Here is a 53,505-nt window from a genome sequence, read left to right as displayed (position 1 = left end):
GCTGTTCCCCCTCCAGGCGCAGGGCCTTGTCGTGGAGGCGTTGGCGCAGTTCCGGGTCGAGGGCGCGTGCCGCGGCGGCACGCAGCGCGTTCACATGGACGCGCAGTTGCCGGGCGGATCGCTCGCGTACTTCGTCTGCCATGTTCACGGGGGAGTCCTCCAGAGACTTCGGGGGAGGGGCGGGGTGCACTCAGAGAAGCAGCGCGGCGCCCGCCGTGCACGCCGAGCGGCCTCGCGCTACGGCGTTCGTGCGGCAAGGCGGACGCCACCCCGTCCAGCGTGGCCGCGTACCGTCTTCTCTCCGCCCAGCGCGGCCGCGCGGGCAGGAGACGTCCACGCCAAGCGGCTGAACGCACTGCGCCACCGCACGCGGGGGCAACGCCCGGCCTCCGCTGGTGGCCGGCGGACGCGATGGCTCCGGGGTCAAGCGGCTTCGAGGTGTTCGGCGAGGGTCTGTTGGCGTACCCGCTTGCAGGCACGGGTGATCAGCCGTGAGATGTGCATCTGGGAGAGCCCCAGCTCCTCGGCGATCTGGTTCTGGGTCATCTCCTTGAAGAACCGCATGTAGAGGATCTGCGACTCGCGTTCCGGCAGCGCCCGCAGTGCGGGCTTGACGGCCTCGCGGTCGATGACGTGGTCGAACCCGGGCTCGGTGGTGCCGAGGCTGTCAGCCAGGGACGCCCCGGCCCCCTCCCCCTGGGCACCGCCGGATTCGGCTTCGAGGGAGAGGCTGCGGAACGACTCGATGGCCTCCATGCCGGCGCGGACCTCGTCCTCGTCGAGCCCGCACTGGGCGGCCAGTTCGGCGATGCTGGGCTCACCGGGCCGGCCGGCCTGGAGCTCGCTGCGCGCGATGCGTACCTTGTTGCGGAACTCCTGGACCCGGCGCGGAACATGGACCGCCCACAGGGAGTCACGGAAGTGCCGCTTGATCTCGCCGTTGATGGTCGGGATCGCATACGCCTCGAACGCGCCCCGCGCCGCCTCGTACCGGTCCACCGCTTTGATCAGACCCATCGCGGCGACCTGGTACAGGTCCTCGATCTCGGCGCCGCGGTTGCGGTACTTGACGGCCAGCCGAGCCGACATCGGGAGCCACTGGGCCACCAGCTCGTCGCGCAGCGCGTGGTACTCCGGGCCCTCGTCAAGGGAGTTGAGGCGGGCGAAGGCGGCTTCGGTGTCAGGGGCGTCGTCATGGCTCCGCGTGCGTGGAACGGCCGTGGTCATTCGTTGGGCTCCTGGACGTCAGGGGGCTGTAGGGACCGCCGCCGAACCTCAAACGTCCTGGTCGCATCCGGAGATGACACGCCCAGGACATACGGGTCCCACGGGCGTGCCTCCGGTCCGAAGCACACAGTTCGCCTGCCCTCGACTTCCCGGCCCAAACAGCCACCGCCGCCCCGCACCGCCGAATTGGCCCGAACGGACGAACCGGCCCGTCGCCGCCCGACGAGCACGTTCGCCGACGAGGGCGTGCCGACCGCGAGCGAATGCCGGCTGCGAGCGAATGCCCACCGTCAACGGGCGCCTCGCAAGAAGGGCCACCTGCTGAAGTTCCGGCGGACGGACCCGAGTTGACGATGCGTTCGATCAGCCGTGCGTACGCAGGAGCTGCTCGGCCCGGTGTGCCGCTTCCGCATGGCCGAACAGGCCCGGCAGGCCGCCGGTGTGGACCAGCACGGTGCGCTCTCCCGGGCGGATGTCGCCGTCGCGCACGGCGGCGATCAGACCGGCGGCCGCGCGGCCGGTGTAGACCGGGTCGAGGAGCACGCCCTCGGTCGCCGCGACCGTGGTGATGGCGTCGAGGACGGGTTCGTACAGCACCGCGTAGGCCTCGCCGACCTGGTCGGCGCGGACCCGCAGCGCCTCCACCGGCTGTTCCTCGTCGGTCAGTTCGCCGATGATCGAGGCGGCCGTTCGACCCGGATCCGGTAGGGCGCCGACATCGACGCCCAGGACGCGCCCGGGCCCGAGGGCGGCCACCAGCCCGGCCATGGTGGCGCCGGACCCGAGCGCGGTGACGACATGGCGTACGCCCGGCTGCTGGGCGAGGATCTCGGCGCCCGCCTCCAGGTAGCCCCGGGCGCCGAGCGCGCTGGAGCCGCCGAACGGCACGAGGTGGGGCCGGGCGCCCTGCCCGCGCAGCGCGGCGCACGTCTCCTGCGCCGCAGCGGTCAACTCGGCCGGTCCCGAGGCCTCTTCGGCCCAGGCGATGCGGGCGCCGAGGAGCGCGTCGAGCAGCAGGTTCCCCACGATCGAGGGCGAGCCCTTGGGGGCGGGCAGCACCAGAACCGCGTCGAGGCCGACGCGGGCGGCGGCGGCAGCGGTCAGCCGGGCGTGGTTGCTCTGGGGTCCGCCGGTCGTCACCAGGGTGTCGGCCCCGTGCCGCAAGGCGTCCGCCACCAGCCACTCCAGCTTGCGGACCTTGTTGCCGCCACCGCCGAGCCCCGTCAGATCGTCCCGCTTGATCCAGAGGTCGCCCGCCCGCAATCCGACCGCCTCGGCCAGTCGCGGTGCGGGCTCCATGGGCGTCGGCCACGTCGCCAGCGCGAACTTCTCCGGCATCCGCGTCTCCCTCATCAGGTCCGTATCGGGTCCATGGCTGTGCGCGACGGTGGATCGCGACGGAGCGATGTCCCGGCGCACGTGTCGGGCCACCCTTTCACAGGGGCAGGTGGCCCCGGTCCCACGCGTGACCGATGAGTTTCGCCAGCTGGAGCCGTCTGCACAGGGAGAGCACGCCCCCGTGTGCCCGAGGCAGGACCGAGCGAAATGAGACGAGTCGCCATGACGAAGAGCACGCATCCCGTGGCCCACGACAACGTGAGCGCCGACCTGACGGTTGCCGCAGCCGCCGCGACGGTGTTCGCCGTGCTGGCGGACCCGACGGCCCATGCGGCGATCGACGGCACCGGCTGGGTCCAGGAAGCCGTCGACCGTACCCCGCTGACCGAGGTGGGTCAGCTGTTCGCGATGGACATGTACCACCCCAACCACCCCGACGGGAACTATCAGGTCGTCAACAAGGTCCAGGTGCTCGAACCGCCGCGCGCCATCGGCTGGTTGACGGGGTCCCGCAAGGACGACGGCGAGCTGCAGTTCGGCGGCTGGACGTGGCGTTACGACCTGGTGCCGCTCGGCCCGTCCGAGACCGCGGTCACGCTCACCTACGACTGGTCCGCGGTGCCGGGCTCCGTCCGGGAGTACATCCAGTTCCCGCCGTTCGGCCCCGAGCACCTCGGCAACTCGCTCGACCACCTGGCCCAACTCGTCTCCGGCGGCTGACGGCACACCGGCCCGCGCAGCTCGCCGGACGGATGCGGCGTTGCGGCACGGGCCCGGGTTGAGGCCGGTTCGCGGGGGCAAACGGGGCCTGAGATGGTCGGTGTTCCGCCATGCGGGCGGGTCGTACGGAAAGGGCGGATCAGGATGGCCGAGTTGTCGCCGTCGGCGCCGGAGCAGGAGTCGACGAAATCGGAGCGCGGTGCCGCTCCGACACCACCGCTGCGGCCGGGCGCCTACGATCCGGCCGACTACGCCGAGTGCGTCGTACGCAGCGCCGCGGAGGCGGAGGTGTCGCCCCTGCTGGTGATGACCGTCCTGCACAACGAGGCGTACAAGCCGCACCATCCGCTGTGGGAGCGGCTGTGGCAGTGGTGGAAGCCGGGTGCGTCCTTCGGCGTGGCCAACATGCACAGCGCCACGTTCGAGCAGGTCCGGCGTTCGCACGGCCTGTCGGAGCGGTGGCAGGACCTCCGTGACGATCAGGCCTTCGCGATCCGGGCGGCGGCCCTGCACCTGCGGGACCTCGACCGAGCTCTTCCCGAGCGGCATGTGCGCCGCTACACGCGTGATGAGCTCCTCGCCCTGGGCTACAACGCGGGCGAGCGCAACATGCGCGCCTTCGCCCGTGGCGTTCCCGCCGGCCCCATGGCACGGTCGTACCTGCGTCGCTTCCGCGCCTACCGGGGCCGGGCCGAGGCCGCGCTGCGGAACGCCCGCTGAGCCGGGCCGTTCAGCGGGCTTCGGCCTTCCGTGCCACGCCGTACGCCCAGAGGACGAGCGGTACTTGCAGGGGGAGCCGAGCGATCGCCGCCGCTCGAAGGGCCGGGCCGCGGTCGCGCCAGTCGTAGGCCATCTTGACGTTGGCCGGAAGCACTCCCACGAAGAAGGCGGCGGCCGCGAGCGCCGCGGGCCGACGTGTCCTGGGCAGCGCGACGCCCGCGGCGAGCGCGAGTTCCGCCGCCGCGCTGGCGTAGGTCCACGTGCGCGGGCTGCCGGGCAGGGCGCGGGGCACCATCGAGTCGAAGAGGCCCGGGTTCGCCACGTGCGCGACGCTCGCTCCGGCGAGCAGTCCCGCCAGGAGCCGGTGTGAAGTCGGAGAGGGGGACACGAGGGTCTCCTTGGGAGAGTGGGGGCTTGAGTTACCCGACAGTAGCCCACGGGTGCGGGTCGTTCAGTGGAACGCGAGCAACCGTTGTCGGGCCGTCATGCCGGCTGCGGGCCCGTCGTGTTGGGCTTCCCTCGCCCTTCGCCCGGTGCGCTCGGAGTTCTGCCGAACGGTCCGGAAATGCGGGCCCCGCCGCGCGAGTTCACAGCGATCTCGGCCATACTGCGCCCGTGGAGCAGCGATCAGAACACCAGTACATGCCCCTGGGCGGCGCAGCGACGGACCCCGCGTACGTCCCCGGCCTCGTGCCGGCGCGTGCCGTTGCGCAGGCGGAGGAGCCCCTGGCCGACGAACCCGCCGGTGGTGACGCCGTACCCGACGTGGACGAGGGCGGCCGAGTCGCGGTGGCGACCCAAGCGGGCTCGGCCGAGGACGGGACGACGGATGCGACGAAAGCCGCGGCAGGGCCATCGGGCGCCGAGTCCGAACCCGATGCCGCATCGGACGCCGGGGCGGACGTGGATGACGGGCCCTCCTGCGAGATCTCCGACCGGCTGGGGTCGATCGTCGCCGGTCGCGGGGGTGTGCGGCTTCGTCTGATGGACGAAGAGGCCGACTTCCGGTGGGACGAGATCAGCGCGGTCGAGTACCGGACGCCGTGGTGGACCCGCCGGTTCGAGGTCGTCGTGTACACGCCGAACCACCGGCGCTTCTCGCACGACATCCAAGCATCGGACCGGGTCACCCTCAAGCAGTGGACCGAACAGCTCGACGCGGTGCTAGACGCGTACTTCGAGGACTGATCCGGGGACGCGGCAGACGACCCCGCCCGGGCGGACGGACGCGAGCCGCACGCGCGGCGGGCGACGCCGCAGCGGCCGAGGCAGCCATGGCCCGACCATGGATGCTGCCTCGGTCGCACGGGCCGCCGCGCGTCCGTTACCGTTGTGTCCATGTCTACGCCCCGAGTTTCCTAGCCAAGGACCCGCTTCCACGCCAGAAGTGTGTCCTTTTTGCTTTCTCGGAGCGTTTCCCATGATCACCGTTCGTGGTGTCGAGCTGCGCGCGGGCGCCCGCCTGCTGCTCTCCGACATCTCCTTCACCGTGTCCCCCGGCGACCGCATCGGCCTGGTCGGCCGCAACGGCGCGGGCAAGACCACCCTCATGACCGCCCTGGCCGGGCAGTCCCGTCCCGCCGATGGCACGATCACGCCGACCGGCCCCGTGGGTTTTCTGGCCCAGGACTCCCACGCCGCGGACCCCGCGATCACGGTCACCGGCCGCATCCTGTCCGCCCGCGGCCTCGACACCGCCCTGCGCGAGCTGCGCGCGGCCGAAGCGGCGATGGCCGAAGCGGCCTCGCCCGCCGCCGTCGAGCGGGCGATGAACACCTACGCCCGCGCCGAGACCGCCTTCCAGGCCGGTGGCGGGTACGGCGCCGAGGCAGAAGCCGCCCGCGTCGCGGCGGGCCTCGGCCTGCCGGACCGGGTGATGGGCGAGCCCGTCGGCAGCCTCTCCGGTGGCCAGAAGCGCCGCGTGGAGCTGGCGCGCATCCTGTTCGCCGGGCACGGCGGGACGCTGCTCCTGGACGAGCCCACGAACCACCTGGACGCGGACTCGGTGGCCTGGCTGCGCACCTTCCTCCAGGCGCACCAGGGCGGCCTGGTCGTGATCAGCCACGACACCGAGCTGCTCGCCGCCACCGTCAACCGGGTGTTCCACCTGGACGCCACCCGCGCGACGATCGACGTGCACAACACCGGGTGGACCGCCTACCTCGCGCAGCGGGACGCTGCCGAGAGGCGCCGCGAGCGGGAGCGCGCCAACGGGGAGCGCAAGGCCGCGAGCTTGCACGCCCAGGCGGACAGGATGAAGGCCCGCTCCGCTACCGCTGTGACGGCCAGGAGCATGGCGCGGCGCGCCGACCGGATGCTCGCGGAGCTGGAACCCGCGCGGCGCACGGAGAAGGTCGCACGCATCCGGCTGCCCGAACCGGCCCCGTGCGGGCGGATGCCGCTGGGCGCGGTCGGCCTGGACAAGTCCTACGGCGACCACCGGGTACTGGCCGGGGTCGACCTGGCGGTGGACCGTGGCAGCCGCCTGGTCGTCCTCGGCTTCAACGGCGCGGGGAAGACCACGCTGCTGCGTCTGCTCGCCGGGCGGGAGCGGCCCGATGCCGGACGCGTGGTCCACGGACACGGGCTGCGCCTGGGGTACTTCGCCCAGGAACACGACACCCTCGACCTCAACCGTACGGTCAGGGAGAACCTCTCCACGGCTGCCCCGAACCTCACCGACGGCGAGGCGCGGCGGGTACTCGGAGCGTTCCTGTTCACCGGGGAGGAGGCCGACAAGCGGGCCGGGGTCCTGTCCGGCGGGGAGAAGACCCGCCTGGCGCTGGCCTGCCTCGTCCACTCCGGGGCGAACGTGCTGCTCCTCGACGAACCGACCAACAACCTCGACCCCGCCTCCCGCGGTGAGGTCCTGGGCGCTCTCGACGCCTACCCGGGCGCCATCGTGATGGTCACGCACGACGCGGGCGCCGTCGACGCGCTGCGTCCCGAACGGGTCCTGCTCCTGCCGGATGCGGACGAGGACCTCTGGAGCGAGGACTACCGAGACCTGGTGTCCCTCGCCTGACAGCTCACCTGTTGGCCCGTCCGTGTGTTCCGGCCGGGCCAACAGGGCTGTGCGTGCCGGAAGTTCAGCCCTGCGCGGTGCAGCCGTGCCGAGGTGTCGAGCCGGCGCGCAGCCGTCGGTTATCGTTCCGGCGTCGCCCAACCCGGGCCTTGTGCCGTACCGAGAACAGGAGCAACGGACATGACCAGGAGCGCCGGGTCGCCGATCCGTATCGAGCGCAGCTATCCGGTACCGCCCGAGCGGGTGTGGGAGCTGTGGACGACCGCGTCCGGCATCGAGCGCTGGTGGGCCCCGGACGGCTTCACGGTCCGCGTCGAGACGCTCGACCTGCGGCCCGGCGGTGACCTCGTCTACACGATGACCGCGACCGGACCGGAGCAGGTCGACTTCATGCGCGCGGCGGGCATGCCGCTGGAAACGAGGTCGCGGAAGACGTTCACCGAGGTCACCCCCGCGGCGCGGCTCTGCTACTCGTCACTGGTGGACTTCGTGCCCGACGTCGCGCCCTACGAGTTCCCGACCGAGGTCCAGCTGCGTCCGACGGCCGATGGCGTCGATGTGACGATGACGATCCAGCCCTTGCACGCGGAGGAGTGGACCGGACGCCTGGTCGCCGGCCGGGAGAACGAAATGGACAACCTCGCGAAGGCCCTGAAGGACGGCTGAACACGGCCGGAGACGAGCCGGCGTGCTGAACCGACGTGGCGTGATCGGGTTGCCGCATTCTGGGCAGGGTCGGTACAAGCGACTACTCACTGGGAGGTCACCGTGCGCCAGTCCCGTCGTTCGACGCGCGCAACCACGTCTTCATCCGGCCCCCGGCGCCTGCGGCGGCTGTCGGCCTGGGCGTCCGGCGCGGCGGCCGCGTTCCTCGTCGTCACCGGATGCTCGACGCAGGACGCGATCTGTGGAGACGGCGAGTACCCCGTACTGAACGTGGGCTCGGCGGGCAGGGCCTGTGTCGACAAGAAGCAGGAGCCCCCCGCGGGCTATGTCCGCTTCCCCAAGGGCAAGGTGCCGGAACACGTGGACGACAAGTGGGACAAGTACTGGCAGACCCACACCCTCGACAAGAGCGGAAAGATCACCCAGGTGTCACCCCAGTCCTGAGCCGGTCGCCGTCGCCGTCGGCGACCGCACCGGCACCTGGACCGGCGGGGGGATCGACGGCGGGACCGCACGATGCGCATCCCGGTACCCGCATGCCGCCCCTGCGGGCATCCGCATGCCGCCCCCGGTAACGACCTGCGGGGCCCAGGCTCAGCGCCGCGCGCGGATGCCGTCGATGATGCGCGTCCAGTTGTCGCCGCCGTGGCCGTTCTCGATCGCGTGCCGGTAGTGGGACTGGACGGCCAGCGGCAGTGCGAGGTCGAGCCCGAGTGACGTGCTCGTCTCGACGATGTGGTCCGCCGTCGCACCCATCATGGTGATCGTGCTGAGGTCGCCGGGGTGCTCCCCGGCGTCGAGCGCGGCGCCGGGAGCCTTCTCGCCCGCGCGCACGATGGCGCCGATCGCATCGGTGAACCCGAGCAGCTCCGGCAGCGCCTCCTCGGCCTTCATCCCCGCGGTGCCGAGCATGGCCGTCGCGTGCATCAGTGACGACAACGTACCGAGGAACACGGCTAGTTGGGCCTGGTACATCATCTGGGCGAGCCCCACGTCCTCGCCCAGATACCTGGGTGCGCCGAGCAGCGCGAGCACCGCCCGATGGTGCGCCAGCGCCTCGTCGTCGCCGCTGTAGTAGATGTGGGACGCCTCTGTGCCGACCATCGGCGCGGGGACCATGACGCCGCCCGTCAGGAAGACGGCGTCGTGGCCCGCCGCCCAGGTGGCCGCCTCACGCGTGCGGTCGGGAGTGTCGGAACTCAGGTTGACCAGCGTCCGGCCCGCGAGGGAGGCGGTGGCGCCGTCGAGGATGTCGTACATGGCCTGGTAGTCGGTGAGGCTGAGGATGACGAGGTCACTTGCTTCGACGGCCTCGGCAGGCGTGGCGGCCAGGGTCGCGCCCTCCGCTACGACGTCGGCGGCCCGGCCGGGAGTGCGGTTCCAGACGGTGACCGGGTGACCGGCGGCGAGGAGGGTGCGCGTCATCGCCCGACCCATCGGGCCGAGCCCGATCACCGAGACGGGGCGGTTCTCGTCAGTGGTGCGCTGGGTGGTGCGGAGCTGCTGTTCGTTCATTTCTCCATGATCGGCGAGCACGGCTAGGCTCGGTAGTACCCACTATTTTCTGCGGTACTTACCTTTGTGCAAGGGGACTTGGGATGGCGAGAGGACCGAGGAACGGGCCTTACATCTGTGGCATCGACGCCGCGCTCGATGTGGTGAGCGGCAAGTGGAAGGCGTTGATCCTGTGGGAGCTGAACGCCCATGCCGTACGCCGCTTCGCCCAGCTCCGGCGGGGCCTGCCGGGGGTGAGCGAGAAGATGCTGACGCAGCACCTGCGGGAGATGGAGGCGGACGGCCTCGTGCGCCGCACGGTGTACGCCGAGGTGCCACCGAAGGTGGAGTACTCGCTGACCGAGCGCGGGCACACGCTCAACCAGGCGCTGGGACCCCTTGGCGACTGGGGGACCGAGCGCATGCGACGGGAGGACTCCGACAGGGTCGACATGACCGATACCCATGGCTGAGCGCGCTCCGGCCCGCAAATCGGGCCACTGGCCTGGGCGCGGCCGAGCGGGCAACTCCCTTACGGGCGCAGGGAGTTCGTCTCGAGTTCCCGCTTGAGGTTGCGCAGCGTCGCGTTGATGTTGCGGTCCTGGAAGGCCGCGAAAGTACTGCCCGACGTGGCGACGCGGTCGAAGACGGCGGCCACGAAGGCGGGCCACGCCCTGCGGTCGTCGACCCACGTCTCCGTGACGCGCGTGCCGTTCTCGACCGGCTCGAAGCGGTACTCCCAGGTGGCGATGGGCCCGCGCAGACGCGGCTGTTTGAGGCCGATCGCGTGGACGCGGAAGGCGAACCGACTGCCGGGGTCGGCCGCCGTGACCGTGCACCGGGTCACCCAGCGGAACGGCCCGCGCTTGTTGCGGCCGACGAACGTCGCACCCAGCGCGGCGGAGTCCTCGCCGGGCCCGGTGGTGCCCTGGTTCTCAGGGCTCCAGCGGCCCATGTCCGAGGGGCGGCTCACCGCCTCGTACGCGTCGCCGGGCGGAACACTGATGACGATGCTCCTGCTCACGGTGAATACCCGAGTCATGGCAGTACCTTTCATCAGCGCCCACGAAGCTACCGTTCGGTAGGGATTGTGGCATGCCCGTCTGCCGGGGGTGGCTGGGGGCCTCGGGGCCCGTCGGCCCCGTCCGTGGCGGCGCCGGTCGATTCGCCGGAGCGGCGGGGGCGCAGAGCCATGAGGAGCGGTGCAGGCCGACCGCCGGAAGTCGCACATCCGCCGCGCGCGACGGGGCAGCCGCCGCAGCCCGCCGCGGGACAGCCGCCTCCGATCTCCTCGCGGGTCAGTCGGCCCTTGCGGACCCAGTACTCCGCCATGGCCTCGACTTCGGTGCGGCTGAGCCCCAGGGACCGGGCCACCGAGTCGAGCCCCGCCCCGGTGCGGGCCGCGCTCTCGATCGCGGCGAGAGCCTGTCGCAGCGTGCTCATGCGATCAGGCTCCCCACCTGGAAGACGAGCACGGCCAGGGCCCAGGCGACCGCGAGCTGCAAGCCCATGCTGACGGCCGTCAACCTGCCGCCGATCTCGGTCCGTTGAGCGGCGATCGTGGTCATGCAGGGGGTGTAGGCCAGCAGGAAGACCATGAAGGCCAGCACGGCGGGGACGGTGTGCCCGCCGGAGGCCTGCTCGAAGGTGGCCCGCAACTGCGGTCCCAGCGCGCTTGCTTGTGCCCCGCCGTCCGCGTCCTGGGTCTGGTACGTCTGCACCATCGTGGAGATGACCGCTTCCTTGGCGACGAAGCCCGTGACCAGGGTCGCCGAAGCGTGCCACTCGCCGAAACCGGCCCACGAGAAGACCGGCGCGATGAAACGGGCCACCGCACCGAACAGGCTCTGGGCGACGGATACGCCGCCGAATCCGCCCCTGCCACTGCCCGCGGGAACCGAGGAGAGCAGCCACACGGCCGTGACGGTGACGACGACGATGCCGCCGGCGGTCCGCAGGAACCCCGCGAGCTTCTGCCACGTCTGCAGGGCGACGCCCCGCAGGGTCGGCATGCGGTAGGGCGGCAGCTCAAGGATCAGCGGCTCACGCGCACTGTCACGGAACAGCACACGGCGCAGGGCGAGACCCATGACGACGACGAGCACGATGGAAAGCACGTACATCAGGAAGGCCACGGTCCCCGCGCTGCTGCCGAAGAAGACGCCGGCCAGCAGAACGTAGACCGTCAGCCGGGCACTGCAGGTCACGAACGGGATGACCATGCCGAGCAGCAGCCGGTGCTGACGGTTGCTCAGGACCCGGCTCGCGGAGAGCGCGGGCACGTTGCAACCGAACCCGACGATCAGCGGAAGGAAGGCCTGTCCCGGAAGCCCGAGGAGCCGCATGAGCCGGTCGGCCACGAAAGCGGCACGCGCGAAGTAGCCGGAGTCCTCCAGGAGTGCGAGGAGGACGTACATGATCGCCATCAGCGGTACGAACGAGAGGAGTTGACCGACACCGCTGACCAGCCCGTTGACGACGAGACCGGGCAGCCAGCCGCCGTGATCGGGGTCGCCCACCAGCTCTACGGCCAGCGAGGTCACCGGCCCGGAGAAGAACTCCTGGAGTCCGTCCTGGAGGGGTTTGGCGCAGGTGGTGGTCGCCTGGAACACCGCCCACATGACGCCGAGGCAGAGGGGCAGCCCGGTCCAGCGCGAGGTGAGCACCCGGTCGATGCGGTCGGTCCAGGTGGCGCGGCTTCCCGCCGAGCAGTGCACGGAGGCGGCATGGACGTGCCGTGCCCAGAGGTAGCGTCCTTCGGCGAGCACGAGCTCCGCGTCCTCGAAATCCGCTGCCTCGTGCGGGGGCTCCGCGTGCGGGTGTTCCGAGGGCGAGGACTGTGCGCACGGGGCCGCCGGCTCCGAGTCCGGGACCTCCGTTCCCGGCATTCCGTGCTCCGTGACCAGCGCCCGGGCCCGCACCGCCGCTGCCGCGCGCAGGCCGGCCGTGGCCCACGGCACCTCGTCACCGCTCAGCAGAGACATCGCCGCCCAGCGGGCCGGGCGGAGCGCCGCGACTTCCGGTTCCTCCGAGCCGATGAGATCGGCGAGTCCCCGCACGGTCTCCTCCACCGCGGGCCCGAGGTCCGCGGCGGGGCAGGGGCGGGGGTCGGCCAGGGCTTCCCGTACGGCGGCGGCAAGGGCGTCCAGGCCCTCGCGCTCGCGTGGCAGGACCGGAATCACCGGAGCGTCGACCGCTTCGGACAACGCCCGGGGATCGACCTCGATGCCCCGGGCCGCGGCCGTGTCCGTCATGGTGAGGGCCACGACCAGGGGGATGCCGGTGTCCTTGACCTGGGCCAGTAGATAGAGATTGCGAGCCAGGTTGGCGGCATCGAGCGTGACCACGATCAGGTGGGGGCGGCCCTCGGCCCCGCGGTCCACGAGCAGGTCCCGGGTCAGCGCCTCGTCCGGCGAACGGGGCACCAGGCTGTAGGTGCCGGGCAGGTCGACGAGGGCGACAGGGGTGGCCGCCGCGTCGCCGGTACGCCAACTGCCCCACGCCACTTCGACCGTCTTGCCGGGCCAGTTGCCCACCCGCTGCCGCGCGCCGGTGAGCGCGTTGAACAGTGTCGACTTGCCCGTGTTCGGATTGCCGACCAGCGCCACCCGGGCGGCACCTGCGTCGGAGGCTGTGAGCGAACTGCCGTCCCCGCAGCAGGACTTGGGAGTTCGCCGGGCGCTGTCAAGCACGGATCGCCTCCACCCGCAGTCCGGCGGCAGTGGCGCTGTCGAGTGCTGTGCGGGCGTCGCCGTGCGCGACCAGCAGTCCGCCGGTGGCGCCACGCCCCACCACGCGCAGGGCCGCGCCCGGCACAAACCCGAGTTCGAGCAGCCGGAGCCGGCATCGTGGATCGGTCTCCACGCTAAGCAGCGCCAGCGGCCGGCCGACGGGACTCTCAAGCAGGGTCATCATCTCCGGTGTCCTTCTTCCATGCGGCGATCCAGCGCCGGACTCGACGGCCGGCTCCGGGAGTTGCTTAGGTAAGCCTAAGTTCTCTTTGTTAAGTTAAATCCGCTCTTGGTGGTTACTTAACTTTATGGAGCCTTAAGTCCATTTCGTTCGGGACCAATGTGCGCCGGTCCGGCGACGGAATGCCCTGAACCGTGCTGCAGGATGGGCGGACGACGGCGAACAGTCGCCGCGCAACCGCCACCCCCCTCCGTCGTACGGGAGACCAGCGCATGAACACGCCGGCAACGACACCGACGCCGCCCGGAGCGAACCGGCCCGGTGGTCCGCCGGTGCGGATCGGCGCACTCGCTCCGCTGACCCGGCCCGGCTGGGCAGAGGCGGGCCAACACCTGCTCGCGGGCCTTGAGTTGGGCATACGGGAGGTCAACGAGAGCGGCGGTGTGGGCGGCCGGCCCCTTGAACTGGTGGTCCGCGACACCGCGGCCGATCCCGGCAGGGCCGAGGCTGCCGTGGACGAACTCGCGGCCATGGGGGTGGCCGCGTTGGTGGGGGAGTACCACAGCGTCGTCGCACGCGCCGCCGCCGCCCGGGCCGACGCCCTCCGTGTGCCGTTCCTGTGCTCGTCGGCGGTGCTCGACGAGCTCACCGCACAGCCCACACCGTGGGTGGCCCGCCTCGCCCCCGCACAGTCGCACGGCTGGCGGGCCTATGCGGACTTCCTCCTCGGCGCGGGCCGCAGTCGCGTGGCCGTGGCGGCCGAGCCGACCGTCTATTGGCAGTCCGGGACCCGCATCCTGCGCGACCACCTCACCCCGCGCGGCGCCACCGTCATCGAGCTCGATATGCGCGAACTCACCCCTGCGGCCCTGTGCGATGCACTCGTCGCCCAACGAGCCACCGCGGTGCTCCTGTTGACCGGCCATCCTGAACCGGCCGTGCCCGTGGTCAAGGCCGTACGCCAGGACCCGCGCCTCGCCGGCATCCTGATGGGCGCCCCGGCCGGGCAGCCCGAGTTCGCCGACTGGGCGGCCCTGCTCGGCGAGGCCGGCGCCGGGGTTCCCTTCCTGCGCTATCTGCCCGATCGGCTCACCCCGCTCGGCGTACGGATCGAGCGGGCGCTGGGTGAGCGGCTGGCAGCGGCGCCCTCGTTCGTCGCCTTCGAGGGGTACGACGCCATCGCCGTCCTCGCCGAAGCGGCGCGCTCCCACGGCACGGACCGGTCGAGCATGGCGGAGGCCTGGTCGAGCGTCACGGTCGAGGGCACCCGCGGGAGGATCCGCTTCTGCCGCACGCCGGGCATTGGGGTGTGGCAATGGGCCTGGCCACCCGTTCAGGTGGTCGACCGCGATCCGTCGCGGCCCGACCGCTTCCGTGTCCTCCACACCGCCTGAGCGGCAAGCGCCGGCCGGGGTGGCTCGCGGGTGGGCGGCCCCGGCCCGGCCGACGCGGAGTGACCCCTGACGGCGTGACCGCTCGGCGTTCGCCTGCGGGCATTCATCCGCTCCACACTGCGGCTTTGTGCGGGCAACGGCCGTCGTTCCCCGTTCGGTGCGAGCCTGCGGGGCGCCGCCCCTGCGGACCCTGCCCGAAAGGCCCCGACGTGAAGCGCTCCCTGGCAGCCACCTTGGCCATGTCCTTTACCGCCACCCTGATCCTGTCCGGGGGTGCCGCCGCGCACGACCGGGGCGACGGTGGCCCGTCCGTACGGGATCTCTACGGGACGAAGGCCCCGTACGCCCCGCAGCAGTCGACCGGGAGATACCAGCGCGCCCCCAAGGGGTTCACCGCGGTCTTCACGGAGAACGTGGCCCGCCACGGCTCGCGCGCCATGACGGACAGCGGGGACGGCGACACGGTGCTCGCCGTTCTGCGCGACGCAGCGAGACAGAACGCCCTGACCGGCCTCGGCTCGAAACTGGCCCCCCAGGTGGAGGCCCTGCTGGGCGCGGCGGCCGGGCTCGGCTACGGCAACCTGTCGGGGCGCGGCGTCCAGGAACAGGGGGGCATCGCACGGCGTACCGAACAGCGGCTGCCCGACCTCTTCCGCACCATCGCCGCCGGGGGAGAGCCCATCGAGGTCGAGACCTCGGGCGTGACACGGGCCGTGGACAGCGCCCGTGCCTTCACCGGCGCTCTGGCCGAGTACGACCCTGCGGTGGCCGGTCTGATCAAGGAGCCGGTCACGGACAAGGACCTCCTGTACTTCCACAAGCAGCCGCAGAACGCCGACTACCAGGACTACGTGGCAAAAGATCCTCAACTGGCAGCCGTCCTCCAGCGGATCGATGGCGCGCCCAGGACCGCGAGGACGGCCCAGCACGTCGTGGCGCGTCTGTTCCGTGCCGACTTCGCCGCCGCGATGTCCGCCGCGGATCGGGTCGCCTTCGCCCAGGCCCTCTACCAGCTCTTCAGCGCAGCTCCGGACCTGGCCGCCGAGGCGCCGACGGTCGACCTCGGCCCGTTCCTGACGCCTGCTGACGCGCGGTGGTTCGCCTACCTCGACGATGCCGAGGAGTTCTACGAGAAGGGCCCCGCCTTCGCCGGCCGCACCATCACGTACAAGATGGCAGGCGTCCTCCTCGACGACCTGCTGGCCCGGGCCGAGGCGAAGGCGACCGGAGCGAGCCGCAGCGGCGCCGTGCTCCGGTTCACCCACGCCGAGGAGATCGAGCCGCTGGCCGCCCTGATGGGCCTTCCCGGCAGCACGAGCCCCGTACGGCCCGACGAGCCGTACGCCTACGACAGCAACCCCTGGCGGGGGGCCCGGGTTGCCCCGATGGCGGCCAACATCCAGTGGGACCTCTATGCGAGCACGCCGAAGGAGGGCAAGCCGGCCAAGTACCTGGTGCGGATGCTCTACAACGAGAAGGAGACGGCCTTCAAGTCCGCCTGCAAGCCGACGGACAAGGGCAGTTACTTCTACGCCCTCACCGAATTGCGGAGCTGCCTCAAGGCGAGCTGACCGCCGCTTCCAACCGCCGCTGTCGGACGACGGCGGCGGGGGAGCCGGCGTCGGATGTCAGCGGGCCGAGGGTACGGGTCACGGTGAGGAGGCGGGTGACTGCGGCACCGGCGTTGCGCACGACGAGGGTCTTGCCGTGTGCGAGTGCGTAACGGCGCGCGTGGAGAAGGGCGTTGAGGCCGGTGCAGTCGCAGAAGGGAACCCTGCCCAGATCGACGTCGACTCCGCCGGGGGAGCGGCGGAGGGCGTTGGTGAGCGCATGGTGCAGCTGAGGAGCGGTGTCGAGGTCGATCTCGCCGCCGACCACCACGGTCACCCGGCCCCCGCGCGCGTAGGACGTGATGTGGAGTCCGCACGGCGTCCCGCCGCCGGGTCCGTGCGCGGGTGCCGCACCGGCGCCCGGGTGTGATGGCTGTATTTGGCTCGACATGACAACCACTCCCCAGGGTCTCGCCGGCTCGTCCGTCATTCGTTCTCAGGTTCCGCTTCGCCGCTGTACCCGTCAAGGGATACACGAAACGGAGTTCATCTGTCCGAAGTCGAGAACGCCGCGCCGCAGGGTGGTGCGCGGTATCAGGAAAGTGTCCTCAGGCCGTCCAGGTTGAGGTCGAGGAGACGTTCCGCACGTCGGCGATGCTCGGGAGCCGCTGAGGTGACGGCGATGCCTTCGAGGGCGGCCGCGACATCGGCGGCGCTGATGTCGGCGCGGATCGACCCGGCGGCCACGCACGCGTCCATCAGCGCGGCAATGGCGTCGTGGATCATCTCCCGGCTGTGGCCGTACGGGTTGCTTCCGGTCGCGGCGATCGCGCGCAGGGCGTCGATCATGCCGTACTTGGTGCTCACGTAGTCCAGGAACAGACGTGTCCAGGCGCGGAGTGCTTGGAGAGGTGGCTGGGAGGCGAGCAACTCGGGTACGGCGTCGCAGAGTTGGGCCACCTCATTGCGGTAGACCGCCTCGATCAGGGCTTCTCGCGTGGGGAAGTTGCGATACAGGGTGGCGCTGCCCACTCCCGCGTCCTTGGCGATGCGCTCCATGTGCGCGTCCAGGCCCTCTGCGGCGAAGGCGCGCATCGCGGCCGCGAGGATCTTGTCCCTGTTGCGCCGGGCGTCGGCCCGCAACGGGCGCTCCGTGCTGCCGGTCATCTGTGGTCACCGTTCCCCTCTGCTTGCTAAACGGAGGCTACCCCACTTAGTCTCGAATAAGTGGAGGAGCCCCCACTTGTGCCGCAGGCCCCGGGCTGACCTGCGTATACCCATCTTTGGAAGGCTGTTGATCATGTCAGGTGTCGAGGGCAAAGTCGTGGCGATCACAGGTGCCAGCAGCGGCATAGGCGCGGCGACGGCCGTCCATCTCGCCGGGAAAGGGGCACGGCTCGTGCTCGGAGCGCGGCGCGAGGACCGGCTGAGGGAAGTGGTGGACCGGATAACGGCGCAGGGCGGCGAGGCCGTCGGAGTCATCACCGATGTGACGAACCGCGAGGACCTCAAGCGGCTGACCGACACGGCGGTCGAGCGGTTCGGCCGGCTCGACGTGCTGGTCTCCAACGCGGGCACGATGGCGGTGTCCAGGTTCGACGACCTGCGCCAGGACGACTGGGACGCCATGGTCGCCACGCACATCACCGGCCTGCTGAACGGCATCGGTGCGGCCCTGCCCGTCTTCCGAAGGCAGTGCTCCGGCCACTTCGTGAACGTCGCCTCCACCGCCGCCTACACCGTGAAATCGCCCCAGGCCGTCTACGCGGCGACCAAGACGGCGGTGAAGGTGCTGACCGAGGGGCTGCGCCAGGAGTCGGGCCCCGAGCTGCGCGTCACGCTCGTCTCGCCGGGTTTCACCAACACGGAGGGCGTGGGCAAGGGGGCGAGCCCCGAAGTGGCGGCGGCGTTCATCCGGCAGCGGGACGAGATGGCCATCCCGCCCTCGGCCATCGCTTCCGCGATCGGTTACGCGATGGAGCAGCCCCCGGGCGTCGACATCAGCGAGATCGTGGTCCGGCCGACCGCCCAAGCCTGACGCGCGGGAAGCCGGCCGGCCTGCTGAGCCGGCAGCTCGGGCGCGGATACAGGGCAGGGGGGGACCAAAGTCACGTCGTGGAGGCCGATGGGCCCGTTGATTTCGCCAAGAGTCGGGCAGGAGCATGGGACGAGGACGCGGGCGACCGGTCCGGCACGGCCGGCCGCCGTAAGGAGGGAGCATCATGGCACCCACCCGCCACGGGCTCGACCGGGCCTGGGAGCTGGCCACGAGTCCCGGCCGGCTGCCCGACTGGACCCCCGAAGCCGAGTCCCTGCACGTATTGACGCCTGGCAGTTCCGCAACGTGGCCCTGTGGCGCCCGCCGAAAGGTTCTGTGGCACCTCCATCAGCCGGAGCGCACCGCGCACGCGGTCAGCCTGAAGGTGGTCACCGCCGGACAATGGCGTGGCGCGGTGGCCGAGTTGGCCACGGACGTCGACCCCCGCTGTGGCGGCACGACGGTGACGGTTCCGGCGCTGCCCATGGGTACGTACTGGATCGAGGTGTCGCAGGACAGTGAACTGCTTGCCTACAGCAGCCCCTTCGTGATCGGCCCGGCCGCCGGTGCGCGGACGCCCCAGGGGCGGAGCCGCTCGCGAACGGCCCGACCGCGGGCCTCGGGTTATCGCACGTGCAGGACCGTTTGAGGAAGACCTGCCCGGCCGTTCGTGCCGGGCAGGTCCTGCCCCTGATTTGGAGGGGTTCGGCTCCTCAGCGCTTCAGCGTGAACGTCATGTCAGCGCTTCAGCGTGAACGTGAAGTCGCCGGACAGCCTGTCGCTCAGCCGGACCGCCGATACGAGCTTCCCCGCCCCGATCAGTCGCGCGACCTCGGCCCGTGAAAGACCGCAGCCTTCGGCGACGAGTCGCTCCGGGCGCACCGGAATGCGCGCTGCGAAGCGGACCGACACGTCCATCACCCCGCCGTCCAGGTGTTCAGCTCCACCGGTGTCGAGAGACCAGGCGTCGGTCCAGTCCAGAGCGATGCGACTGCGCCGCCGGACGGCCGGAGTCTGGAGCAACTGGGCAGTGAGAACAGGGTCGTTGCCATGCAGTCCGTCGAGTAGCGCGGGTGTGACGTCGCGTACGTTCACCCGCTCCAGGAGCGGGAGCTTCGCGGTGCCCCCGCAGCCGGTGCAGAGCACGAGGAGCCAGGCGTCGATCACCTTGTGATGGGCGTTGACGCGGAATTTGCCGCTTGCCCGGAATCGGTCGGACGCGCACGTGTGGCAACGGCGCCGAACGAGCGGCAGGCGGGTGGGTGCGACCACCCAGTTGTTGAGCAGCACAGAAGTACACCGGTTTCAGTGAGAAGTCCGCAGCAGAAAGCAGCGCGGCGCACTGGTGCGACGCGCGACAGATCAGTCGGTGGGAGGTCTCACACGGTGTACAACGGGACGTCCTTGCCTGGGGGACTTGGCTCGCCAGCAAGGTAGTGGAGCTCAGCGCCGGTGTTCCACAGGTTTTCGCGGGGTCGGCACGGCTCACCCCGGAGGATCTCTGAGCGGGGCTTCAAGATTTCGGGCAGCGCGGTGGCGCCGAGCGCACCCAGTGGCCGTAGGCGAGCACGGCTCAGCCCCAACTCCTCCTTGTGCAGCCGCTGTTCACACGGCCTCCTCGGCGGCCAGCCGCGCCAGGTAGTCACCGAACCCGTCCCGGGCGCGCGGACGCAGCCGCCCCGAAGTGGTGACGGTGCAGTCGGGCGTGCGCAGGATGCGGCGGCCTGCCCGCTGGAGCGACCGCACCAGGGCATGGTCCTCGCCGACGCGTACGGGAGGGAATCCACCGGCCGCGGTGTAGGAGCCGGCGGTCAGGCCCAGGTTGGCGCCGTGGACGTGGGGATGGTGCCAGGTGAGGCCCCCCGGAGGCCGGGAGGCCTCGTACAAGTGCTGGTGGAGAACGGCCAGTCGGCGCGACTCCAGGGCGAGGTGGTCCAGGGCGACCGTGCCGACCACGGCCTCCCAGCCCTGTGCCGCGCGGGACAGCTGGAAGTCGAGCCAGTGCTCCGGAACGACGCTGTCGGCGTCGGTGGAGGCGATCCACACGTTGTCGTCGCCCAGGACGTCAAGGGCCCTACGTGCCGCCGCCGCCCGTGCGGCCCCCGCGTTGCGGGCGTCGAGGCCGACGGTGAGCGCGCCCGCCCGCCGGGCCACATCGGACGTGGCGTCGCCGCAACTGTCCGCGGCGACCACGACGACGACTCGGCTCCCCGCGACGCCCGGATGCTCGGCGGCCGTTCGGATCGCGGCCAGACAGGCCGGGAGCAGGCGCTCCTCGTTGTGTGCCGGGATGATGACCGCGACCGATGTTGGTCTTGCGGCCGGTCTGTCATGGGGTGTCACACGAGCCCCTCGTCCGCGGCGGGGGACGGGGGCGGGGACCCGTCGGGGTTCTCGCGGCCGAAGACGTGGAGCACGAAGTCGTCCTCGCGGTGATCGGCCAGGAGCGCGAGACCCGGTACGGAGGTGAGGATGTCCGCCAACTCGTCCCCGGTGCAGAGGTGTTCGGGCACGGGGTGGTTCCAGTGCACGGTGACCAGGGTTCCGCCGGGTTCGAGAGCGGTCGTGGTACGCCGCAGGACGTCGTCGAGGGTGTCGCGGTCGAAGTAGTAGAGCACCTCGGACAGCACGATGAGATCGAAGGACCCCTCCGGCCACTCCTGGGGCAGAGTGAGTTGACGTACCGTCACCTGAGGCAGGTGATCGGTGCGCGCGGCGGCCGTGGCGACTGCCGACCCGACCCGGTCGCAGGCCAGCACCTCGTCGCAGCGTTCGGCGAGCCGCAGGGTCAACTCCCCTACGGAACAAGCAGGTTCGAGGGCGCGCCGATAGCGCAGACGTGGCAGGGAAGCCACCGTGAGGTCGTACTTGCGCCTCTCGTACCACCGTTCCGCGAGGTGCCACGGGTCGGCGGACCCGCGGTACATGTCCTCGAAGTACGACGACGGGGTGCTCATCGGAAGACCACCTCCCGCTCCCTCGTGTGGTGGGCGATCTCGTCCGGCGGGAGGATCGCGGAGTCCTCGGGGTCCGGCCCCAGGGGCCTGATCTGGCTCACGTACCGCGCGATGGCGGCGCGCTTGCGGGACTGGGCGCGGCCGGGAAGCTCGATGCGCGAGGCGGAGTGCCAGGGAACCCCGGGATCTTCCGGCTGCGCCCAGTGCCACATCCAGACGGGATAGAGCCAGCACGGGACCGCCGCGTCGCGGGCTGCCGCCAGGGCTGCCCGCCCCGCTGCCTCGTGGTCGCCGTGCAGATCGCCCGTCCAAGGGGCGACGACGAGGTCCGCGCCCGTGACCAGAGGAAGCAGACGCGTGACGATCTGGTCCTCATGGGCGGCGACCTGCGTGTCCGGGAGGCCCCAACGGGCCACCCTCGCATGGGCGATGCCCAGTTCGGTCAGCGCCGCCCGAGTCTCCTGGGCCCGTATGTGTACGAGCTCTTCGGGGGTGACGCGCCTGCTGTGCGGGTGGGAGCCCTCGCCGTCCGTGAGGATCACCAGCGTCACCTCGACGGCCGATTCGGCGAGCAGTGCGAGGGACCCGCCGAAGCCGAGAACCTCGTCGTCCGGGTGGGCTGCCACGACGACGACCCGGCCCGAGCGGGGCAGCGTCGCTTCGGGGAGCCGGTCCCAGCCGGACCATGCCTGCCACAGACGCTCGTCGGTGCCCGGCGCCTGGATGGCGTTGTCGAAGTGCTCCTCCGCGGGGGGAGTGCTCATCACCGCGCCTCCGGGCGCGCGAGGAGCGCGCCCAGCTCGGCCAGATTGCGCTCGGCGTGGTGCTGGCGGATGTAGACGGAGAGGTCGGCGGTGTTCCGTGCGTGCCGCGGGTCGTGGCAGAGCGGGCCCGCGCCGGTGGCCCGGCCCACATGGGTGAGCACGTGGGCGCAGACGGACTCCACGAAGGCGCGCACGCGGAGGCTGCGCACTCGGGCCACACCCGCGACGTCCTCGGGATCGTGGTCGATTTCTGCGCCGGCCTGCTCCAACACCGCCCAGGCGGCGTGCAGTTGGACGTCGACCGTACCCAGATGCGCATCGGTGTGTGGATCGGTGTGACGTCGGGCGGCCTCGTGCAAGGTGCGTGAGACGGCCACCGCACCGCCGTACCAGCACGCCGCCACACCAATGCCGCCGTGCTGGAAACCGGGCCGATCGAGGTAGCCGCCGACAGGCCCCACGGGTACGGCCGGGACTCCGGTGAAGCGGACATCGGGCGTGTCACTGCCGGCCATGCCGAGCGCCTGCCAGGTGCCGGGGACGGGGGCGTACCCCGGGGCGCTCGTCTCCACGGCGAACAGCCGCTTCCCGTCCGGGGTCTGCGCGGTGACCAGGGCATGGGTGCAGCTGTGGGCCCCCGAGCAGTACTGCTTGCGGCCGCTGATCTCCCACCCGGCGCCGACTCGCGTCGCCGTGAGCCCCTCGCCCGGTGGCTCGGCCGCCCAGACGCCCCACCGTTCACCCGGCGCCGGTGGTGACGCGCCGAGTTCGACGAGGATGGCGGTCGCGTCCACATGCCCCTCGACGAGGCGCGCGGCGCACAGGTCCCGTTCCGCCACGTCGCGCAGGGCGGCGAACCGGTGAGCGGTCCGCCCCGAGCCCGGCTGCGGGAATTCGGTCTTCCCCGTGCCGATCTCCTCGACTACAGCGGCAAAGACCCGGGCCGCTTCAAGACGAGCCGAGTCGAGGACCGATTCGCCGACGCCGTCCTCGCGCGGCTCCGCGGGTGAGCCGAGTGCGGCTGAGGGCGACAGACCACCGGGCATCGGTGCGTACCTCCTGATTAGCGGTTCGTTCCTACTGTGCTGCAAACCGGCGGGCCTCGCACGAGGCGGGCCTCCCGCCCGGGGACACCGCCGGATCCGGTCGGGGCTGTCGTGGTTCGGACGGACGCCGATGCCCGGTTCGGCACGCCGGGGCCCCGCGGTATCCGCTTCGTCCGTCCAGTACCGGCCCGCCGGACCGGCTCAGCGCGAGCCGCGCTGTGATGTGCGGCCGATGGCCGGGATCAGGCGGCGAGATCCGTCTCGGCCTGCTCGGCGCCGACGGGGCGGCTGTCACGAGCCGTCGTGAGGAGGGTGTCCGCGACCACGATGGCGTCCTCCACGGAGGCCGTCGCGGTCAGGACGCACAGCGTGTAGGCGACGTCCTCCAGGTCCCTGGCCGCGCCTGGGTCACCGTGGCAGGAGTGGGCGATACGAGCCTCCGCGTAGCGTGCAAGGAGGGTACGCAGGGTCTTGGGGTGAGGTTCGAGCATCGCAGCAGGGCCTCTCGTCTTGGCTTGTGACCACCGCGTTCCCCCTCGTTCCGGCTGCATGCGCCGTCATTTCGGTCAGAGTCGCAGAAAAGCCCGCGCGGGGCGTGCGGGGGTGCGCGGCGTGCGCCTGTATGCGCAGTTCATGGTGTGCGTGAGCCGGAGAGGGTGCCACCGCGGCCGGGGTGTGGGGATGAGGGGCGGGTTGCGGGGCACCCGGAGACCAGGTGGACGCATCACCCGTCGTCGAGGCGGACGCATGACGATCGGCCACGCGCATCCCACGACGTACATGCAGATGACGCACATGACATGGCAGCCATGACCCACAAGCGCCGAAGGAGTTGTTCTCGCGTGACTGAGCAGGTGTGGAGCTACAGGCCGACCGCGGGCCACCTGGCCGGTGCGGACCTGACCGGCTACAAGGTCGAGGCCACCGACGGGAGCATCGGCAAGGTCGACAAGCATTCCGCGGAGGCCGGTGACGCCTATCTGGTGGTGGACACCGGCGTGTGGATCTTCGGCAAGGAGGTTCTCCTCCCCGCGAGCACGGTCGTCCGGGTGGACCGGGACGCCCAGAAGGTGTTCGTCGACCGGACGAAGGACCAGATCAAGGACGCTCCCGAATTCCACCGGGACAAGCACCTCGGCGACGCTGCCTACCGCGAGGAGCTGGGCGCGTACTACGGCGCCGACGCGCCCCTCGGCGGCCCCTTCGGTGGCCGCGCGGTCTGACTGCGGCCCTCTCCTTCACGGCCTCGCGAACTCACGGTCTCGGGCCATCGCGGCCTCGCAGCCTCCGGCATTCCGGCCGGGGGCTGCGCGCGCTGGGGCGTATCAGGCCGTGTTGTGCGCTCGCTCCGCCCGCAGACGGAGCTGCTTCTTGTCGGGCTTGCCCGCGTCCGTCAGCGGCAGCGCCTCGACGAAGGTGATCTCCGCCGGTACGTACATGGCGCCGCGTTCCTCGCGCACGAAGTCGCGCAGCTGCTGAGCGTCGAGGCCGCTGCCGAGCACCGGAACCACGGTCGCGTGCACCCGCTCCATGCGGTCGGCGTCACGGACCCCGTACACCGCGCTCTGCCGCACCTGGGGGTGGGAGTTGATCAGATCCTCGAGCTCGGTGGTGTACACATGGCCGCCCACCACCACGATCATGTCCTTGATCCGGTCGACGACGGTCAAGTAGCCCTCGCCGTCGAGGAATCCGATGTCGCCGGTGTGCAGCCATCCGTCCCGCAGCACCTCCGCGGTCAGCTCGGGCTGCTTCCAGTACTCCTTCATGAGCATGGCGGAGCGTACGCAGATCTCCCCGTGCTCGCCCGTCGTCAGGTCGCGGCCGGACTCGTCGCGGATGGCCACCTCGACCTGAGGCAGCACCTTCCCCGCCGAACGCAGCCGGTCCGGCCGCTTCGGGTCGTGGTCCTCGGGCATGAGCAGGCTGATGCCGCCGGCCTCGTTCTGACCGTAGAACTGGACCAGTACGGGACCGAAGCGCCGTATGGCGTCGGCTATGCGCGTGGGGGAGGACTGGCAGCCCCCGTACGAGATGCTGCGCAGCGAAGAGGTGTCGCGTTCGGCGGAGTCCGGGTGGTCCATCAGCTGGTACAGCAGCGGCGGCAGCAGGAAGAGGTGGCTGATGCGGTGGCGCTCGATGGCGTCGAGCACGGCGCCGGGGTCGAACTCCTCCAGGAGGACGACGCATCCGCCGCCGCGGAGCACGGAGTCCGTGATCATTCCGGCGGCGTGCGCGAGGGTGGTGCACACCAGTAGCCGGGGCGCCTCCTCCTCGGACTCCACGATCGACCCGCGGAAGGACTGCACCTGCTCGTGCGTGGTGCAGATGCCCTTGGGGTGGCCGGTCGTGCCGCCGGTGTGCCGAATGGTGCACACGTCGTCCGGTCGCGCGTCGCCCACCAGCGGCTCGGCGGACTGCGCGGCCGCCAACTCCAGGATATCCGTGCCGATTTTCGCGGGGCCCAGCACGAGGACGTCCGGCACGGGGGCCGCTTCGGTGATCTCGACGGCTCGCTCCAGGTAGCGGGGATCGACGATCAGGGCACGCGTCTCGACATCGCGGACGATGGCGGCCTGGGATTCCGCGGAGAGCTTGTTGTAGAGGTGGTTGACCCGGCAGCCGAGCAGATGCGCCGCGTAGCGCACGGCGATCGTCTCCGGCAGGTTGCCGCACAACAGGGTGACGGTCTGCCCGCGACCGATGCCGTGGGCGCGCAGTGCCCGGGCCGAGCGGTACACGAGATCGCGGAACTCGCCTGCTGTGACCCGGCGTTCCTGATGTACGAAGACCTCGCGTCCCGGGTCGCTCTGCAGTGCGTCCAGGTTCTCCGCCACGTAAGTACGGAAGGTGTGGGGGGCTGTTGACATGTCGGGGTGTTTCCTCCTGTGAGCCGCACGGCGGTTGGGGGCCGCGCGACGGTCACGCGTTCGCGATGTCGCCTTGCCATATGGTTGCTACAGGCAACCAAAGCTAGCCTAACGTTTGTAGATCAACATCTCCAACTGAGGCTGAATGGCTGGATTTGAGCAGTCCGCGAGCCCGTTCGGGGAGCCGCTCCGAGCGGTCGGGACGCAGTCCGGGACGTGCTTCGCGTATCGCCGGCGTATCGAAAATCGCATACGCCCCGGCAACGGGTTCCCGGCTGCAATGAGGCCATGAACCACATTGCAGCCCGTTCGGTACGGTCCCGCCACACCCGCAGGATCGTCCTGCTCGGCCTGGCAGCCCTCGGTGTCGCGGGCATCGCGCGCATCCTGTGGCGGCCGCTCATGATGTCCGCCCCGATGTGCATGGCCGGCCGGTGGCACGGCTGCTTCGACACGTTCAACGGGGTCGTGCTCATGGCACTGGTCGCGCTGCCCCTGGCCGCTCTGGTGGTGTGGGCGCTGGCGAGCCGTCGGCGTGCGACGGGCGCCGCATCGCCGTGGCGGACGTCGCTCGTCGACGTGGGCATGGTCCACGGGACGGTGCCCTTCCTCTGGCTGACCCTCATGCCGGGCGCCGCGGCCGGCCTGGTCCCCGGCCGGCTGAGCCTGATACCGCTGCGGGACCTGGTCACCATGGGGCCGCTCGGCATCGTCGGTAATCTCCTGGTGTTCGCCGCGCTGGGTTTCTTCGCCCCGATGCGGTTCGCGGCACTGGCGTCCGTGCCGCGGATCCTGGCCCTCGGGGCGGTCTGCTCGACCCTGGTCGAGACCGCGCAGTACGTCTTCCGGCTCGACCGGGTTTCGTCGGTGGACGACGTACTGGTCAATGCCGTCGGCGCCGCCCTGGCCGCACTGGCGTCCCGCCGGTGGTGGCGCGGCACCGCGGAAGTGCCGGGGGTCCGGAGCCGACCCGTGCCGGCATCGACCGGCCGAGCCGCATAGCCGATGCGGGCCTTTGCATACGTCGGCGATATGTCGCACTGCCTAGGCTTCGCCCATGCGCGTACTGCTCGTGGAGGACGAGCCCTACCTGGCGGAAGCGGTCCGTGACGGTCTCCGGCTGGAGGCGATCGCCGCCGACATCGCCGGTGACGGCGACGCCGCGCTGGAACTGCTCGGCATCAACTCCTACGACCTCGCGGTCCTGGATCGCGACATCCCGGGCCCCTCGGGCGACGAGGTGGCCCGGCGCATCGTCGGCTCCGGCAGCGGCATCCCGATCCTCATGCTCACCGCCGCCGACCGGATCGACGACAAGGCTTCGGGGTTCGGGCTCGGCGTCGACGACTACCTGACCAAGCCTTTCGAGATGCGGGAGCTCGTGCTGCGGCTGAGGGCGCTCGACCGCAGACGTGCCCACGTCCGGCCTCCGGTCCGCGAGATCGCGGGGCTGCGGGTCGACCCCTTCCGCAGGGAGGTCTTCCGGGACGGACGCTATGTCGCGCTCACCCGGAAGCAGTTCGCCGTGCTCGACGTACTGGTCGCCGCCGAGGGCGGAGTGGTCAGCGCCGAGGAACTCCTCGAACGGGCCTGGGACGAGAACGCCGACCCGCTCACCAACGCCGTGCGCATCACCGTGTCCACCCTCCGCAAACGGCTCGGCGCACCGTGGATCATCGCCACCGTGCCGGGTGTCGGCTACCGCATCGACACCGGTACGAAGGCCCTCCATTCGACCGGAGGCGCCACTGCCTCCGACGGGGACATCAATGTCGCCGGTGCCGCTTCCTGCGCCTCGGGCGTGAACACCAACGTCACCGGTACTGGTTCCAGCGCCTTTGGCGGGGACGCCCTCGAAGGCGGCGGTGCGTGTGCCTAGGCGGCCGGGGCTCAGCGCCCGGTTGAAGCTCACCCTCAGCTATGCCGGCTTCCTCCTCATCGCCGGCGCCCTCCTGATGGCCGTGGTGTGGGTGTACCTGCTGCGGTACGTCCCCGACAACTCGCGCGGTCTGCTCGGGATCGCACCCAACCGCTACCTTCTGGTGCGCATGTTCGCGCCCGCCGCGGCCCTGGCCATGGTCTGCCTGCTCGGGTTCGGGCTGCTCGGAGGCTGGATCCTGGCCGGCCGCATGCTCGCACCGCTCACCCGGATCAGGGACGCCGCACGACTGGCCGAAAATGGGTCGCTGTCCCACCGAATCCGTATGAAGGGCCGCCAGGACGAGTTCCGTGAGCTCTCCGACGCCTTCGACGCGATGCTCGAACAACTCGAGTCCCACGTGGCCGGGCAGCAGCGTTTCGCCGCCAACGCCTCCCACGAACTGCGCACCCCGCTGGCGATCTCGCGCGCACTCCTCGACGTCGCGCGCAAGGACCCCACGCAGGACCGGGGCGCGGTCATCGAGCGCCTGCACGTCGTCAACGGCAGGGCGATCGACCTCACCGAGGCCCTGCTCCTGCTCAGCCGGGGAGGGCGGGGCGACTTCACCCGCGAGGACGTCGACCTCTCCCTCGTCGCCGAAGAGGCCGCGGAAGCACTGCTTCCGCTCGCGGAACGACGCCGGATCGCACTGGACGTCACCGGTGTGGCGGCCCGCGCCGGCGGCTCCGCCGAACTCCTGCTGCGGATGACGGCCAACCTCGTCCAGAACGCCATCGTCCACAACCGTCCCGCCGGCGGAAGGGTGACGGTGTACACCGGGGAGTACGGCGACATGAGCGTGCTGCGGGTCGAGAACACGGGCCGCCCGCTGTCACCGGATCTCGTACCGACCCTCACCGAGCCCTTCCAGCGCGGAGCGGAACGGGTGCGCGGCGACGAGCACGCGGGCGTCGGCCTCGGCCTGGCCATCGTGCACAGCATCGTCCACGCCCACGGCGGAACACTCGAACTCCTTCCACGTCCCGAAGGCGGCCTCGTGGTGACGGTCCGGCTGCCGAGCGCGCGGTAGCCACGGCTCCGAGCGGCGTTCTTCCGTCCCGGGACGCATCCCGCGCGCACCCGGTTCCGGGCGAAGGATTCCCCCGGAACGTCGCCCACCCTTGATGGCCCGGGCTGATCAGAAAAGGCTTACTGGCTCTCTGTGAGGCGTACGACCTGCGGTGATAAAAGAAAAATCAAAGGCGCGCGCATGGCCCCACCGATGAAGGGCACTCGGAGTCCTGGAGGTTGATAATCATGGTTCCCCTGCTTCTCGTTCTTCTGCTCGCGCTCATTCTTTTCGGTGCCGGTTTCGCGCTCAAGATCCTCTGGTGGGTCGCGATCGTGGTGCTGGTGCTCTGGCTCATCGGGTTCGTCGCCCGCCCGAAGGGCGGCAGCGGTCGTTGGTATCGCTGGTAGAAATCTGCCGCGTGACTGTGGGGCCCGTGCCGAAATGGCACGGGCCCCACAGTCGTATCCGAAACCAATCGCGGCCGGTATGCGCATCCACACGTGCAATTCCCGCATTTCCGGGTACGCGTCCGTGTGCCGGGGTGGTTGCCGGTGCCGCAGTCGGGAACCGGTTGCCTCCACAGGCGCGGCAGCCGCTCCGGCTCTTCTCGGCGCGGATTCCTTGCCGACGCCCCTCGTCCGATCCCGTTCCCCGTTCGGTCAAGCTGCCCGTGCGGTCCCGGCGGTGCGGTGTTGGAATGAACGTCCCGGCCCCGCGAGCGTCAGCGCGGCTTCGGCCGTGGGGGACCACGAGCGAGGAGTGAGCCGTATGGGCATGGGCCACAGCTTCCACCGCCCCGAGGACCTGAAGGGCCTGGTGGCCTACGACCCGGAGGGCGACAGGATCGGCGGCGTCGAGCAGGTCTACGTCGACGACTCCGTGGGGCGCCCGGAGTGGGTCACGCTGAAGACCGGTCTGTTCGGCACCCAGGAATCCCTCGCGCCGCTGGCCGGCGCACGCCGTGAGGGCAACGCCCTGCACATCGCGCACGCGAAGAGCACGGTGAAGGACGCGCCCCGGCACGAAGTGCACCAGCATCTGACGGCCGACGAGGAACGCGAGCTGTACCGCCACTACGGCGTCGACGGCGGCCACGCCACGCGTGCCCCCGGCTCCCTCACGGCGACACTTCCCGGGGCCCCGCCCGAGCGCCCGCGGACCGGGGCGGAGGCCGCGGGAACGGGTCGGGCACGGCTGCGGAAGGTGGGCCGGGTGTGAATTGGACAAAGGTGGACAGTCGTTCCGCACGGGCCCCGCGCATGGAGGCGGGGCCGTGGGCCGTTCGCGGGCCGTGGAGGCGGAGCGGCGCGCACGTGTGGATGAAGGAGGAGCGTGTCTGATGGCAGCCGACGACGAGCGTGGTGACGACGTCTACCAGCCGGACGGTGGAGACGAGGTCGTGGAGGACACCGGCATCCTGGATCCGGAGGACACGTTGAACGACCGGGGAGCCGACCCGTACGACGAGGGCTGGTCCCCGCCCGAGCGGCCGCTGGCGGTGAACCACGCCGGCACCACCGCACAGGAGCAGCACGACGGCGAGAGCCTCGACCAGCGGCTCGCCGAGGAAGTGCCTGACCCCCAGCTCGACTTGGGGGACGAGGACGAGGACGAGGAGCTCGCCGACGCCGAGGTGGGCGACGAGCGGGCGGGTCGGCTCGTGGCTCCTGACGAGGGAGCCCACGAGGACGCCGAGAAGGACATGCTCGCCTCGGACATGGGCATCGACGGTGCGGGAGCCTCGGCCGAGGAGGCCGCGGTGCATCTGATCGACGACGACGAGGGTGCATGGCCCGAGGGCGAACGCCCCTGACGCGCAGGGTGCGGTGACGGTGGCTCAGTGATTCAGGCCCGAGCGGACCAGCGCCGAGGCCAGCCGTGGCAGCTCGTCCGGTGGAACGAGCCGGGCCAGCCCCTTGGCGGTGGACGGCAGGCCCAGCTCGGAAGCTGCCTCCAGGGCCCGGTCGTCGAAGAACGGGCGGAGTTCGGGCCAGAGCCCCTGGGCTTCACGGCAGAAGATGCCCGACCCGACCGGGCCGATCCGCGGGACTTCCTGAAGGAGTTCGCGCATCCGCTCCGGGCTGCCGTCGGCCTCGTCCCGCAAGCGGCGCAGATCACCGCGCCAACGGCGCAGAATCAGCTCGGCCCCTTCCAGCAGGGCCGTGGCGGTGCTCTCGTCGTAGCGGCGGTAATGGGCCCGGCCCAGTGCGTCCACGATCGTCTGCCAGTCCGTGGCCGCCATCGTCCGCGCGGTACGCAGCCGTGTCCGGAACAGTTCGCGTGCGGCATCGGTCGCGATGTCGGCCTTGATGCGCGTCGAGCACAGCACGGCCAGCACAAGGAGCTGGTAGAGCGGCGACGGCTTGTCGTGCAAGGTGATCCCGGCTTCGTCGGCGTAGCTGCGGCCGTGTTCGCCCAGTAGCTCGGCCAGGGTGTCCTGGGTGCTCATGAGAGGTTCGCTCCTTCGGTGCGTAGGTGCGTAGGTGCGTAGGTGGGCAGTCGGCAGTCGGCAGTCAGCAGGTGGACAGGTGGGCCGCCACGGTCGGTACGCATGCCGTCCCTTGCCCCGTCACCCTTCGCCCGTCATCCCTTGCCCCGTCACATCCCCGGGCCACGCGCTGTCGAGCCACCTGCCGGACCGCAAGGACCCGTTCGGAGGAGATCCGCAGCAGCCCGCGCGGCGCGGCCGCACCCGATAGTGGCCTCGCCCTCGTGCGGCGACGGGACCTGGGGATTTTCTTGCGGCGACGGATCCCAGGGATCATGGGCGTATGACTTCCACCAACCGTCGCACCGTTCTCACCGCCCTCGCCACCGCCGCCGTCGGCGGACCGTTGCTGGGCGGGGTCGGCGCGACCTCCGCGCACGCCACCGGAGCGAACGACCTCTACAGCTCGAACACCGACCTCTACACCCGTCTTGCGGGCAAGGAGGGCACCGATTTCGCCAGACGCTATCGACGGCACGAGCAGTTCGACAACGTCCGCGGGGCGGCGTCCCTCTACGGCCGTACCGCGATCCTCGCGCTGCACGGCGGCGGGATCGAGGGCGGTACCTCCGAACTCTGCCTGGGCATCGCGGGATACGACCCGGCCACGCTCATGGCCACCGGCGGGCCGGTCTTCGACTACTGGATGTTCGAGGCGATCCGCAGCACCAACAACGCCGATCTGCACGTCACTTCGAAGAACTGCGACGACAAGGTGGCTCTGTCCATCGCCGCCGCGAACCTCAACGTGGTCAGCCTGCACGGCTGTACCGCCGCCCAGGCCGGCGCGCCCGTCTCGCGGCCCGAGGCCGTAGTGGTCGGCGGCCTGAACGGCACCCTCAAGTCGCTTCTGCACGAGGCCTTGCGTGACGCCGGGTTCCAGACGATCGACGGGTCGGGCGAGTCAGACCTCGCGGGCGTCGAGCCGGCCAACATCTGCAACCGGACCCTGCTTGCCGAGGGAGGCCAGCTGGAGATCACGACCGAACTGCGCAAGGCCATGTTCACGGTGAACACCATCGCGGGCCGCGCCACCAGCACCACCCCGGTGTACCACGCCTTCGTGGCAGCGGTCCGCGACGCGATCGCCCGCCTTGAGGCATCCGGCGGCGACCAGATCATTCTCTGATCCACCCCGAACGCCCCCGAATGGAAGGCGTGTTGACGACATCGGCTTGGTCCCTGTCAGCGACGTGGTCGGCGGTCGGCGGTCGGCGGTCGCGAGCGTCGAGTCGCCGGGAGGGGGGGGACGTTCAGGGGGCGGTGTTCAGCGGGCGCTGCCGAGGTCGCGGTCGGCGTCGGTGCCCTTGAGCATGAGGGTGGTTTCCTCGATGCGGCGGAACCGGCCGTCGGCGCTGAAGTCGGCGAAGACGTAGACCTCCATGGCTACGGTGCTGCCGTCGGTCTTGGTGATGTGGCACGTGTGGCGGTCGGCGTACTTGGCGCCGTCGTACAGCTCCTCGTGCACGTCGACGTGCCCGCCGGCGACGATGCCGCGCAGGTGGCCGATGTGGTCGAGGAACTGGGCGCGGTCCGCCCACTCGCCGTCCGTGCGCTGACGGTAGTCGGGGGCGAAGTGCCGGTCGGCGGCCTCGGCCAGCGTGATGCCGCGGTTGAAGAGCAGGTCGTTGAGGGCGGCCTCGATACCGGTGCGGGACATGGGAGTTCCTTTCGGGGAAGCACTGAGGGAAGAGGTGATGCGTGCGTTGCGCACGCTTCGCCTTTACTGTAGCACCGAATGCGTGCGGCGCGCACGCACTCGTCTCAATGCCCTTGCGGATCGGGCGCCTTGGGCGCCGACGGCCGGCGATCGGTCGGCATCGGCCGATTGGCGACCGACGTGATCGGAGCCCGAGGGGTGTGGGCATGCGCCGCCGAGAGGGAGCGTCCCGCGTCGCCCGCAGGCGTCGGCCGACGTGCGGCGCCGGGCCGGATCGCCGGAAACGGCCATGCGAAAATGGGTTCATGACTCAACGGAAGCCTGCGGGGATGAGTTTTGAGTCCTGGGTCGATCGGCAGATCCGGGAGGCGGAGGAGCGGGGCGATTTCACGCGCCTGGCCGGCATCGGTGAGCCGCTCCCCGATGAACGGGTGCCGTACGACGAGATGTGGTGGATGAAGCGGAAGATGACCCAGGAGGGTCTCTCCATCGTCGCCTCCGGCTCGCTCGGCCTGCGAAAGGAGGCCGAGGACGCGCTCGCGGAGGCGGCCGCCGCGCCCTCCGAGCGCATGGTGCGGGCCGTCCTGGAGCCGGTCAACAAGAAGATCGCGGCCAATTTGCGGATGCCGCCGCCGGGGCCGCCGCTCGGCCGCGAGGAGATCGACATCGACGCGTTCCTGCGGGAGTGGCGCGCGGCCCGCGGCCGGGACGATCGAGGCGCACTGCCCGCCGAGGGCGAGCCGGCGTCGGCGCCGGTCTCGAAAGGCTCTTGGCTGCGGCGCCTGCGCACGCGCACCGACGGCGGCTCTCGCGAGTCCGCTGCGCCTGCCGGGCGGCCCGAAGGCTTCAAGGACTGCTAGCTCGTTTCTCTCAACTCGGGCGGCGGGCCCCGCTCCAACAGCAGGGCCCGCCGCCCGAGTTGCGCCCTCGTCGCGTGATTCACACCGACCCTTCGCCGCGCGTCAGGAATCCACGCATGTATCCGGCCACGGTGTCGAGATGGCTTTCGAGCAGGAAGTGTCCGCCTCCCGGAACGAGGTGGACTTCCGCGTCCGGCAGGTCCCTTGAGAAGGCCCGGGCGCCGTCCGGGCCGAAGATCTCGTCGCCCGCTCCCCAGACCGCGAGGAGCGGCACCCGGCGCTCGCGGAAGTAGGCGTGCACCTGCGGGTAGAGGGGCGGATTGGAGGCGTAGTCGAGGAACAGGGCGAGCTGTACGAGGTCGTTGCCGGGTCGGCCGACCTCGCGGTGATCGGCGGCCCAGGTGTCGGGGTCGACCAGCTCGGGCCTGGCCACTCCGTTCAGGTACTGCCAGCGAATGGCGTCGAGCGACAGCGCGCCGCGGACAGCCGGTTCGGTCGCGGGGCCCGGGTTCTCCCAGTACTCCCGCACAGGCTTCCAGAATTCCGGTACGAAGCCGTCCTCGTAGGCGTTGCCGTTCTGGGTGACCACCGCGGTGATCGCCTCCGGGTTGCGCAGCGCGAGCCGCCACCCGATGGGTGCCCCGTAGTCCTGGACGTACATGGCGTAGCGGCTGACGCCGAGCTGAGCCAGCAGGGCCTCGGTGATGTCGGTGAGCGCGTCGAAGGTGTACGTGAACGCGTCGACGGACGGGGTGTCGGAATTGCCGAACCCGAGGTGGTCCGGCGCGATGACGTGGAACCGGTCGGCCAGCGCCGGAATGAGGTGGCGGAACATGCGGGAACTGGTGGGGAACCCGTGCAGGAGCACGAGGGTGGGCGCCTCACGGGGGCCCGCCTCGCGGTAGAAGACGCGATGTTCCCCCACGGTTGCGTACTGGTGTCGGACCTCAACCATGACTAACCCCTTCAATCGCTCATGCCGGTTACCTCTGCCTGTCCAGTAGACGCCCGGGGGAGTAACCTGTCAATCGACTTGATGGAGTTAGCCGACGTTGGCGGGAAGGTGAGGCCGTGCTGGACGACCAGGCCCTCATGGAGGCGCTGAACAGCACTCCTGTCGTGGAAGGCCGGCGCCGGGATCTGTGGCATGAGGACCACGAGCTGGACGGGTGGGCGCGGAAGCACGGCGGACACGGCGGTGACGAGGAGCGCCGATGGCTGCGAACCGCCCGGGACGCGCTCCAGGCGATGGAGTCGGGCACGGGGGCGGAATCCCGGCTGGGCCGGGTCCTCGTGGGTGTTCGCCGAACGCCGGAGCCGAGCGCGACGGGCATCGAATGGCGCTTGGAGGTGGCACCGGAGCGCCGCCTCGCGGTGGAACTGGTCCTCGCGTGGGCGGACGTCAGGGAGCGCATGCCCGGGCGGCTGCGGCCCTGCGGGAACCCTGAATGCCGGCTCTTCCTCCTGGACCGCAGTCGCGCCAACACGGCACGGTGGTGCTCCATGAAGACGTGCGGAAACAGGCTCAAGGCCCGCCGCCACCAGGCCCGCACGCGCGAAACCCCGCCGCTCGACTAGAGCGTCGGCAGTGCCGCGCGCGGTGGGATGCTCATGCTCGGCGCCCGACCGGCTCTTGATCGGGAGTTCACCGGCGATGTGGGTGAGGTCCGGCGCATCGGGGCGGTACGGGCGGGCATCCTCGACGGCACGATCGCCCCCGGCGCGTCAACGACCGGCAATCCGCCCTCGAAGGCTGTCACTTGGACGCCCGGCGGGCGGCTCAGTACGAATCGTGGGACTGCCAGAACGACCAGGCTCCGCAGGGGCTCCCGTAGCGCTGATTCATGTAGTTGAGGCCCCACTTGATCTGGGTCGCCGGATTGCTCTGCCAGTCGGAACCCACGCTGCTCATCTTGGAGCCGGGCAGAGCCTGGACGAGTCCGTAGGCACTGCCGTTGGTCGCGCGGTAGTTCCAGCTCGACTCGTTGTTCACGATGTTGCTGAAGCACTGGAACTGGTCGGCGGGAACGATCTGCCGGGCGATCGCCTGGACGTCGGATACCGAGTAGGAGCTCTGCACCTGGAAGGTGGTGCGGTCCGACGAGCGGCTGGCGGCCTCGGTCTTCAGATCGCGGGCCTTGGCCTCCTTGTCGGCCTTCTCCTTGGCCGCGTCCGCCTTGCTCTTGTCGGCCGCGTCCTTCTTGGCCTTGGCGTCTTGTGCGGCACGGACGCGGGCGGCCTCCTCGGCGGACTTCTTCGCAGCCGCATTCGCCTGCGCGGACTGGGCGTCCGCCTGTTGCGTCAGGGAAGCCGTCTGCACCTGGGCCTGCTGACCGGCAGGGAGGTCGGCCAGCAGCGTCGAATCGGCGGCGGACGCCTGGAGGCCGTCGCCCGCTGCGGAGGGGCTGCCCGCGCCGACGCCGACCACGGCACCGACCGTGGTGACGGCGGTGGCCGACGCCACCGCGAACCCCCGGACACGGCTGGTGCGCGGGGACTGAACGCGCGAGTGGCCTGGGCCGTTGCGCTCAGAGGTACGGGCTTGCTCGTTGGCGGCCATCGGGTCCTCTTGCGAACTGTGGGCACACGGTGCCGGGCGGACGAAGCACCGGCCGGATGCGAGTGGCCGGGAGGCTCCATGGAGGAGTGCGCAATCGTTCCAGGGCACGCCAACGTGTCGCTAACGCTTTCGTGGCCGGTACGTTAGCGCGAGCCTACCTCCACGACGGATCAAGTCGGCCTGGGGGCAGCACAGTTGGTGAAACTGCGCTGCCCGGGCCGTCAGGGCGCGTCGTGGAGAACGACGTCCTTGCTCTCGACCACCTCGGCCCGCCGCCCCGGCGCCTTCTGGTGGGCCCAGTAAAGGTTGGTGTGTGCGATGACCTGGGCCGGTGTCGGAGCACCCCATGCGGTCTTGTCACCCGCTGTGTGCGCGTCACCGACCAGCGTCACGTCGTAGCCCCTGGTGAAGGCGCCATGGAGCGTCGAGCGGATGCACGCATCGGTCTCCGCCCCGGCGATGACGAGCCGCCCCACACCGAGCCCCGACAGGACGGACTCCAGCGTGGTGTCCTCGAACGAGTCGCCGTAGTGCTTCTCGACGAGGGGTTCGCCATCCTGCGGAACGAGTTCCGGGACGATCCGCCAGTCGTCGCTTCCCCGCGTGAGTCCCTCGTCGGAGTGCTGGACCCAGACGACCGGGACCCTTTCCGTACGTGCCCGCTCGACCAGGCCGGCAATGTTCGCGACCACAACGTCACGCCGATAGACCCCTTCGACGACGTCGTTCTGCACGTCGACGACGAGGACGGCGGTGCTGGGCCGGTTGTCGAGTGTGGTCATGCGGTCTTCCCCCTGCTCGTGTCGGACGCCCGCGCGGAAGCCGGACGCCTCTTCGTCTGCCTACTGCTCCGTAGAACGCACGGTAGCCCCACCCACTGACAACGGGAGCTGCCCGCGGCGCTCGGCGACCGCGCTCCGGGCCCGCGGGAATGCACGCGCCCGCCGCGCCCCGGGGGGTGTCGGCACCCCGCCGGGGGAGGGGTGCGTGGGGTGTCGGAGGCGCATGCGACACTCGGCTCCATGCTGGGTGTGACCGATCTTCCGACTTATCTCGCCGGCCTGGTGCTGATCATCCTTCTGCCGGGCCCCAATTCGCTGTACGTGCTGTCCGTGGCAGCCCGCCGCGGGGTGCGCACCGGGTACGCGGCCGCCGCCGGGATCTTCACCGGGGACACGGTTCTGATGACGCTGTCCGCGCTCGGCGCGGCCTCGCTGCTGCAGACGACACCGCTTCTTTTCGCTGTGGTCAAGTACGCGGGCGCGGGCTATCTGGCCTGGATGGCCTTCGGCATGCTGCGCCAGGCGGTGGGCATGTGGCGGTCCCGGCACGAGCAGGCACAGGAGCAGGCCGCGACGGCCCCGGCGGCAGGGGAGCGCCCCTACCGGCGGGCCCTGATGCTGAGCCTGTTCAACCCCAAGGCGATCCTGTTCATGCTCTCGTTCTTCGTGCAGTTCGTGCAGCCCGGCTACGCCTACCCCGCCCTGTCCTTCCTGCTGCTCGGCGCGCTGCTCCAGCTGGGCAGCTTCCTCTACCTGTCGACGCTGATATTCAGCGGCACCCGCCTCGCGGCCGCGTTCCGCCGCCGCAAGCGTCTCTCGGCGGGCGCGGCCTCGGCGGCCGGCGCGCTCTTCCTCGGCTTCGCCGTGAAGCTGTCACTCAGCGGGGTGTGAACGCCCGGAGCCCCCGGCTTTCGATGCGGGGGCGCCCGGCGAGGGGGCGCGCATGGCGCACGGTCGGCGCACTCAGGTAGAAGATCAATTCGACTGCGCCCCAGCGGGTGACGGGCGGCTCAGCAAGATCGTCCCGTTGTTAGCGTCCTGGCTGTGACTGATCTGATGGCGTCCGGCCCAGGGCCGGACTCTCTCGTGCTGCCTTCGCGACACGAGATGAGCGAATCGTTTCACCCCGTACTGCTCGACCCTGCACGCCCCGTGGATGCCGCGGCTCTGGCCGCGCTGCGGGAGTCGGACCGGCTGCGTGAGGTCCACGACCGGATCGAGAACCAGGTGGCGGAGCTGCTGCGCTGCCTGACCCCGCACGAGACGTTCGGGCACCGGGCGCTGGACCGCGCGGTCGACGAGATGCTGGGCGGTCGTCCGGACGCGTACGGCAGGTGGGTCTGGTACCCGTGGTCGGGGCGGCTCGTCCACGTGCTGCCCGAGGCGGAGTTCCGCCTGGTGCGCACGGACCGCAATCGCGACAAGATCACCCGCGAGCAGCAGGAAGGGCTGCTGCGGCGCCGCGTCGGCGTCATCGGGCTCTCGGTGGGCAGCAGCGCCGCCCTGACCTGCGCCATGGAGGGCGTCGGCGGCGCGTTCCGGTTGGCGGACTTCGACCGGATCAGCCTGTCGAACCTGAACCGGCTCCGCGCCGGAGTGCATGAACTGGGCCTGGAGAAGAGCGTGTTGTGCGCCCGGCGCATGTACGAACTCGACCCCTACCTGGACATCGAGATCCACCGCGGCGGGGTCACCGAGGAGACCATCGACGCCTTCTTCGGCGACGGCGACGACGGTCTGGACATCCTGGTCGAGGAGTGCGACACCCCCTGGGTGAAGATCGCGGCGCGCGAGCAGGCCCGGCGTCGCCGCGTGCCCGTCCTCATGGACACCAACGACCGCGGTCTGCTCGACATCGAGCGCTTCGACCTCGAACCTGACCGGCCGCTCTTCCACGGCCGCGTCGGCGAGGTGACCGCCGACGACGTCCGCGACCTGGGGCAGGAGGCCGCCGTCCGCCTGCTGCTCGACATCGTCGACGGAGAGCGACTGAGCGCGGCCATGACGGACGCGCTCACCCGGATCGGTCAAACCCTCTCCAGCTGGCCGCAGTTGGCCGGCGGAGTCATGCTGGGTGCCGCACTCGTCACCGAAACGGCCCGCCGGATCCTGCTCGGCGAGCCACTGCCGTCGGGCCGGCACTACATCGACCTCGACGCACTGATCCCGACCCCGGCGACCGTGCCCGCGCCCCACGGAGCCTCCCGGTGAACCGTGTCCCCGACCTTCGAGGCGACCATCTGCGGCTGCGCGAACTGCACGCCGACGACCACGACGCCTTCGCCCGCATCCTCACGCACCGAGTGTTCACCCGGTATCTCGGCATCGACCGCATGGATGCGCGACAGGCCCACGACACGTTCGCCCAGAGCCTCGCCCAGCCCCACACCCATCCTCGACGCAAGTACACCCTCGCGGTCTGCGCCCTGGACGACGACAGCCTCGTGGGCACGATGGGGCTGCTCATGGAGGACTACGGCAGCAATGCCATGCTCACCAGTCTGGTCCTGCTGCCGGGCAGCTCGGTGCAGGGGTACGGTCACGAGGCCGGGCGGCTGTTGATGGCCTACGCCTTCGGGCGCCTGGGCGTGCACCGGATCTGGGCGGGTCACCGCAGCGACCACTCCTTCATGCCGCAGGTGATGCACGCGGCGGGCCTGCGCCCCGAAGCCACCCTCCGTCAGCTCTTCAGGACCAGCGGCTGCTGGCACGACGTCACCACGTACGCCGCCGTCGCACCGGAGTGGAAGGCCCAGGCCGCCCCCGGCGAACTCGCCATCTTCGACGGGGCGGTCGGTGCCGACGAGGTGCCCGTCGACGCCTCCACGCCTGTCCCGGAGCAGGTGAGTTCCCCGCCCGTCAGCATCGGGTAGGCCCGGACACGCGATCGGGGCCCTGCGCCGGATCCGACCGGGGCGGGAACCGGCGGACCGTGGGGTCCTGCCTCCGGCAGGTGCTCACGGTCCGCACAACTGGTCCAGCGCTGACTGGCTCGCGTCGTCCGCGGCGCGGTAGATCACCAGGCGCTGGTCCGGGTCCTGGAGTGGCACGAGCACCTCGAAGTCCACCGCGATCACACCGATGTCGGGATGCCGCAGAGCCTTGTGCCCGCGGCCGCTGCCGTTGATGTCCCGCTCGGCCCACAGCCGCGCGAACTCCGCGTCGCGAGCGATGAATTCGGCGATCAGATCGCTCAGTACCCCGTCCTCCGGATGAGCGGCCCAGGCGGCGCGCAGATGGGCGACGCCCTCCCGCACGACGCGTTCGCGGTCGAGATAGAGGTCCCGTATCCGTGGATGCACCAAGCACAGCCACATCGCGTTGCGCTGCTTCGGCGGGAGGGCGCTGAAGTCCACGAGCAGCCTAGCCATGGGGTCGTTCCAGGCCAGGATGTCGTATCGGTGGTTCATGAGCATGGCGGGCAGCGGCGACAGATCGGCGACCAGCCGGGCCACCGAGGGCGCGGCCGTCGCGGTCGCGTCGGGGTTGCGAGGACGCTGCTGGGCGAGGTCGAAGAGATAGGCGCGTTCGTCGGGCGCGAGGCGCAGAGCCCGTGCCAGCGACTCCACGACGTTGGCCGAGGGGCGCAGCCCGCGGCCCTGTTCCAGCCGCACGATGTAGTCGATGCTCACGCCGGCCAGTTCGGCCACCTCCTCGCGGCGCAACCCCGGTGTCCGCCGGGCCTGTTGGCGTACCGGCAGAGCGAAGTCGGCGGGGTCCAGGCGTTCACGCCGGGTTCGCAGGAAGGCGGCCATCTCCTGCGTGGGGTCAACGGTGCGGGTCATCATGTCCGGTCCAACAACCAGGGTGGGACTGGCGTTCCCAGGAACTTCTCTCCCTTACCCGGGGCGGACGGCGAACGCAGACTTCTTTTCGGCAACGATCACAAGCACCACCACAGGAGGACACGATGTCGCTCACCCTCGACACCTATCGGCTGCTGGGCCGCTCCGGACTGCGGGTTTCCCCGCTGGCGTTGGGCGCGGCGACCTTCGGTACCGAATGGGGCTGGGGCGCCGAACGGGACGAGGCGCGCAAGCTGTTCGACCGCTATGTGGAGCACGGCGGCAACTTCATCGACACCGCGGTCACGTACACCAATGGGAGCTCCGAGCGCCTCCTCGGGGAGTTCACCCGTGACAGCCGGGAGAGCCTGGTTTTGGCGACGAAGTACTCGACGATGCGTCGGCCGGGCGACCCGAACTCCGGGGGCAGCCACCGCAAGAACCTGTTCGCCTCCGTGGAGGCCAGCCTGCGGCAGCTGAACACCGACTACATCGATCTGCTCTACCTCCACATGTGGGACTCCACGACGCCGGTCGAGGAGATCCTGCGCGGCATGGACGACCTGGTCCGCCAGGGCAAGGTCTTGTACGTGGCGATGTCCAACGCCCCGGCCTGGCAGGTGTCTCGCATGCAGACGGTCGCCGACCTGCGCGGCTGGTCACCCCTGGTCGCGCTGCAGATCGAATACAGCTTGATCCAGCGCACCGGGGAGCGTGAGCTGATTCCCATGGCACGCGAGATGGGCCTCGGAGTGGTCCCGTACTCACCGATGGGCGGCGGGGTGCTGACCGGCAAGTACAGCCGCGACGATCTGGCCGGAGAGGTCACCGGATCGGAGGAGAGCAGCCGCAAGAGCCACAATCAGGCCCTGGGCTGGGTCACGGAACGCAACCTCGCCGTCGCCGACACGGTGGGGGAGGTCGCCAAGGAGCTGGGCCGGACATCGGCCCAGGTCGCTCTGGCCTGGACCCTGCAGAACCCCGACGTCACGGCCCCGATCATCGGCGCTCGTACCCACACGCAGCTGGAGGACAATCTGGGCGCCCTGGAGGTCGACTTCACCGCGTCACAACTCGCCCGCCTCGACGAGGCCGGGGCGGTCGACCCCGGCTACCCGCACGCCTACCTCGCGAGCGACTTGGCGCGCGCCCAGATCCAGGGTGACCTGAAGATCGAAGCTCGGGGCTGATGCCGGCGTCCGCCTAGGTGGCCGCGTTCGGCGGTCCGGACCATATTCGTGAACGACCCATCGAGCAGGTCCAGTTGGGGATGGAGGGTCATGTGGTCGGCGCGCTCGCGGCTCGCTTCAGGGGTGGGTTGCCTGCCATGAGTGAACTGGGGTCCCTCAACTGGCTGCCTGGCCCGCTCGGGACCGAACGGCTCGTACTGCGCGAGCCCGAGGCCCGGGACCGCGCGGGGTTGATAGAACTCTTCAGCTCGCCGGAGGTGGGCACCTACGTGGGCGGGCCGCGACCGGGCGACGAGTTGGAACGCGAGCTGTGGGGCGCCGAACAGTGGATGGGCGTCTGGTCCCCCGCCCCACGCCCGGTTTGAGTCCGAACCGTGTCCGCGTGGATCAGCCCTTCAACAGGTGCTCGCGCAGCACCGTTTCCACGGTGATGGGTTCGCGGCCGATCAACTCGGCCAGCGTCGGATCCACCATGGCGAACTCGCCCGCCCGGCTTGCGGCGAAGATGCCGAGCAGCTGGGCCGCGGTCTCCGACGGGACGCCTTGGCCCGTGAGCTGCCGGCGGAACTCTTCGTCGGTGGTGGTGGTCCTGGTGACGGCCCGGCCGGTGAGCCGAGCGGTGATGGCGGCTATGTCGTCGAAGGTGAGGGTCTGCCCCGCCGTCAGCGGCGGCGTCGGACCGTCGAAGCGGCCTTCGTCGGCCAGGATGGCGGCGGCCGCGTCGGCGAGGTCGGCGTGCGCGGTCCAGGCGACCGGTCCGTCCGCGGGGAGCGCGAGCTCACCGGCATCCGCCGCGTGCCCGAGGAAATGCGCGGCGCTGGTGGCGTAGAAGCCATTGCGCAGTGACGTGAACGGCACGCCGCAAGCGCGCAGTTGCTCCTCCGTGGCCGCATGGTCGCGGCACGCCTGGAAGTGCGAGGTGGCGCCGGCTCCCATCTGGCTGGTGTACAGGATGCGGCGGGCGCCCGCCGCGACGGCCGCCTCGATCGCGGTGCGGTGTTGTCGGACGCACTCGTCGCCCATTTTGTCGACCGAGACGATGAGTACCTGAGAGGCGCCCTCGAAGGCGTGGGCGAGGGCGGCGGGGTCGGTGAAGCTGCCCCGCCGGACGCGTACGCCCCGGTCGGCCAGCATCTGCGCCTTCTGCGGATCGCGGACGCTGACGCCGACCCGGTCCGCCGGAACGAGGGTGAGCAGCCTTTCGACGATCTGGTGCCCCAGCTGTCCGGTTGCTCCGGTCACGATGATCATGATGCGCGCTCCGATGCTCACGAGGATTGGTATCGATGGAAGCCATCCAACGGTACCATCGATAATAACGTCGAAATCACTAATGCGGTATCGTTGATTCATGGCATCGCGTTCACCTGGGCAGGACGACACCCCGACCGACAAGTCCGACACGGCATCGCCCGGCCGGGAACAACCCCGGCAAAGGGTGATCGAGGCCGCCATCGGGCTCCTGACGCGTGAGGGGCGTGATGCGGTCACCACCCGCGCGGTCGCCGACGCGGCGGGCATGCAACCCCCCGCCATCTACCGGCTGTTCGGCGACAAGAACGGATTGCTCGACGCCGTGGCCGAGCACGGCTTCGCCGCGTTCCTCGCGACCAAGCACGTGGACCCGGACCCGGAGGACCCCATCGAGGACCTGAGGGCGGGCTGGGAAATGGCGACCGAATTCGGTCTTGCCAACCCCGCGCTCTTCACGCTGATGTACAGCGAGCCCACCAGGGCCGACTCCGCGTCGTTCCGGGCGGGCATGGAGATCCTGAGAGGCCGGGTCAGGCGCCTTGCCGCGGGCGGCTGGCTCCGCGTGGATGAGGAGCTCGCCGCTCAGATCATTCACGCGACGGGGCGCGGCGCGGTGCTCACCTGGTTGTCGTTGCCTCAAGACCGGCGCGACCCGGCCCTGTTGACCGCCCTGCGCGAAGCCATGGTCACCGCTGTCACCAACGAACGGCCGGCCGTGCGGCACCCGGGCCCGGCAGGCGCGGCACGCGCCCTGCGCGCCGCGCTGCCCGACCAGACGAACCTCAGCGTCGCCGAGCAGCATCTCCTGGGGGAGTGGCTGAACCGCTTGGCCGTCGACGGGTGACTGCTGAGGCTCGGACGGCTGAGCTACGCGGCCCCGGCCGCATCCCCAGGAGGACGAACGGCAAAGGCCAGGAGAGATCTCTCCTGGCCACTCTCAACTTATAGCGGGCCGGGGGGCTTGCCGCAAGGCCCCGGTCAGGGCGCAGAATCGTCCGCCGAGGCCACAACCTGCGGAAATGAGGGCACTACGTGCGTGAGCTGTTGTCGACGTCCAAGGGGCGCGCTGATGTCGAACCGGCCAGGAGGCCGACCGGAGGCGTTCCGTACCGCCGGGCGGTACGGCCCAATCACCCGGCGGAGTCAAGGCTTGCCGACGCGGGACCGTCGCCGGCAAGGGATGCGACAGGGGTGGCTGCTGCGGTGATTCGATGGGGCGGCGCAGAGCGACGGAGTACGGCTGCCTCGGAGGTGTCGCAGTGAGCGAGCAGTATGTGGTCGACCTCCAGGAGGTCGACCGGACGCAGGTCGCCGTCGTCGGCGGCAAGGGCGCGCACCTGGGCGAACTGTCGCGGATCGAAGGCATCCGCGTACCGGGCGGTTTCTGCGTGACCACCGACGCCTTCCGGCGGACGGTGGCGCAAGCACCGTCGTTGAGCAAGCTGCTGGACGAACTGTCGCGCCTGAGCCCCGACGACCGGGACGGGATGCGCACGCTCAGCGAGCGGGTCCGGCGAACCATCGAGGGGATTGCCGTCCCGGACGATCTCGCGGAGGCGATCACCCGTGCCCTCGCCCGGGTCGGTGAGCGGACCGCCTGTGCCGTCAGGTCCAGTGCGACGGCGGAGGACCTGCCGACGGCCTCCTTCGCCGGTCAGCAGGACACGTACCTGAACGTCGTGGGGCCGTCGGCGATCCTGCGCCACATCAGCCGCTGCTGGGCCTCGCTCTTCACCGAGCGTGCCGTGATCTACCGCCGGCGGAACGGCATCGACCACCGTTCGGTCCGCATGGCGGTCGTCGTGCAGCAGATGGTGTTCCCGCAGGTGTCCGGCATCCTCTTCACGGCGGATCCCGTCACCGGAAACCGGAAGGTCGCCACCGTGGACGCCGGGTTCGGGCTCGGCGAGGCCCTGGTCTCCGGGCTCGTGAACCCGGACGTCTTCAAAGTGCGGGACGGCGAGGTCTTCGCGAGGTCGATCGCCACCAAACAGCGCGCCATTGACGCGCTGCCCGACGGCGGTACGCACGAAGTGGCGATCGCCGCGGAACGGCAGCAGCAGCCGGCGCTGACGGATGCGCAGGTCGTGCGGCTCGTGGAGCTCGGGAGGCGGATCGAAGCGCACTTCGGCCGCCCGCAGGACATCGAATGGTGCCTGGCCGATGGCGGTTTCCGGATCGTCCAGAGTCGGCCGATCACGACGTTGTTCCCCGTCCCCGAGGCGGACGACGCGGAGAACCATGTCTATGTCTCCGTCGGGCACCAGCAGATGATGACCGACCCCATGAAACCCCTCGGGGTCTCCGTCTGGCAGTTGACGGCCATGGCGCCGATGCACGAGGCGGGCGGGCGGCTGTTCGTCGACGTGGCCCGGCGCCTGGCCTCACCCGCGAGCCGCGCCGGCCTCCTGGACATCATGGGGCGGGGCGACCCACTGGTCAGGGACGCGCTGGAAACAGTCCTCGACCGCGGCGACTTCGTCCCCTCGCTCCCGGGGACGCCCCCCGTCGCGCCGCCCGAGGGGAGCCCGGCCGGAGCGAACACCGTCGCTCCGAATGCCGTCGCTCCGGATGTGCAGGCTTCGGATGCGCCCCCCTCGCGCGCACCGCTCCCCAGCGAGCCGGACCCGGCGATCGTGGGCGAACTGATCGAGCGCAACCGGGCCTCCAACGCCGCTCTGGAACGGGACATCGGGACGCTGACCGGGCCGGCACTGTTCGACTTCCTCCTGGAGGCCTTCGAGGAGCACAAGCGGGTCCTCAGTGACCCGCTGAACCTTCAGGCGATCATGGCCGGGATGGAGGCCACGTGGTGGCTCAACGACAAGTTGTACGAGTGGCTCGGCGAGAAGAACGCGGCTGACACGCTCACGCTCTCCGCCCCCGACAACATCACGTCCGAGATGGGGCTCGACCTGCTCGACGTCGCGGACGTCATCCGCCCGCACCCGGAGGTCGTGGCCTTCCTGCAGGGCGTTCATGACGCGGGATTTCGTAGCGACGGTTCGCGTAGCGAGGGTCTCCGGGACGGGGACTTCCTGGACGAGTTGGCGAAGGTCCCGGGCGGCGTCGAAGCACACGCCGCCATCGCGGCCTACCTCGACCGGTACGGCATGCGTTGTGCCGGCGAGATCGACATCACGAGGCCGCGTTGGGGAGAGCGCCCCAGCACGCTCGTGCCCGCGATCCTCGACAACGTGAGGAACTTCGAGCCGGGTGCCGCCGAACGGCGCTTCGAGCAGGGGCGGCAAAAGGCGCTGAGGAAGGAACAGGACGTCCTGTCACGCCTGCGGGCGCTGCCGGACGACGGCGAGCGCAAGGCCGACGACGCCAAGCGAATGATCGACCAGGTCCGTGCCTTCATCGGGTACCGGGAGTACCCCAAGTACGGCATCGTCAGCCGCTCCTTCGTCTACAAGCGAGCCCTGATGCGCGAGGCCGAACGTCTTGTGCGGGCCGAGGTGATTCCCGAGCGGGAGGACATCTTCTACCTCACGTTCGAGGAGCTGCGGGCGGCGGCCGACTCACACCGGGTGGACGACCGGCTCATCCGGCAGCGCAAGGACGACTTCCGGGCGTACCAGGCGCTCACACCGCCCCGAGTTCTCACCTCGGACGGTGAGGCGGTCACCGGCGCGTACCGGCGTGACGACGCGCCGGTCGGCGCCCTGGTCGGTCTCCCGGTGTCCGCGGGGACCGTCGAGGGCAGGGCCCGGGTCATTCTGGACATGGCGGATGCCGACCTGGAGGCGGGCGACATCCTGGTCACGACCTTCACGGACCCCAGTTGGTCCCCGCTCTTCGTCGGCATCGCGGGTCTGGTGACGGAGGTGGGCGGCCTCATGACGCACGGCGCGGTGATCGCGCGCGAGTACGGCCTGCCGGCCGTCGTCGGTGTGGATCGGGCCACCGGGCTGATCCGGGACGGGCAGCGGATTCGCGTGCACGGAACAGAGGGGTACATCGAGATCCTGTCCTGACGCCAGGCCGACGCCAGGCCGACGGTGGGGGCCCGGGATCCACGCCCTCCGTCGAGGCCGGCACCGGATGCCTCAGGAGCGGCGGCGGGCGCGGCGAATGCGAATCGGGCCCTCGGCGGTTGCCGGGTCGACCGGTCGGCCGGCCTGGGTGATCTCCACCTCGTGTGCGGCGACCAGCCGCCGGGCTGCGCGCCGGGTCGGTTCCATGAGCGCGCGCCAGCCGTCGTCGTCGCCTTCGTACGCCGCCCGTGCGGCGTCGGAGGGGCAGATCGAGGAACTCGGGTCCCGGGAATCCAGCAACGCGAGGATGACTCGCTCCAGGCGCCGCTCCGTCTCCGCTTCGCTGTCCGCCACGCTTCCAGTGTCACCCCGGAGGTCGCGGGCGCAAGGCGACCCGTATGCGCGCGGCGGCCCCGGGATTCCCGGTGGGCATTCCCCGGCGGACGGGCGGCATTCGCAGGCGGACGGGTCGGCGCACATCCACTTACGCGGTTGACCCTTCGCGCACATGTGCTCGTGGAGGCGGGGGCGAGCCCCAACCTATAGTTCCCGCTGTCCGCCGGTCCGGCGTCGAGGGAGGCCGCGCATGGCCAATGCGTTTCAGGAACTCAAGCTCAAGGGAATGTTCGCCGCGTTCGACGCGGACGGTGACGGATTCTTGCGCGAGGAGGACTTCGTCGCGCTCGTCTCCCGCTGGAGCCGACTACCGGCCGTGGGCCCGGGCACGGAGCTGCGCGCCAAGGTCGAGGCGCTCCTGATGGGTTGGTGGGCGGCATTGCTGGAGGAGGGGGACGCCAACGGCGACGGCGCCGTCGACATGGGCGAACTGCTCTCCCTCGTGGACCGGCTGCCCACGATGGTCGCGGAGGTCACCGCCACCGCCGACACCATCTTCGACGCCGTGGACGCCAACGGGGACGGCCGCATCTCCCCGGATGAACACCGCATGCTCGTCGAGACCTGGAACGGCCGACCCGTGGACATGACGGGCGTCTTCGAGAGGCTGGACCTGAACGGTGACGGTCACCTCAGCCGGGAGGAATTCGCGCTGTTGTGGCGTCAGTTCTGGATCAGCGGCGAGCCGGAGGACCCGGGCAACTGGCTCTGCGGTCGTATCCCCGGGCAACGCGGCCTCCAGGGAGCGTAGTTGCGAGCGGCATGGCGGTTCGTTCGGTTCGGGCGGACCGTCGGCTGCGCTGCCGCGATCACCTCCACGGTGTATGTGGCGGCCTGAGCTGTCGACCTGCTCAGAGCCACGCATCCGAGATCGATGAGAGCCCGGCGTGCTAACTGGTGCGTGGGGTCGAGGCTTGCGCACGGCCAACTGGGCATCGATGCGCCTCAGTTGGCCGTCCCAGCCTCCGACCACCTCACGCAGTTCCAGTTCACAGGTCAGGATGCTGCTGGCGTGCGCCGTCACTCCTGGCCGCTGGACAGGCGCAGGCGGAATGCGGGGGTGCGGGTCCGACAGGAGCCGGGCTTACGGTCGGCGCGACGCCGTACTCCGCACTTTGACGAAATTAAGTACGCACCAAAGCGCCTTCCGCGGAGGGGAGTTGATGCATACGGTCGCCCTTGTCAGTCGAGACGACAATGTCAAGGAGGACAGCATGAACCCCAACCTTCGTGCCGCAGCCGCTACGGCCGCGCTCGTCACCGGACTCCTCGCCGCCGGTGGCGTGGCCAACGCCGCCGAGAGAACCGACGCACAGAACCTGTCCGCGCACATCCAGAGAGCCGTCGTCGCCGAGCAGCAACTCGGCGGAACCACCGGCGGGCCCATTCTGGGCCTGATCCTTACCACCCCCGACGGCGCCGACACCGCGTCTTCCTGAGGACGCGGAGGTGCGCACCGTGGACGATCGCGGCGAAGACCAGATCAGTTGGTGCCCGAGCGGAGACGCCCACCGTCCGGAATCGCTTGTCCTGGGCGTCAGGTCGGGAGAGAAGGGCCAAGTCGTCTACCTGGACGAGCCGGTGCCCGCGGCGGACGTGCTGTCGAGCATCCCCGAAGGCATCGCGCCCAACCGTGTGCTCCGGTTCGCGTCGCACTGCACGTCCGCGTGCGCGAACCGGGTGGGCGACGACTGCGGTCTGATCCAGCGCATCCAGACGCTGCCGTCGCCGCAGGAGACGGGAGCCGTGCCGCGGTGCCACCTCCGTCCGCGCTGCAAGTGGTGGAACCAGACAGGAGTGGACGCCTGCCACCGCTGTCCCGCCCTCGCCACCCTCAACTCCGCCGACGACCGGCTGGCCGCGCTGGTCGCCGACCCCGCCACGACCATCGAGCAGTTGGAGCACTGGATCGCCGCGGCCGAGTGAGCACATGAGCAGGTGGGCCGCACGGCCGAGTGCCCGCACCTTTACGGACGGGTCGGCGAGGGGCGTGCCCACCTGCTGCCGCACGGGCCGCCGCCCCTTGACGGGCCCGGTCCCGAGCGCCCGGTCCGACGGGCGGGACGTCCTGCACCGTACGGGCCGTTCCAACTGGTTCGCTGTCACGCCCCGTTGCGGGAAATGCTTGCATCCGTGCGGAGTTGGCGGAGGCCGGCTCTGGTGGAAGTGGGGGGTTCCGGCTGTCGACCGACGCCTGCATCCTGCTGGGGACGGATCGTTGCGAGCCAGGGGGCGGCCGGTGGAGGACGAGTGCCCGATGCTGCGTAAGTTCGATTTGAGCCGCACCCGGCCCGTTTCGATCCGGACACAGCGGCTAAACGGACTCCATGTCGGAAACAGCGAAGAACAACGAGTCCACGAAAAGCACTGCGGCCAAGACCGCAACTCGCTCGGCCAGCAGCGGAGCCAGGGCTGCTGGGGCCGCTGGGACCAAGGCTTCATCGGCTGCGAACAGTGCCAAGTCCGCGGCCGCCGAGGGCAAGGACCAGGCGACGGGCAGCGTGCTGGCATTGCGGTCCAAGGCCAAGGCGGGCGGCGAGATGCTGTCCACCATTCCGGGCAAGTCCGTCCAGGCCGCCTCGACGGCGTGGACCGTGGTCCGGAAGCGCAAGCAGATAGCGGCTTGTGCGGGAGGGGGCGCCCTGGCGGCCCTGGCCGGTGCGTACAGCCTCGGACGCGTGGCGGCCCGACGCGGACAGGGCCCCTTCACGCGCGTCACCGGCGGTCGCTTCTAGCGGAGCAGCATCGCCGCGTTGTCGGGCACCCCCTGGGCAGGATGGCTCAGGGGGTCCGCCCGTTTGGATCGTGGTGCTTCCCTCGACGGGGTGGGACTCATTGGGCCCCCGACGGGGCCGGACTCAGTCGGCAGCCCGCCCCGGCCACCTGGTGAAGCGCCGAAGCCCCCTTCGACTGCGCCTGAGCGGCGTGTCCTCCGGGGCAGCGGGCCCCTGAGCCGCAGTCAGAGCCGCAGCGGGGGGCCCCGCCGGAGCCTCCACGTACTGGCTGCCACGTTCGAGGCGATTGCGGACAGCCAGAGCCATGGTGTGGTGCGCCTGGTGCTGCACCAGGCCCTCCGCGGACAACCGGTCCCACATGTAGAGCAGTTCCTGCCCGCGGGCCGCCACCTGGCCCTCGTCCTCCAGCCGCTGCCAGGCCGCGGTGGCGCGGGCCACCTCGGGCGCGGCCCGATTGAGGTCGGTGCGGCACCGGATGCGCGCGACGGTCAGTGCGAGGACGGTGGAGACCGTGTAGTCGCCGCGCAGGAACGCCATGTACGCCTCGATCGCCCGCGCTTCGAGCGAGAGGTCGTCCTCCACGCCCCTGCGCAGCGTCAGGTGTTCCCGAAGGGCACTGGCGAGGACGAACGCCGCGTGCAGCTCCTCGCGTTGGGCATGCTGGATGATCCGCTCGACGCGGGCGAGCGGAGGGAACGCCTGCTCCTCCGCGGTCGTCCGTTCGTGGCCGGGAGGCAGATCCTCCGCGTCGGCGATCGTGTAACTGGAACCGTCCGGGTGGACCCGGAGCCGTGCCACCTGCTGCACGGTGCGGTCGATGACGGTCGCCGCCACCGGGGCCCCCAGGGTGCGGGCGAACATGGCTACGGCGTCGAGGATCGCCTCGTTGGGCGGCCGGGTGCCGCCCATCGTCAGCAGATGGCCGTTGACCACCGTCGACCCGTCCTCGGCCACGTAGGCGTCCAGGCGGATCAACGGTTGTGCGCTGAGCGCGGGCAGATTCCTCTCGTCACGAGGTGCGGGCAGGTTCCCCTCGTCACGGGGTGCGGGAAAGTGGGACATATCCGCTCAGCCTCCGGGTCGGACCACGCCGAGGATGGGCATGGACGCGGCCGGCGCGGTCGTGATCGTACGCCCGGGCCGTGGGGCGTGGACGATCTGTCCGCCTCCGATGTACATGCCCACATGTGTGGCGTCGTTGAAGTAGATGATCAGGTCCCCGGGTTGAGCGGACGAGAGGCTGACGCGGTGCAGTCCTTGCCACTGCGCCTGCGAGGTGCGGGGGATGGGATGTCCGGCATGGGCCCATGCTACGGAGGTGAGCCCCGAGCAGTCGTACGACGAGGGCCCCACGTCCCCCCATCCGTACGGCTTGCCTATCTGGGCCATGGCGAAAGCCACGGCCTGCCCGGCCGCTCCGCTCACGGCCGTTCCGCCCGAGGGCCCGCCGCCCGCGCCGCCCTTGTCGTTCGACGGCCCGCCGTTCGAACCGGAACCCGGCCACTTGGACTTGGCCTCGTCCGCCTGCTTCTTCTCCAACTGGGCCAGCCCGCTGACCTGTTCCTTCTCCAGCCCCGCCTCGATGCGCTCGGCGTCGGCGATCTTCTTCTGGATCTTCTCCTTCGCCCCGGCCTTGTCCTCTAGGGTCTTCTTGAGCTCCCTCAGGCTTTTCGTGGCCGCCTCGGTCTGCCGGTCGAGCTCCGTGCGCGCGGTCTTCTGGGTCTCGTAGATGTTCACGAGGTTCTGGCTGGCCTGGCCGGCCTGAGCGGCATCGGAGAGCGCGTGTTCGGGGTGGTCGCCGAGCAGCAACTGGATGCCCGCGGAGCCGAAGTAGCCCCCGCGGTACTGCGTGCGGGCCGCTGCTCCGGCGAGGTCGTGCAGGACGTCCATCCGGCCCTGGGTGTGGGCGAGGTCACTCTGCAGGGAGGTCAGCCGCTTCGACTGCTCGGTCGCCTTCTCGTTGGCGGCGTCGTACGCCTCCGTGGCCACCTCTGCCTCGCGGTAGAGGCCGTCCAGCTGGCTGCGGATCTGCTCAAGGGTCCCGCCGTCGCCTGGCTTGGGGTCGTTCGGAGCCGCGTAACTCAGCCCGGGCATCAGGGTGATCGCGCAGACAAGGGCAGTCAGGGCGGCCCGGCCTCGCAGCTGTCTACCGCCGGTCGACACGTTCATCAGCGCCACTTTCGGAGGCCGTTTACGAGAGTTCGGGGGACGACCTACCATCACGGCGGTCAAGTCGGGCCATACGGAGATCCGTTCGGCCCACGAACACACTACCCTCACACGAACGGCCGATCCCCGTGTCCCCTCGTGTGTCAACGCTCGCGCGGCCAATTCGCCAGCCACAGTTGGCCGATTCTCGCTTGTCCTGACATTCCTCTAGCGTGTCCCGACGGTCGATGAGGAACGGGTGGGAGCGTCGGCGGGTTCGCTCGGCCTCACTCTCCTGGGGCGGGTCGGCCGCGGAGGTGTGTCGGCCGCATCGTCCTGTGCGCCTCGGGCACCCCGGCTCCCGGGCGAGGACCGTGTACTAGCGTGACGGGGCAGCGGCTCGCCCAACGGACCACGGTCAAGCGCCGGACATGTCTCCGCCCGCCCCTGGCGGCGTGATTGCGGCCGCTGCCGATGTGCCGAGTTCCCCGGCATTTCCGTTCCAGTTCCGTGTGCAGGAGTCGTGATGCAGACAGTGGCAGAGGTCGAGGCGTTCGCGAGGCGGGCGCACGAGGGGCAGACCGACAAGGTCGGCGTTCCCTACATCGAGCACGTCCGCGCCGTTGCCGCCGGTCTGGTGCCGTTCGGCGACGATTTGGTCATGGCGGGACTGCTGCACGATGTCATCGAGGACACGGACTGGACGGCCGAGCAGCTGCGCGCCACCCGGGTGCCGCCGCACGTGGTGTCCGTGGTCGAGGCCGTGACGAACCAGGCCGGAGTGCCCTACGAGGAGAAGATCCGGCGCATCACCGCCGACCGGAACGCCACCCTCGTGAAGATCGCCGACAACGCGCACAACAGCCACCCCGACCGATCGGCCCAGCTGCCACAGGACAAGCGGACCCGGCTTGCGGCGAAGTACCGCGCTGCGCGCGATCTGTTGTGGACGGCCGCGGACGAACGGGACATCGAGGCCATCGTCTCGATCGTCAACCCGAGCCTCCTGGACG

General features: G+C 70.4%; 60 protein-coding genes and 1 pseudogene (2 of these 61 only partly in view). 33 read left to right on the top strand and 28 right to left on the bottom strand.

From position 1 onward, the window contains the following. From IE267_RS09675 to IE267_RS09665, 3 genes are all read right to left on the bottom strand, one after another. On the bottom strand, positions 1–142 hold the 5' portion of the coding sequence (locus tag IE267_RS09675) for a DUF6381 family protein (protein ID WP_229860906.1). 41 nt of this gene lie to the left of the window's left edge; only the first 142 of its 183 coding nucleotides appear in the window; it begins with the start codon at positions 140–142; the stop codon falls past the left edge of the window. Between the two features lie 281 nt (positions 143–423). Then, a complete protein-coding gene (locus tag IE267_RS09670) occupies positions 424–1,227 on the bottom strand; it encodes a SigB/SigF/SigG family RNA polymerase sigma factor (RefSeq protein WP_167160786.1) in 804 nt (267 codons plus the stop codon). Between the two features lie 363 nt (positions 1,228–1,590). Beyond that, the gene (locus IE267_RS09665; RefSeq protein ID WP_189762843.1) at positions 1,591–2,565 is read right to left on the bottom strand and encodes a D-cysteine desulfhydrase family protein; all 975 of its coding nucleotides are present in this window, start codon (positions 2,563–2,565) and stop codon (positions 1,591–1,593) included. Positions 2,566–2,787: 222 nt separating this feature from the next. On the opposite strand from IE267_RS09665, the gene IE267_RS09660 reads away from it, so the two are divergent. Continuing rightward, entirely contained in the window at positions 2,788–3,285 is a 498-nt protein-coding gene (locus IE267_RS09660; RefSeq protein ID WP_167160790.1) for an SRPBCC family protein, read from the top strand. Between the two features lie 144 nt (positions 3,286–3,429). After that, complete coding sequence (locus IE267_RS09655; RefSeq protein WP_167160792.1) at positions 3,430–4,005, top strand: lytic transglycosylase domain-containing protein; 576 nt, start codon at positions 3,430–3,432, stop codon at positions 4,003–4,005. Positions 4,006–4,015: 10 nt separating this feature from the next. Here IE267_RS09655 and IE267_RS09650 read toward each other — a convergent pair whose 3' ends face one another. After that, on the bottom strand, positions 4,016–4,393 hold the full coding sequence (locus IE267_RS09650) for a DoxX family protein (protein WP_189762842.1): 378 nt from the start codon (positions 4,391–4,393) through the stop codon (positions 4,016–4,018). Positions 4,394–4,620: 227 nt separating this feature from the next. Between IE267_RS09650 and IE267_RS09645 the strand changes: the two genes are divergently transcribed. The 4 genes from IE267_RS09645 (at position 4,621) to IE267_RS09630 (ending at position 8,140) form a co-directional block, all read left to right on the top strand. Beyond that, positions 4,621–5,193: a hypothetical protein gene (locus IE267_RS09645; protein ID WP_229860903.1), complete on the top strand. Its 573-nt coding sequence runs from the start codon at positions 4,621–4,623 to the stop codon at positions 5,191–5,193. Positions 5,194–5,425: 232 nt separating this feature from the next. Next, positions 5,426–7,030 carry an ABC-F family ATP-binding cassette domain-containing protein gene (locus IE267_RS09640; protein WP_189762841.1) on the top strand — a complete coding sequence of 535 codons (1,605 nt, stop codon included), beginning with the start codon at positions 5,426–5,428 and terminating at the stop codon, positions 7,028–7,030. Positions 7,031–7,210: 180 nt separating this feature from the next. Then, positions 7,211–7,696 carry an SRPBCC domain-containing protein gene (locus IE267_RS09635; protein WP_189762840.1) on the top strand — a complete coding sequence of 162 codons (486 nt, stop codon included), beginning with the start codon at positions 7,211–7,213 and terminating at the stop codon, positions 7,694–7,696. A gap of 102 nt (positions 7,697–7,798) precedes the next feature. Next, positions 7,799–8,140, top strand: coding sequence for an SCO0607 family lipoprotein (locus tag IE267_RS09630; RefSeq protein WP_229860902.1), 342 nt, complete (start codon positions 7,799–7,801; stop codon positions 8,138–8,140). Positions 8,141–8,290: 150 nt separating this feature from the next. Here IE267_RS09630 and IE267_RS09625 read toward each other — a convergent pair whose 3' ends face one another. Further along, entirely contained in the window at positions 8,291–9,211 is a 921-nt protein-coding gene (locus tag IE267_RS09625; protein ID WP_189762839.1) for an NAD(P)-dependent oxidoreductase, read from the bottom strand. Positions 9,212–9,294: 83 nt separating this feature from the next. Between IE267_RS09625 and IE267_RS09620 the strand changes: the two genes are divergently transcribed. After that, on the top strand, positions 9,295–9,663 hold the full coding sequence (locus IE267_RS09620; protein ID WP_167160802.1) for a winged helix-turn-helix transcriptional regulator: 369 nt from the start codon (positions 9,295–9,297) through the stop codon (positions 9,661–9,663). 59 nt (positions 9,664–9,722) lie between these two features. Here IE267_RS09620 and IE267_RS09615 read toward each other — a convergent pair whose 3' ends face one another. The 4 genes from IE267_RS09615 to IE267_RS09600 are packed head-to-tail and all read right to left on the bottom strand — an operon-like array spanning position 9,723 to position 13,105. Then, entirely contained in the window at positions 9,723–10,232 is a 510-nt protein-coding gene (locus tag IE267_RS09615; RefSeq protein ID WP_189762838.1) for an SRPBCC family protein, read from the bottom strand. 29 nt (positions 10,233–10,261) lie between these two features. Further along, positions 10,262–10,633: a FeoC-like transcriptional regulator gene (locus IE267_RS09610; protein ID WP_189762837.1), complete on the bottom strand. Its 372-nt coding sequence runs from the start codon at positions 10,631–10,633 to the stop codon at positions 10,262–10,264. Further along, positions 10,630–12,882, bottom strand: coding sequence for a ferrous iron transport protein B (gene feoB, locus IE267_RS09605; protein ID WP_189762836.1), 2,253 nt, complete (start codon positions 12,880–12,882; stop codon positions 10,630–10,632). The genes IE267_RS09610 and feoB overlap by 4 nt, the downstream gene beginning before the upstream one ends. Continuing rightward, positions 12,875–13,105, bottom strand: a complete 231-nt coding sequence (locus IE267_RS09600) for a FeoA family protein (RefSeq protein WP_205380427.1) — start codon at positions 13,103–13,105, stop codon at positions 12,875–12,877. The genes feoB and IE267_RS09600 overlap by 8 nt, the downstream gene beginning before the upstream one ends. A gap of 269 nt (positions 13,106–13,374) precedes the next feature. Between IE267_RS09600 and IE267_RS09595 the strand changes: the two genes are divergently transcribed. Together IE267_RS09595 and IE267_RS09590 are read left to right on the top strand one after the other, a co-directional pair. Then, on the top strand, positions 13,375–14,496 hold the full coding sequence (locus tag IE267_RS09595; protein WP_189762835.1) for an ABC transporter substrate-binding protein: 1,122 nt from the start codon (positions 13,375–13,377) through the stop codon (positions 14,494–14,496). Positions 14,497–14,735: 239 nt separating this feature from the next. Then, a complete protein-coding gene (locus tag IE267_RS09590; protein ID WP_189762834.1) occupies positions 14,736–16,067 on the top strand; it encodes a histidine-type phosphatase in 1,332 nt (443 codons plus the stop codon). Here IE267_RS09590 and IE267_RS09585 read toward each other — a convergent pair. Together IE267_RS09585 and IE267_RS09580 are read right to left on the bottom strand one after the other, a co-directional pair. Then, positions 16,054–16,497, bottom strand: a complete 444-nt coding sequence (locus IE267_RS09585; RefSeq protein WP_189762833.1) for an STAS domain-containing protein — start codon at positions 16,495–16,497, stop codon at positions 16,054–16,056. The genes IE267_RS09590 and IE267_RS09585 overlap by 14 nt on opposite strands. Before the next feature lie 143 nt (positions 16,498–16,640). Continuing rightward, positions 16,641–17,213 carry a TetR/AcrR family transcriptional regulator gene (locus tag IE267_RS09580; RefSeq protein WP_189762832.1) on the bottom strand — a complete coding sequence of 191 codons (573 nt, stop codon included), beginning with the start codon at positions 17,211–17,213 and terminating at the stop codon, positions 16,641–16,643. A gap of 133 nt (positions 17,214–17,346) precedes the next feature. Between IE267_RS09580 and IE267_RS09575 the strand changes: the two genes are divergently transcribed. Both IE267_RS09575 and IE267_RS09570 read left to right on the top strand, forming a co-directional pair. Further along, positions 17,347–18,084, top strand: a complete 738-nt coding sequence (locus tag IE267_RS09575; RefSeq protein WP_189762831.1) for an SDR family oxidoreductase — start codon at positions 17,347–17,349, stop codon at positions 18,082–18,084. Between the two features lie 184 nt (positions 18,085–18,268). Beyond that, positions 18,269–18,733 carry a hypothetical protein gene (locus tag IE267_RS09570; protein WP_189762830.1) on the top strand — a complete coding sequence of 155 codons (465 nt, stop codon included), beginning with the start codon at positions 18,269–18,271 and terminating at the stop codon, positions 18,731–18,733. 89 nt (positions 18,734–18,822) lie between these two features. On the opposite strand, the gene IE267_RS09565 is transcribed toward IE267_RS09570, so the two are convergent. The 6 genes from IE267_RS09565 to IE267_RS09540 form a co-directional block, all read right to left on the bottom strand. Then, complete coding sequence (locus IE267_RS09565) at positions 18,823–19,371, bottom strand: DUF1062 domain-containing protein (protein ID WP_167161777.1); 549 nt, start codon at positions 19,369–19,371, stop codon at positions 18,823–18,825. 318 nt (positions 19,372–19,689) lie between these two features. Continuing rightward, positions 19,690–20,427 carry a glycosyltransferase family 2 protein gene (locus tag IE267_RS09560; RefSeq protein WP_189762829.1) on the bottom strand — a complete coding sequence of 246 codons (738 nt, stop codon included), beginning with the start codon at positions 20,425–20,427 and terminating at the stop codon, positions 19,690–19,692. Further along, positions 20,424–21,041, bottom strand: coding sequence for a class I SAM-dependent DNA methyltransferase (locus IE267_RS09555; protein WP_189762828.1), 618 nt, complete (start codon positions 21,039–21,041; stop codon positions 20,424–20,426). Before IE267_RS09555 ends, IE267_RS09560 begins: the two co-directional genes overlap by 4 nt. Beyond that, complete coding sequence (locus IE267_RS09550; protein ID WP_189762827.1) at positions 21,038–21,805, bottom strand: PIG-L deacetylase family protein; 768 nt, start codon at positions 21,803–21,805, stop codon at positions 21,038–21,040. The genes IE267_RS09555 and IE267_RS09550 overlap by 4 nt, the downstream gene beginning before the upstream one ends. Then, positions 21,805–22,851, bottom strand: coding sequence for an acyl-CoA dehydrogenase family protein (locus IE267_RS09545; protein WP_167160827.1), 1,047 nt, complete (start codon positions 22,849–22,851; stop codon positions 21,805–21,807). The genes IE267_RS09550 and IE267_RS09545 overlap by 1 nt, the downstream gene beginning before the upstream one ends. 242 nt (positions 22,852–23,093) lie before the next feature. Then, a complete protein-coding gene (locus IE267_RS09540) occupies positions 23,094–23,342 on the bottom strand; it encodes a DUF5133 domain-containing protein (RefSeq protein ID WP_167160829.1) in 249 nt (82 codons plus the stop codon). A gap of 351 nt (positions 23,343–23,693) precedes the next feature. Here IE267_RS09540 and IE267_RS09535 point away from each other — a divergent pair, with 351 nt between their 5' ends. Continuing rightward, on the top strand, positions 23,694–24,074 hold the full coding sequence (locus tag IE267_RS09535; RefSeq protein WP_189762826.1) for a PRC-barrel domain-containing protein: 381 nt from the start codon (positions 23,694–23,696) through the stop codon (positions 24,072–24,074). 102 nt (positions 24,075–24,176) lie between these two features. Here the strand turns inward: IE267_RS09535 and IE267_RS09530 are convergent, their stop codons facing one another. Then, complete coding sequence (locus IE267_RS09530) at positions 24,177–25,721, bottom strand: AMP-binding protein (protein WP_189762825.1); 1,545 nt, start codon at positions 25,719–25,721, stop codon at positions 24,177–24,179. A gap of 288 nt (positions 25,722–26,009) precedes the next feature. Between IE267_RS09530 and IE267_RS09525 the strand changes: the two genes are divergently transcribed. The 6 genes from IE267_RS09525 (at position 26,010) to IE267_RS09500 (ending at position 30,467) form a co-directional block, all read left to right on the top strand. Continuing rightward, the gene (locus IE267_RS09525; protein WP_189762824.1) at positions 26,010–26,723 is read left to right on the top strand and encodes a VanZ family protein; all 714 of its coding nucleotides are present in this window, start codon (positions 26,010–26,012) and stop codon (positions 26,721–26,723) included. 55 nt (positions 26,724–26,778) lie between these two features. Beyond that, a complete protein-coding gene (locus IE267_RS09520; protein ID WP_229860900.1) occupies positions 26,779–27,600 on the top strand; it encodes a response regulator transcription factor in 822 nt (273 codons plus the stop codon). Continuing rightward, on the top strand, positions 27,593–28,672 hold the full coding sequence (locus tag IE267_RS09515; protein ID WP_189762823.1) for a sensor histidine kinase: 1,080 nt from the start codon (positions 27,593–27,595) through the stop codon (positions 28,670–28,672). Before IE267_RS09520 ends, IE267_RS09515 begins: the two co-directional genes overlap by 8 nt. 227 nt (positions 28,673–28,899) lie before the next feature. Further along, a complete protein-coding gene (locus IE267_RS09510) occupies positions 28,900–29,061 on the top strand; it encodes a hypothetical protein (RefSeq protein WP_037650588.1) in 162 nt (53 codons plus the stop codon). A gap of 361 nt (positions 29,062–29,422) precedes the next feature. After that, positions 29,423–29,872, top strand: coding sequence for a PRC-barrel domain-containing protein (locus IE267_RS09505; protein ID WP_167160837.1), 450 nt, complete (start codon positions 29,423–29,425; stop codon positions 29,870–29,872). Positions 29,873–29,993: 121 nt separating this feature from the next. After that, positions 29,994–30,467, top strand: a complete 474-nt coding sequence (locus IE267_RS09500) for a DUF5709 domain-containing protein (protein ID WP_189762822.1) — start codon at positions 29,994–29,996, stop codon at positions 30,465–30,467. A 24-nt stretch (positions 30,468–30,491) separates the two neighbouring features. Here the strand turns inward: IE267_RS09500 and IE267_RS09495 are convergent, their stop codons facing one another. Further along, complete coding sequence (locus IE267_RS09495) at positions 30,492–31,103, bottom strand: endonuclease (RefSeq protein ID WP_189762821.1); 612 nt, start codon at positions 31,101–31,103, stop codon at positions 30,492–30,494. A gap of 322 nt (positions 31,104–31,425) precedes the next feature. On the opposite strand from IE267_RS09495, the gene IE267_RS09490 reads away from it, so the two are divergent. After that, on the top strand, positions 31,426–32,271 hold the full coding sequence (locus IE267_RS09490) for a poly-gamma-glutamate hydrolase family protein (protein WP_189762820.1): 846 nt from the start codon (positions 31,426–31,428) through the stop codon (positions 32,269–32,271). 138 nt (positions 32,272–32,409) lie between these two features. Here the strand turns inward: IE267_RS09490 and IE267_RS09485 are convergent, their stop codons facing one another. After that, positions 32,410–32,802: a nuclear transport factor 2 family protein gene (locus IE267_RS09485; protein WP_167160845.1), complete on the bottom strand. Its 393-nt coding sequence runs from the start codon at positions 32,800–32,802 to the stop codon at positions 32,410–32,412. Between the two features lie 329 nt (positions 32,803–33,131). Here IE267_RS09485 and IE267_RS09480 point away from each other — a divergent pair, with 329 nt between their 5' ends. Then, positions 33,132–33,662 (top strand): DnaJ family domain-containing protein, encoded by a 531-nt coding sequence (locus tag IE267_RS09480; RefSeq protein WP_308428741.1) that lies wholly within the window; start codon positions 33,132–33,134, stop codon positions 33,660–33,662. A 79-nt stretch (positions 33,663–33,741) separates the two neighbouring features. Here IE267_RS09480 and IE267_RS09475 read toward each other — a convergent pair whose 3' ends face one another. Next, a complete protein-coding gene (locus tag IE267_RS09475) occupies positions 33,742–34,617 on the bottom strand; it encodes an alpha/beta fold hydrolase (RefSeq protein ID WP_167160849.1) in 876 nt (291 codons plus the stop codon). Between the two features lie 116 nt (positions 34,618–34,733). Between IE267_RS09475 and IE267_RS09470 the strand changes: the two genes are divergently transcribed. Next, on the top strand, positions 34,734–35,240 hold the full coding sequence (locus IE267_RS09470; protein WP_189762818.1) for a CGNR zinc finger domain-containing protein: 507 nt from the start codon (positions 34,734–34,736) through the stop codon (positions 35,238–35,240). A 202-nt stretch (positions 35,241–35,442) separates the two neighbouring features. Here the strand turns inward: IE267_RS09470 and IE267_RS09465 are convergent, their stop codons facing one another. Both IE267_RS09465 and IE267_RS09460 read right to left on the bottom strand, forming a co-directional pair. Further along, entirely contained in the window at positions 35,443–36,126 is a 684-nt protein-coding gene (locus IE267_RS09465; RefSeq protein WP_167160853.1) for an aggregation-promoting factor C-terminal-like domain-containing protein, read from the bottom strand. A gap of 317 nt (positions 36,127–36,443) precedes the next feature. Beyond that, positions 36,444–37,004, bottom strand: coding sequence for an isochorismatase family protein (locus tag IE267_RS09460; RefSeq protein WP_189762817.1), 561 nt, complete (start codon positions 37,002–37,004; stop codon positions 36,444–36,446). 240 nt (positions 37,005–37,244) lie between these two features. Between IE267_RS09460 and leuE the strand changes: the two genes are divergently transcribed. From leuE to IE267_RS09445, 3 genes are all read left to right on the top strand, one after another. Beyond that, complete coding sequence (gene leuE / locus IE267_RS09455) at positions 37,245–37,895, top strand: leucine efflux protein LeuE (RefSeq protein WP_189762816.1); 651 nt, start codon at positions 37,245–37,247, stop codon at positions 37,893–37,895. A gap of 216 nt (positions 37,896–38,111) precedes the next feature. After that, positions 38,112–39,215, top strand: coding sequence for a ThiF family adenylyltransferase (locus IE267_RS09450; RefSeq protein WP_189762815.1), 1,104 nt, complete (start codon positions 38,112–38,114; stop codon positions 39,213–39,215). Further along, positions 39,212–39,877, top strand: a complete 666-nt coding sequence (locus IE267_RS09445) for a GNAT family N-acetyltransferase (protein ID WP_189762814.1) — start codon at positions 39,212–39,214, stop codon at positions 39,875–39,877. The genes IE267_RS09450 and IE267_RS09445 overlap by 4 nt, the downstream gene beginning before the upstream one ends. Before the next feature lie 84 nt (positions 39,878–39,961). Here the strand turns inward: IE267_RS09445 and IE267_RS09440 are convergent, their stop codons facing one another. Beyond that, the gene (locus tag IE267_RS09440) at positions 39,962–40,789 is read right to left on the bottom strand and encodes a helix-turn-helix transcriptional regulator (protein WP_229860896.1); all 828 of its coding nucleotides are present in this window, start codon (positions 40,787–40,789) and stop codon (positions 39,962–39,964) included. 125 nt (positions 40,790–40,914) lie between these two features. Between IE267_RS09440 and IE267_RS09435 the strand changes: the two genes are divergently transcribed. Beyond that, entirely contained in the window at positions 40,915–41,979 is a 1,065-nt protein-coding gene (locus IE267_RS09435) for an aldo/keto reductase (protein ID WP_189762812.1), read from the top strand. Positions 41,980–42,116: 137 nt separating this feature from the next. After that, positions 42,117–42,290 (top strand): annotated as a pseudogene (locus IE267_RS09430) (GNAT family N-acetyltransferase); the annotation flags it as partial. Positions 42,291–42,366: 76 nt separating this feature from the next. Here the strand turns inward: IE267_RS09430 and IE267_RS09425 are convergent. After that, positions 42,367–43,230 (bottom strand): NmrA family NAD(P)-binding protein, encoded by an 864-nt coding sequence (locus IE267_RS09425; RefSeq protein WP_189763014.1) that lies wholly within the window; start codon positions 43,228–43,230, stop codon positions 42,367–42,369. A gap of 100 nt (positions 43,231–43,330) precedes the next feature. On the opposite strand from IE267_RS09425, the gene IE267_RS09420 reads away from it, so the two are divergent. Both IE267_RS09420 and rph read left to right on the top strand, forming a co-directional pair. After that, the gene (locus IE267_RS09420) at positions 43,331–44,077 is read left to right on the top strand and encodes a TetR/AcrR family transcriptional regulator (protein WP_189762811.1); all 747 of its coding nucleotides are present in this window, start codon (positions 43,331–43,333) and stop codon (positions 44,075–44,077) included. Between the two features lie 415 nt (positions 44,078–44,492). Continuing rightward, on the top strand, positions 44,493–47,213 hold the full coding sequence (rph, locus tag IE267_RS09415) for a rifamycin-inactivating phosphotransferase (RefSeq protein WP_189762810.1): 2,721 nt from the start codon (positions 44,493–44,495) through the stop codon (positions 47,211–47,213). Positions 47,214–47,285: 72 nt separating this feature from the next. Here rph and IE267_RS09410 read toward each other — a convergent pair whose 3' ends face one another. Then, positions 47,286–47,567, bottom strand: a complete 282-nt coding sequence (locus IE267_RS09410; RefSeq protein ID WP_229860895.1) for a DUF3253 domain-containing protein — start codon at positions 47,565–47,567, stop codon at positions 47,286–47,288. Between the two features lie 232 nt (positions 47,568–47,799). Between IE267_RS09410 and IE267_RS09405 the strand changes: the two genes are divergently transcribed. The 4 genes from IE267_RS09405 to IE267_RS09390 all read left to right on the top strand — a co-directional run bounded on the left by IE267_RS09405 (position 47,800) and on the right by IE267_RS09390 (position 50,344). After that, positions 47,800–48,360: an EF-hand domain-containing protein gene (locus IE267_RS09405; protein WP_189762808.1), complete on the top strand. Its 561-nt coding sequence runs from the start codon at positions 47,800–47,802 to the stop codon at positions 48,358–48,360. A gap of 463 nt (positions 48,361–48,823) precedes the next feature. After that, complete coding sequence (locus IE267_RS09400) at positions 48,824–49,048, top strand: hypothetical protein (RefSeq protein ID WP_161249188.1); 225 nt, start codon at positions 48,824–48,826, stop codon at positions 49,046–49,048. Positions 49,049–49,067: 19 nt separating this feature from the next. Further along, positions 49,068–49,535: a hypothetical protein gene (locus IE267_RS09395; protein ID WP_189762807.1), complete on the top strand. Its 468-nt coding sequence runs from the start codon at positions 49,068–49,070 to the stop codon at positions 49,533–49,535. A gap of 401 nt (positions 49,536–49,936) precedes the next feature. Continuing rightward, on the top strand, positions 49,937–50,344 hold the full coding sequence (locus IE267_RS09390; RefSeq protein WP_189762806.1) for a hypothetical protein: 408 nt from the start codon (positions 49,937–49,939) through the stop codon (positions 50,342–50,344). 123 nt (positions 50,345–50,467) lie between these two features. Here IE267_RS09390 and IE267_RS09385 read toward each other — a convergent pair whose 3' ends face one another. Then, the gene (locus IE267_RS09385) at positions 50,468–51,406 is read right to left on the bottom strand and encodes a hypothetical protein (protein WP_161249184.1); all 939 of its coding nucleotides are present in this window, start codon (positions 51,404–51,406) and stop codon (positions 50,468–50,470) included. A gap of 6 nt (positions 51,407–51,412) precedes the next feature. After that, the gene (locus tag IE267_RS09380; protein WP_189762805.1) at positions 51,413–52,513 is read right to left on the bottom strand and encodes a C40 family peptidase; all 1,101 of its coding nucleotides are present in this window, start codon (positions 52,511–52,513) and stop codon (positions 51,413–51,415) included. Between the two features lie 505 nt (positions 52,514–53,018). Here IE267_RS09380 and IE267_RS09375 point away from each other — a divergent pair. Then, positions 53,019–53,505: the 5' portion of an HD domain-containing protein gene (locus tag IE267_RS09375; protein WP_167160882.1), read on the top strand. 29 nt of this gene lie beyond the right edge of the window; only the first 487 of its 516 coding nucleotides appear in the window; it begins with the start codon at positions 53,019–53,021; its stop codon lies off the right edge, out of view.

This window comes from Streptomyces xanthochromogenes, assembly GCF_014650455.1.
Classification (GTDB): Bacteria; Actinomycetota; Actinomycetes; order Streptomycetales; family Streptomycetaceae; genus Streptomyces; species Streptomyces xanthochromogenes.
Note: the sequence above shows the minus strand (reverse complement) of the source record. Positions and strands in the feature narration are given on the sequence as shown.

Excerpts from the sequence above, each read along its gene's own strand:
- IE267_RS09670 (WP_167160786.1), bottom strand. The coding sequence starts at position 1,227 with ATGACCACGGCCGTTCCACGCACGCGGAGCCATGACGACGCCCCTGAC.
- IE267_RS09665 (WP_189762843.1), bottom strand. The coding sequence starts at position 2,565 with ATGCCGGAGAAGTTCGCGCTGGCGACGTGGCCGACGCCCATGGAGCCC.
- IE267_RS09660 (WP_167160790.1), top strand. The coding sequence starts at position 2,788 with ATGACGAAGAGCACGCATCCCGTGGCCCACGACAACGTGAGCGCCGAC.
- IE267_RS09655 (WP_167160792.1), top strand. The coding sequence starts at position 3,430 with ATGGCCGAGTTGTCGCCGTCGGCGCCGGAGCAGGAGTCGACGAAATCG.
- IE267_RS09640 (WP_189762841.1), top strand. The coding sequence starts at position 5,426 with ATGATCACCGTTCGTGGTGTCGAGCTGCGCGCGGGCGCCCGCCTGCTG.
- IE267_RS09635 (WP_189762840.1), top strand. The coding sequence starts at position 7,211 with ATGACCAGGAGCGCCGGGTCGCCGATCCGTATCGAGCGCAGCTATCCG.
- IE267_RS09625 (WP_189762839.1), bottom strand. The coding sequence starts at position 9,211 with ATGAACGAACAGCAGCTCCGCACCACCCAGCGCACCACTGACGAGAAC.
- IE267_RS09620 (WP_167160802.1), top strand. The coding sequence starts at position 9,295 with ATGGCGAGAGGACCGAGGAACGGGCCTTACATCTGTGGCATCGACGCC.
- IE267_RS09615 (WP_189762838.1), bottom strand. The coding sequence starts at position 10,232 with ATGACTCGGGTATTCACCGTGAGCAGGAGCATCGTCATCAGTGTTCCG.
- IE267_RS09610 (WP_189762837.1), bottom strand. The coding sequence starts at position 10,633 with ATGAGCACGCTGCGACAGGCTCTCGCCGCGATCGAGAGCGCGGCCCGC.
- IE267_RS09600 (WP_205380427.1), bottom strand. The coding sequence starts at position 13,105 with ATGATGACCCTGCTTGAGAGTCCCGTCGGCCGGCCGCTGGCGCTGCTT.
- IE267_RS09595 (WP_189762835.1), top strand. The coding sequence starts at position 13,375 with ATGAACACGCCGGCAACGACACCGACGCCGCCCGGAGCGAACCGGCCC.
- IE267_RS09590 (WP_189762834.1), top strand. The coding sequence starts at position 14,736 with ATGTCCTTTACCGCCACCCTGATCCTGTCCGGGGGTGCCGCCGCGCAC.
- IE267_RS09585 (WP_189762833.1), bottom strand. The coding sequence starts at position 16,497 with ATGTCGAGCCAAATACAGCCATCACACCCGGGCGCCGGTGCGGCACCC.
- IE267_RS09580 (WP_189762832.1), bottom strand. The coding sequence starts at position 17,213 with ATGACCGGCAGCACGGAGCGCCCGTTGCGGGCCGACGCCCGGCGCAAC.
- IE267_RS09575 (WP_189762831.1), top strand. The coding sequence starts at position 17,347 with ATGTCAGGTGTCGAGGGCAAAGTCGTGGCGATCACAGGTGCCAGCAGC.
- IE267_RS09570 (WP_189762830.1), top strand. The coding sequence starts at position 18,269 with ATGGCACCCACCCGCCACGGGCTCGACCGGGCCTGGGAGCTGGCCACG.
- IE267_RS09555 (WP_189762828.1), bottom strand. The coding sequence starts at position 21,041 with ATGAGCACCCCGTCGTCGTACTTCGAGGACATGTACCGCGGGTCCGCC.
- IE267_RS09550 (WP_189762827.1), bottom strand. The coding sequence starts at position 21,805 with ATGAGCACTCCCCCCGCGGAGGAGCACTTCGACAACGCCATCCAGGCG.
- IE267_RS09545 (WP_167160827.1), bottom strand. The coding sequence starts at position 22,851 with ATGCCCGGTGGTCTGTCGCCCTCAGCCGCACTCGGCTCACCCGCGGAG.
- IE267_RS09540 (WP_167160829.1), bottom strand. The coding sequence starts at position 23,342 with ATGCTCGAACCTCACCCCAAGACCCTGCGTACCCTCCTTGCACGCTAC.
- IE267_RS09530 (WP_189762825.1), bottom strand. The coding sequence starts at position 25,721 with ATGTCAACAGCCCCCCACACCTTCCGTACTTACGTGGCGGAGAACCTG.
- IE267_RS09525 (WP_189762824.1), top strand. The coding sequence starts at position 26,010 with ATGAACCACATTGCAGCCCGTTCGGTACGGTCCCGCCACACCCGCAGG.
- IE267_RS09520 (WP_229860900.1), top strand. The coding sequence starts at position 26,779 with ATGCGCGTACTGCTCGTGGAGGACGAGCCCTACCTGGCGGAAGCGGTC.
- IE267_RS09510 (WP_037650588.1), top strand. The coding sequence starts at position 28,900 with ATGGTTCCCCTGCTTCTCGTTCTTCTGCTCGCGCTCATTCTTTTCGGT.
- IE267_RS09505 (WP_167160837.1), top strand. The coding sequence starts at position 29,423 with ATGGGCATGGGCCACAGCTTCCACCGCCCCGAGGACCTGAAGGGCCTG.
- IE267_RS09500 (WP_189762822.1), top strand. The coding sequence starts at position 29,994 with ATGGCAGCCGACGACGAGCGTGGTGACGACGTCTACCAGCCGGACGGT.
- IE267_RS09495 (WP_189762821.1), bottom strand. The coding sequence starts at position 31,103 with ATGAGCACCCAGGACACCCTGGCCGAGCTACTGGGCGAACACGGCCGC.
- IE267_RS09490 (WP_189762820.1), top strand. The coding sequence starts at position 31,426 with ATGACTTCCACCAACCGTCGCACCGTTCTCACCGCCCTCGCCACCGCC.
- IE267_RS09485 (WP_167160845.1), bottom strand. The coding sequence starts at position 32,802 with ATGTCCCGCACCGGTATCGAGGCCGCCCTCAACGACCTGCTCTTCAAC.
- IE267_RS09480 (WP_308428741.1), top strand. The coding sequence starts at position 33,132 with ATGAGTTTTGAGTCCTGGGTCGATCGGCAGATCCGGGAGGCGGAGGAG.
- IE267_RS09475 (WP_167160849.1), bottom strand. The coding sequence starts at position 34,617 with ATGGTTGAGGTCCGACACCAGTACGCAACCGTGGGGGAACATCGCGTC.
- IE267_RS09460 (WP_189762817.1), bottom strand. The coding sequence starts at position 37,004 with ATGACCACACTCGACAACCGGCCCAGCACCGCCGTCCTCGTCGTCGAC.
- leuE (WP_189762816.1), top strand. The coding sequence starts at position 37,245 with ATGCTGGGTGTGACCGATCTTCCGACTTATCTCGCCGGCCTGGTGCTG.
- IE267_RS09450 (WP_189762815.1), top strand. The coding sequence starts at position 38,112 with ATGAGCGAATCGTTTCACCCCGTACTGCTCGACCCTGCACGCCCCGTG.
- IE267_RS09440 (WP_229860896.1), bottom strand. The coding sequence starts at position 40,789 with ATGACCCGCACCGTTGACCCCACGCAGGAGATGGCCGCCTTCCTGCGA.
- IE267_RS09435 (WP_189762812.1), top strand. The coding sequence starts at position 40,915 with ATGTCGCTCACCCTCGACACCTATCGGCTGCTGGGCCGCTCCGGACTG.
- IE267_RS09425 (WP_189763014.1), bottom strand. The coding sequence starts at position 43,230 with ATGATCATCGTGACCGGAGCAACCGGACAGCTGGGGCACCAGATCGTC.
- IE267_RS09420 (WP_189762811.1), top strand. The coding sequence starts at position 43,331 with ATGGCATCGCGTTCACCTGGGCAGGACGACACCCCGACCGACAAGTCC.
- IE267_RS09405 (WP_189762808.1), top strand. The coding sequence starts at position 47,800 with ATGGCCAATGCGTTTCAGGAACTCAAGCTCAAGGGAATGTTCGCCGCG.
- IE267_RS09400 (WP_161249188.1), top strand. The coding sequence starts at position 48,824 with ATGAACCCCAACCTTCGTGCCGCAGCCGCTACGGCCGCGCTCGTCACC.
- IE267_RS09390 (WP_189762806.1), top strand. The coding sequence starts at position 49,937 with ATGTCGGAAACAGCGAAGAACAACGAGTCCACGAAAAGCACTGCGGCC.
- IE267_RS09385 (WP_161249184.1), bottom strand. The coding sequence starts at position 51,406 with ATGTCCCACTTTCCCGCACCCCGTGACGAGGGGAACCTGCCCGCACCT.
- IE267_RS09380 (WP_189762805.1), bottom strand. The coding sequence starts at position 52,513 with ATGAACGTGTCGACCGGCGGTAGACAGCTGCGAGGCCGGGCCGCCCTG.